The organism is Escherichia sp. E2748 (assembly GCF_005781125.1).
Taxonomy (GTDB): Bacteria; Pseudomonadota; Gammaproteobacteria; order Enterobacterales; family Enterobacteriaceae; genus Escherichia.
This window is the reverse complement of record NZ_VATP01000012.1, coordinates 57,672-112,695: the sequence shown is the minus strand read 5'-3', so window position 1 is coordinate 112,695 and position 55,024 is coordinate 57,672. Positions and strand designations below refer to the sequence as shown.

Here is a 55,024-nt window from a genome sequence, read left to right as displayed (position 1 = left end):
CTGTTACGCCATCTGTTCCACAACCAGAACGAAAACATCTGTATCGCCCGGAAATTGGTAGCTATCTGGCCAATATTCAGGCGGCAAATACGCTGTTTAATACCCGGCTGCATGACCGTCTGGGGGAAACACAATACACCGACCTGCTCACTGGCGAACAGAAAGTGACCAGTTTGTGGATGCGTAATATTGGCGGGCATAATCGCTTTAAAGATCGTTCGGATGAACTGAATACCCAGAGCAACCGTTATGTTCTGCAACTGGGCGGCGATCTTGCGCAATGGAGCAGTAATGACCTTGATCGCTGGCATCTCGGCTTAATGGCTGGCTATGCCAACAGCAAGAGTCACACGCATTCCAGCCTGACCGGGTACAGCTCACGTGGGCAAATCGACGGCTACAGTGTGGGCGTGTATGGCACCTGGTACGCTAACGAAGCAGACAAAACCGGGACTTATGTTGACAGCTGGTTGCTCTATAACTGGTTTGATAACACCGTCTCCGGCGAGTATCTGCCCAGTGAAAAGTATCACTCTGACGGCATCACCGCCGCCATTGAAGCGGGTTATACCTTCCGTCTCGGTGAAAGCGCTGATGCGCGTACCAGCTACTGGTTGCAGCCCAAAATGCAACTGACGTGGATAGATGTGAAGGCAGACAACCATACGGAAGACAATGGCACGCTGGTTGAGGACAGCACCGAAGGCAACCTGCAAACGCGCCTGGGGGTGAAAGCGTATCTGCAGGGTCATCATGCTATTGATGATCATAAAGAGCGTTCTTTCCAGCCTTTCGTGGAAGCCAACTGGATTTATAACTCCCGCAATTACAGCGTGAAGATGGATCACATCGGCGATGAGATCATCGGCGCGCGTAACACTGGCGAGTTAAAAGCGGGGGTGGAAGGTCAGATTACTCCACGTCTGCAACTGTGGGGCAACGTCGCCCAGCAGTTGGGTGACAACGGTTACAGTGATACCCAGGGAATGCTGGGCGTGAAATATCTCTTTTAATGCCACTTTGCCACCTGTCACGTACAGGTGGCATGCTCCCTGCGTCAACCAGATAAGCGTAGCGCACCAGGCAAGCCGGACGGTGCTGTTGCATCTCCGGCTGCTTCTGCACTAACCAACTAAATGTGCAGTTCCTGCAACTTCTCTTTCGGCAGCGCCAGTTCTTCATTGCTGTTGATGCGCACGTCACGTTCCAGAATGCTACGCGCAATATCCTGTGCTTCCTGCAAAGAGTGCATCTGGTAAGTACCGCACTGATAGACGTTAAGTTCCGGGATCTGATTCTGATCCTGCACTTTCAACACGTCTTCCATTGCCGCTTTCCAGGCATCAGCGACACGCTGCTCATCAGGCGTACCAATCAGACTCATATAAAAACCAGTGCGGCAGCCCATTGGTGAGATATCGATAATCTCAACGCCATTACCGTTAAGATGGTTACGCATAAAACCAGCAAACAGGTGCTCCAGGGTATGGATCCCTCTTTCTGGCATCACTTCTTTGTTCGGCACGCAGAAGCGAAGATCGAACACGGTAATTGCGTCGCCATGCGGGGTGTTCATTGTTTTCGCCACCCGAACTGCAGGCGCTTCCATCCGGGTATGATCGACTGTGAAGCTATCTAACAACGGCATTTAGCCACCTCCGGTAAATTTTTTTTAAATATTCTGAACTCTTTCTTCCCAGGCGAGTCTGAGTATATGAAAGACGCGCATTTGTTATCATCATCCCTGAATTCAGAGATGAAATTTTGGCCACTCACGAGTGGCCTTTTTCTTTTCTGTCAGGCGTGTTTTTCCAGCCACACCGCAAACGGTTCGGTATCAGCGGCTTCCATTTCCTGCTGGCGACGTTCAGACGCCTCGCGCTCGGCTACAAAATCCTCTTCGCGCAGAATTTCCAGCGGCTCTTCACGCAGAAGATTACGGTAGGCTTCTGCAAACGCTTTACCTGTTCCGCCAATGCCAGTATCAATCATAGACCTTAAGATACGCGCAGAGAAAGTCAGATCAGGATTATCGAAGCAGGCGACCAGTTCATCACACACTTTCTGGTACGCTTCGCCGCCGTTAATGCTATCCAGCGTTTGCGCGACGCGTTTTAGATCGCGGAACAGATCTTTACCCACCTGCGGCAACGGGAACTGCGCAGTTTCGCAACCGATACCCAGCGTCAGGCCTGGTTTACGACCCTCGAGGATCACCCGGTTCCAGTTAACGCGTGTACAGGCAAGTTCGCTACTGCTCATTTCCGGTGCATCAGCCAGCGCACACCAGACCATAAACAGGTCGAGGAAACGCACCTGCTGTTCATCTACACCAATCGGCGAGAACGGGTTGATGTCCAGCGAACGCACTTCAATATATTCAATGCCGCCACGTAATAGCGCATCAGAAGGCGATTCTCCGCTGCGAGTAACGCGTTTTGGACGAATCGGCGCATACAGTTCGTTTTCAATCTGCAGCACGTTGCTGTTGATTTGTAGCCGCTTACCGTCTTTCTCAATACCAATCTTCGCGTACTCTTCCGACGGCGTTTTGATAGCCTGCTTGAGCCCTGCGACGTACTCGTAGAGATCATTGAAGGTAATACCGAGATTGCTTTGCGATTTATTGGTATAGCCAAGATCGCTCAAACGAAGAGAGGTCGCATACGGCAGGTAATACATACCGCACTCGGTTTTCTCAAACGGCAGCGACGTTGGTTTTCCTTGCAGGAAAGAAGAACAAATCGCCGGAGACGCACCAAACAGATAAGGAATGACCCAACCGAAGCGATAGTAGTTGCGGATAACGCGGAAATAGCCCGCAGAAATTTTCTCTTTGGCATCAGCGCCCGAGATATCACCGCACTTCGCTTGCCAGAATGCCATTGGCAAAGAGAAATTGTAGTGCACGCCGGAAATGGTTTGCATCAGCGCGCCGTAGCGATTTTTCAGCCCTTCACGGTACAGCGTTTTAAAGCGTCCGGTGTTAGAAGTGCCGTACTGTGCCAGTTCGATGTCCTGACCTTCTGCGATGTAGCATGGCATGCTTAACGGCCACATCCGCTCATCGCCCATATTGCGCGCCGTATAACGATGCAGGTCGCGCATAAAGGTCAGCATATGTTCAATATCACCATCCACTGGTGTAATAAATTCCAGCAATGCTTCCGCAAAATCGGTGGTTATCCATTTATGCGTTAGTGCGGAACCTAATGCTTCAGGATGACCTGTTGTTGCAAGTGTGCCATCAGCATTAACACGCAAAGTTTCGCGCTCCAGCCCACGCTGTATCCCCTTTAACGCCTGAGGATGTTTTTCCAGCCAGGCCAGCGCCTGTGATACGTCCGGGATCAAATTGACCTCCCGCCTGTCAAAATCGTTTTATTTAGCATAACTGTAATGGTGGCCATGTGTGCAGGCCTACAATTAGTGCCACCACATCATGCCCTGAACGGTAGCTACTGCAATCGCAACATAGCGTAACGCTTTACCAAGGCACAAAAAAAAGATTACTGGTCCCCACGAGATGCGCATCCATCCCGCTAACAGACACAGTAAATCGCCAACCACGGGCATCCAGCTTAATAATAGTGTGATTGCACCATATCGTTTCAGCCAGCCGATGGCTTTCTCTTGCCAGCGCGATGTTTTGCGCAGTGGAAAGAAACGCCCAAGGATAACGTTAGTTAGCCCTCCAAGGCTATTACCCATTGTTGCTGTTAACACTAAAACCCAGGGATGACTTACCCCGGAAAGTAACATTGCAACCAGGACGACTTCGGAATTACCGGGTAATAGTGTAGCGCTGAGGAAACTACTGGCAAACAACGAGAAAAGCGATAAAGCTTCACTCACAGCAAGCGAACATCCACAGCGTCCATGCCTGCAGCGCGAGCAGCCTGAATACCGAAATCAGCATCTTCAAAGACCACACACTGCGTTGGTTGCACGCCCATACGCTGTGCGCACAACAAAAATGTGTCTGGCGCAGGTTTATGGTGTTTGACGTGATCGGCGGCAACGACCGCATCAAAATAACGGCGTAATCCCAGGTGCGCCAGCAATGCCTCAGCGATGGCGCTTTCACTCCCCGTTCCAACAGCCATTGGTCGACGTCCGTGCCAGCTTTTCACCACTTCAACAAGAGGAAGCGGCTCGACGCTATCCAGCAGCATACTTCTTACTGCTTCTGTTTTTTCACGCGCTAACGCATGCGGGTCGAGATCGGCCTGATTCAGCTCAATAATCGCCTGAGCAATACGCCACGTGGGCGAGCCATTAAGCGCAATCATCGCCTGAACATCGTACTGAAGACCGTAATGCCCTAATACTTCGCGCCACGCTTTACGGTGCGTAGGCTCCGTATCCAGGATTGTGCCATCCATATCAAAAATTAAACCTGCATAACGCTCGTACATGGTCTTCTCGCAAGTCGAAAAATATGACGCTACTTTAGCGTAATTGCTTGATTTTGTCGCTGATGGCGAAGGAGAAGAAAATTCAGGAAATGGATAAAGTAGTTATTTAGAAATGAGATATTTTTGAAGGAAATTTTTTGGAGAAGATGGTGCATCCGGGAGGATGACTCACTGGCGTTCGCCCTTCGGGCCGTTGCTGGCGCAACGTTATCCTCCCTGGTGCATACATCAATATTGCAGACCGTGAAGATTATCAATCGTGAGTAATACGGAGAAGATGGTGCATCCGGGAGGATTCGAACCTCCGACCGCTCGGTTCGTAGCCGAGTACTCTATCCAGCTGAGCTACGGATGCATCGGGAAACTTATTTTGCTGCTGAAATTGATACCGCTACGAAAGCTATATCAAGTAAGAGATGGTGCATCCGGGAGGATTCGAACCTCCGACCGCTCGGTTCGTAGCCGAGTACTCTATCCAGCTGAGCTACGGATGCATCGGGAAATTTATTTTACTGCTGATATTGATATCGCTACGAAAGCTATATCAAGTAAGAGATGGTGCATCCGGGAGGATTCGAACCTCCGACCGCTCGGTTCGTAGCCGAGTACTCTATCCAGCTGAGCTACGGATGCATCGGGAAACTTACTTTACTGCAGATTTTTTGATACCGCTACTAAAGCCGTATCAAGTAAGAGATGGTGCATCCGGGAGGATTCGAACCTCCGACCGCTCGGTTCGTAGCCGAGTACTCTATCCAGCTGAGCTACGGATGCAAATGGCGGTGAGGCGGGGATTCGAACCCCGGATGCAGCTTTTGACCGCATACTCCCTTAGCAGGGGAGCGCCTTCAGCCTCTCGGCCACCTCACCACACGCCTCTTACGAGTGCTTCGAAGAACTTGTTTATCGCTCATCGTCGCTGCGTGGCGCACATATTACTTTCTGAGACTTATAAGTCAAACAATTTTTCCCACACTTTTATTGTTTGCACACTTCGCGCTCAATTAGTCTGTAAAAACGTCAAAAAGAGTGTTTTATCAACAGAAAAACAGGCCTCTGACAGGTAGCAGTGATAGAGAAAAATGAAGGCAAAAGTTAAATGAACGGGAGTAACGCGAAAAAAAATGAAGTGAAAGAGAAATTTTGAGGGTGCGTCTCACCGTTAAAGATGAGACGCGGAAAGATTAGTAACTGGACTGCTGGGATTTTTCAGCCTGGATACGCTGGTAGATCTCTTCACGGTGAACAGAAACTTCCTTCGGGGCGTTTACGCCAATACGTACCTGGTTGCCCTTTACCCCTAAAACTGTCACGGTGACCTCATCCCCAATCATGAGGGTCTCACCAACTCGACGAGTCAGAATCAGCATTCTTTGCTCCTTGAAAGATTAAAAGAGTCGGGTCTCTCTGTATCCCGGCATTATCCATCATATAACGCCAAAAAGTAAGCAATGACAAACACATTACATCTAAGCAGTCATGGCATTACATTCTGTTAAACCTAAGTTTAGCCGATATACACAACTTCAACCTGACTTTATCATTGTCGATAGCGTCGATGCGAATGCCGTGAAGCAAGTCCACGGCATTGCCTGACACTTATATTATTGCAATTTCGCGCTGACCCAGCCTTTCACACTGGCTAACGCTGCAGGTAAGGCCGCAGCATCCGTACCACCGGCTTGCGCCATGTCAGGACGTCCACCACCCTTGCCGCCCACCTGCTGAGCGACCATACCAATCAGTTCCCCTGCCTTCACGCGATCTGTGACGTCCTTAGATACGCCTGCAATCAGAGAAACCTTACCTTCGGCTACCGTTGCCAGCACGATAATTGTCGACCCCAGCTGATTTTTTAAATCGTCAACCATGGTGCGCAACATTTTCGGCTCAACACCGCTAAGCTCACTAACCAACAGCTTAACACCATTAACATCAATTGCCTTACTGGAAAGATTTGCGCTCTCCTGTGCGGCAGCCTGTTCTTTAAGCTGTTGTAACTCTTTTTCCAGCTGACGCGTACGTTCCAGTACTGAGCGCACTTTATCAGCCAGATTATTGCTATCGCCTTTCAGCAGATGCGCGACTTCGCTTAAGCGATCGCTGTCTGCATGAACGGTGGCGATAGCACCTTCTCCGGTTACCGCTTCGATACGACGAACGCCTGCAGCAGTACCCGATTCAGAAATGATACGGAACAGACCAATATCACCGGTGCGGCTGGCGTGAGTACCACCACACAGCTCGGTGGAGAAATCGCCCATGCTCAGCACACGTACACGTTCATCATACTTCTCGCCGAACAGCGCCATCGCACCTTTCGCTTTCGCCGCTTCGAGATCCATGATGTTGGTTTCGATAGGCAAGTTACGACGAATCTGCGCGTTCACCAGATCTTCGACAGCACGAATCTCTTCTGGTTTCATCGCTTCGTTATGCGAGAAGTCAAAACGCAGCACCTTGTCATTAACCAGCGAACCTTTCTGGGAGACATGAGTACCCAGAACCTGACGCAGCGCAGCGTGCATCAGGTGCGTTGCGGAGTGATTCAGACGAATACGAGCGCGACGAGCTTCATCTACATCTGCCTGTACCGCGTCGCCCACTTTCAGAGAACCCGCAGCAAGTTTACCGATGTGACCAATCGCCTGGCCATATTTCTGCGTATCTTCCACCGCAAAGGAGAAGTTAGCGCCTTTCAGTTCGCCTTTATCGCCAACCTGACCGCCGGATTCTGCATAGAATGGCGTTTGATCCAGCACGACCACAGCTTCCTGGCCTGCATTGATGGCATCAACCGCTTTACCATCAACAAACAGCGCGGTCACTTTACCGTTCAGTTCCAGATGGTCATAGCCTTTAAATTCAGATGCACTATCAACACGGATCATTGCGTTGTAATCGGCACCAAAGCCGCTGGCTTCGCGCGCACGACGACGCTGCTCTTCCATTGCTGCTTCAAAACCAGCTTCGTCAACTTTGATGTTGCGCTCACGGCAAACGTCAGCCGTCAGGTCAACCGGGAAGCCGTAGGTGTCGTACAGGCGGAAAGCTGTTTCACCATCCAGCGTATCACCAGAAAGTTTTGCCAGCTCTTCATCCAGCAGTGCCAGACCGCGCTCCAGAGTACGGGCAAACTGCTCTTCTTCAGTCTTCAGCACCTGCTCAACCTGCGCCTGCTGGCGTTTCAGGTCTTCACCCGCAGAGCCCATAACGTCGATCAGCGGACCAACCAGTTTGTAGAAGAAGGTTTCTTTCGCGCCCAGCATATTGCCGTGACGCACTGCGCGACGAATGATACGACGCAGCACATAACCACGGTTTTCGTTGGACGGCATTACGCCATCCGCGATCAGGAACGCACAAGAACGAATGTGGTCAGCGATAACGCGCAGCGATTTATTGCTCAGATCGGTCGCGCCAGTCACCTTAGCCACCGCCTGAATCAGCGTACGGAACAGGTCGATATCATAGTTGGAGTTTACGTGTTGCAGCACGGCGGCAATACGCTCCAGACCCATACCGGTATCTACAGACGGCTTCGGCAGCGGTTCCATCGTGCCATCTGCCTGGCGGTTGAACTGCATGAAGACGATGTTCCAGATCTCAATGTAGCGGTCACCGTCTTCTTCCGGGCTTCCCGGAGGGCCACCCCAAATGTGGTCGCCGTGATCGTAGAAGATTTCGGTGCACGGGCCGCACGGACCAGTGTCACCCATCTGCCAGAAGTTGTCAGATGCGTATGGCGCACCTTTGTTATCGCCGATGCGAATAATACGTTCGCGCGGGATCCCTACTTCTTTTTCCCAGATTTCGTAGGCTTCGTCGTCGCTTTCATAGACGGTAACCCACAGACGCTCTTTCGGCAGGGCAAACCATTTTTCGCTGGTCAGCAGTTCCCATGCAAACTGAATGGCATCGTGTTTGAAATAGTCGCCGAAGCTGAAGTTGCCCAGCATTTCGAAGAAGGTATGGTGACGCGCGGTGTAACCGACGTTTTCCAGGTCGTTGTGTTTACCACCCGCACGCACGCAGCGTTGGGAAGTGGTAGCGCGGGAATAATTACGCTTGTCGAGCCCAAGGAAGACATCCTTGAACTGGTTCATCCCGGCGTTGGTAAACAACAAAGTTGGGTCGTTATGGGGTACCAGGGAGCTGCTGGCAACTACCTGATGTCCCTTACTATGGAAAAAGTCGAGAAACGCCTGACGGATCTCAGCGGTGCTCTTGCTCATAATTATCCTGAAATCAAGCTAACGAAATATCGCCACCAGCTACAGCGTGTCTTAACCGCCGGGCTGGTAACTGAAAAGTGGGAATAAGATAAGTTTTCTTGACTGGGAAGTAAAATACCGTATGCGTTCAGTCGGCAAAATTTCGCCAAATCTCCTGGATATCTTCCATCAGATAGCCACGATAGAGCAGAAAACGCTGGATCTTAACTTTTTCTGAAAAGACAGTTGGCAAAGGTTCGCCATATTTTCGCGTCGCCTGATCGCGTGCCAGTGCGCACCAGTCAATGTCACATTCACGCATCGCTTTTTCTGTCGCTTCGCGGGAAATACCTTTCTGATTCAGTTCCTGACGAATACGCGCAGGTCCATAACCTTTGCAGCTACGGCTGGCAATAAAGCGCGCAACAAATCGGCTGTCATCGAGATAGCCATGTTCATGGCACCAGGCAATAACGCGCTCGTAATCTTCTGCCGTGGCATCAATCTCTTCCGGGCCACTTTTACCCATAATCGGTGCCGCGAGTTTACGTCGCAGTTCTTGCTCACTGTGATCGCGCACCGCCAGAATGCGTACCGCTCGATCCAACAGACGAGCATATGCCGGGCGACGGGATGTTGAGTCTGTCATGGCATATCCTTAAAACTTAAAAAGCAAAAGGGCCGCAGATGCGACCCAGGTTTTGCTGACAAAGTGGCGTTGTTCATGCCGGATGCGGCGTGAGCGCCTTATCCGTCCTACAAACCGTGCAACTTCAATACATTGCAGAGAACATGTAGGCCTGATAAGCGTAGCGCATCAGGCAATTTTGCGTTTGTCATCCGCCTCAGAGTCGCAGATGCGCCCCTTGAGTATCAAACAAGACGATTAAAAATCTTCGTTAGTTTCTGCTACGCCTTCGCTGTCATCTACAGAGAAATCCGGCGTTGAGTTCGGGTTGCTCAGCAGCAGCTCACGTACTTTCTTCTCGATCTCTTTCGCGGTTTCCGGGTTATCTTTCAGCCAGGCAGTCGCATTCGCTTTACCTTGGCCGATCTTCTCACCTTTGTAGCTGTACCACGCGCCAGCTTTCTCGATCAGCTTCTCTTTCACGCCCAAGTCAACCAACTCGCCGTAGAAGTTGATGCCTTCACCGTAGAGGATCTGGAATTCAGCCTGTTTAAACGGCGCTGCAATTTTGTTCTTAACCACTTTCACGCGGGTTTCGCTACCCACTACGTTTTCGCCCTCTTTCACCGCGCCGATACGACGGATGTCGAGACGAACAGAGGCGTAGAATTTCAGCGCGTTACCACCGGTAGTGGTTTCCGGGTTACCGAACATCACACCAATTTTCATACGGATCTGGTTGATGAAGATCAGCAGCGTGTTGGACTGCTTCAGGTTACCCGCCAGCTTACGCATCGCCTGGCTCATCATACGTGCTGCAAGGCCCATGTGAGAGTCGCCGATTTCGCCTTCGATTTCCGCTTTCGGCGTCAGTGCCGCCACGGAGTCAACGACGATAACGTCTACTGCGCCAGAACGCGCCAGAGCGTCACAGATTTCCAGTGCCTGCTCGCCGGTGTCCGGCTGGGAGCACAGCAGGTTGTCGATATCGACACCCAATTTACGTGCATAGACTGGGTCCAGCGCGTGTTCAGCATCGATAAACGCACAGGTTTTACCTTCGCGCTGGGCAGCGGCAATCACCTGCAGCGTCAGCGTGGTTTTACCGGAAGATTCCGGTCCGTAGATTTCGACGATACGGCCCATCGGCAGACCACCTGCTCCGAGCGCGATATCCAGTGAAAGCGAACCAGTAGAGATGGTTTCCACATCCATGGAACGGTCTTCACCCAGGCGCATGATGGAGCCTTTACCAAATTGTTTCTCAATCTGGCCCAGTGCTGCCGCCAACGCTTTCTGTTTGTTTTCGTCGATAGCCATTTTTACTCCTGTCATGCCGGGTAATACCGGATAGTCAATATGTTCTGTTGAAGCAATTATACTGTATAGTCATACAGTATCAAGTGTTTTGTAGAAATTGTTGCCGCAGCGTATTTAAGGCATAAGCCGTCGCCTTACGACGCACGGCATCGCGGTCGCCGCTAAAGCATTCCCGGCGGGTAATGCCTTCGCCGCGGGCTGTGGCAAAAGCAAACCAGACGGTGCCGACAGGCTTCTCTTCGCTGCCGCCATCCGGTCCGGCGATGCCACTGATAGCAACCGCATAATCAGCACGAGCCGCTTTCAGTGCGCCTATCGCCATTTCCACCACGACAGGTTCACTCACCGCGCCATGCTGCGCCAGCGTCTCTTCGTGTACGCCGATCATCTGCGCTTTGGCTTCGTTACTGTAGGTGACAAATCCGCGTTCAAACCAGGCGGAACTGCCGGCAATATCGGTAATCACTTTCGCTACCCAACCGCCAGTACAGGATTCAGCGGTTGTTACGGTTGCGCCACGGGATTTCAGCGCCAGCCCTACCTGCTCGCTTAACTGCATCAGTTCACTGTCAGTCATCACAACCTCTGTCAGTCAAAAATTTATGCCGGACAAGATAGCACTTTCCCGCAGAAGATGGGGACCAGCGATTCATTTTACGAGTCGCATTCCGAAATAAGACTGTTGCGGCCAACCGGTAAAGAAAAACGCTACCATGCAGCGTTCATATTGCCAGGTATTCACAAGGAGAGAAAAATAATGACAACAAAGAAAACGGATAACCCCCCCAAAACGTGCTTAAACAGACCACGCAAATGCGTATGTGGGTCATCATTGGTGGCATCAGCGCACTGGTTTCAGTGATATGTAAGATTTTATCTTCTGGCTATCTTGAACCTTTCGACTTCGGTCAGGCTGCGTTAGGCGTTGTCTGTCTGGGATATGCGATATCGCTGTCAAAAAAAATCAGGCAATTACGTCATTCGAATAAACAGTAAGAAAGCAGAGGGAAGTTTAACCTCCCTCTTGCAGATAGTTACTGTACGCGCGCCAACGCCACGGCTTGTCCTAACTGCCAGACCGCCATTGCGTAATGTGTGCTGTGGTTATAACGGGTAATGGTGTAGAAGTTCGGCAGACCGTACCAGTACTGATAACCTGTTCCAACATCCAAACGCAGCAGGCTGGCCTGTTGATGGTTGCCCAGCGACTGCTGTGGCGTTAAACCTGCCGCGGCAAGCTGCGAAATGCTGTACTTGGTTTTGAAGCCATTTGGCAAGCCTGGAGCCTGACCGTTTGCCATTACCGCGACCTGATCGCCTTTTACCCAGCCGTGCGCTTTGAAATAGTTCGCCACGCTACCGATCGCATCAACCGGATCCCACAGGTTGATATGCCCGTCGCCGCTGAAATCTACCGCATATTGTTTGTAAGACGACGGCATAAACTGTCCGTAGCCCATCGCCCCAGCAAAGGAACCTTTCAGATTGAGCGGATCGTCCTGCTCATCGCGCGCCATCAGCAGGAAGGTTTCCAGCTCGCCAGAGAAATACTCCGCGCGGCGTGGGTAGTTAAATGACAGCGTTGCCAGCGCATCGAGGATGCGGGTTTTCCCCATCACGCGCCCCCAGCGGGTTTCGACGCCGATAATCCCGACGATAATTTCCGGCGGTACGCCATACACCTGCCACGCGCGATTCAGCGCATCTTCATACTGATTCCAGAAAACCACGCCGTTCTGCACGTTATCCGGCGTAATAAATTTTTTGCGATAACGCAGCCATGCGCCGTTCGGACCAGATGGCGGTTTCACCGATGTGGTTGGTGCCTGGTTATCCATCAGCCGCAGTACCGAATCCAGACGTTTCGCCTGAGAGAGAATTTCCTGCAATTGCTGACGATCGAAACCATGTTTGTTCACCATTTTTTCGATGAACTGCTGCGCATTGGGGTTATTGGCGAAATCTCCGCCCATCTGCATCACATTGTGCTGCGGCTCAAGCAGGAAGCCGCCGGACGGCGTTCCGGTGGTTGTTTCAGTCTCAGTCTGTTTTGGCTTGCTGCTACAGGCGGCAAGTAACACAAAAAGGGGAAGCAATGTTACATAACGATGCTTGAACATGAGGGGTCCATTTAACAAATTCAACCAAGGGCAAGTATGGTAAAGCATCCCGCCCAGCACAAGGAAGCGGTAGTCTGTTTTCGGCACTCCATTTCTCTTTAGTCTCTTCTTTCAGTTCATATTTTTTCTTAAAGTATGTTGTAACTAAATTCACATATGTTGTTTCCCTTCCCATAGCGCTGGATAATGAGCGCTCATTCCGGCCATCAATCCCTGGCTGGAATAAATAAATGGACCTTAACCGGAGAGAGCAATGAGTGAAGCACTACTGAACGCGGGACGTCAGACGTTAATGCTGGAGTTGCAGGAAGCAAGCCGTTTACCGGAACGTCTGGGCGATGATTTTGTTCGCGCCGCCAATATCATCCTGCACTGCGAAGGCAAAGTGGTAGTTTCGGGAATTGGCAAATCGGGCCACATTGGTAAGAAAATCGCCGCAACACTTGCCAGCACCGGCACACCGGCTTTTTTTGTCCATCCGGCAGAAGCACTGCACGGCGATCTGGGGATGATTGAAAGCCGCGATGTGATGTTGTTTATCTCTTACTCCGGTGGCGCGAAGGAACTGGATCTGATTATTCCGCGTCTGGAAGACAAATCTATCGCGCTGCTGGCGATGACGGGCAAACCGACGTCACCGCTGGGACTCGCGGCGAAAGCGGTGCTGGATATCTCCGTAGAACGCGAAGCCTGCCCGATGCACCTTGCGCCGACTTCCAGCACTGTAAATACCCTGATGATGGGCGACGCGTTGGCGATGGCAGTCATGCAGGCGCGCGGATTTAATGAAGAAGATTTTGCCCGCTCCCACCCAGCCGGGGCACTGGGCGCTCGCTTGCTGAACAAAGTGCATCATCTTATGCGTCGTGACGATGCCATCCCGCAGGTGGCGTTAACCGCCAGCGTGATGGACGCGATGCTGGAACTTAGCCGCACCGGTTTAGGTCTGGTGGCAGTGTGCGATGATCAACGACTGGTGAGAGGCGTCTTTACCGACGGTGATTTACGTCGCTGGCTGGTTGGCGGCGGCGCACTCACCACGCCAGTCAATGAAGCGATGACGGTCGGCGGCACCACGTTGCAATCGCAAAGCCGTGCCATCGACGCCAAAGAAATCCTGATGAAACGCAAAATCACCGCCGCACCGGTAGTGGATGAAAACGGCAAACTCACCGGCGCAATTAACCTGCAGGATTTCTATCAGGCCGGGATTATTTAATCCTTCAATCCCAGACGTTTCGCCAGCCGATGCAGGTTGGCGACGTCGGTTTCCAGCATCCGCGAGCAGGCAGCCCAGTTGTGATGATTTTGTGCCAGTGCCTGGCGAATGGTTTCACGCTGGAACGCTTCTGTCGCTTCACGCAGATTTTGCTTAACAACGGGCATTGTCATCGCTTCTGGCGGCGGCAACGCCTCCTCAGGAAAAGCAAAATGTTGCGCCTCAAGAATCACTTCATCGCCGCTGCGAGTGGCTCTCGCCAGCACTACCGCCCGATGAATAGCATGTTCCAGTTCGCGCACATTTCCCGGAAAATTATAGTGTTGCAGTAATTTTCGCGCTCCGGCACTTAATACCACGCGGGAAAGCCCCAGCCGCAAACGACACTGCTCACAGAAATACCCTGCCAGCAGAATGACGTCATCGCCCCGCTCACGCAGCGGCGGCACCGAAAGTGGAAACACGCTCAGGCGATGAAACAAGTCGGCGCGAAATCGCCCTGCCAGCACCTCTTCGCGTAAGTCGCGGTTAGTCGCAGCCAGCACGCGCACATCGACCCGCAAACTGCGGTCATCGCCAACGCGCTGAATATCGCCATACTGCAACACCCTCAGCAGCTTGGCCTGCAATGCCAACGACAACTCGCCGATCTCATCCAGAAACAGTGTGCCGTTATCCGCCATTTCAAACTTCCCGCTGCGGTTACTGATAGCGCCAGTAAACGCTCCTTTCACATGCCCGAACAACTCACTTTCCGCCACACTTTCCGGCAGTGCGGCACAGTTGAGATAGACCAGCGGATTCACCGCCCTTGGCGAGGCTTCATGAATCGCTTTCGCCACCAGCTCCTTACCGGTTCCCGTCTCACCGCTGATCAGGACGTTGAGATCGGACGCCGCCACAATCTCAATCTCTTTTTTCAATTGCGTCATACCTGGCGACAGACCGATCATCTGCGTCTGTTTCACCGCTTCAAACGGCGCGGCATCACCTGGCAGCATATTCTGGCTTTCCAGTTGTTCAATCAGCAACGCATTGCTTAACGCTCCCGCCGCCAGTGCAGCAATCAGCCGTAACTCTTCGTCGCTGAAAACATCGAACTGATCGGGCTGCATCCCGTCGAGCGTCAGTGCGCCGATCAAGTTTTGCCCGGCAAACAACGGCAAACCAACGCAGGCGTGAACCTTCAGACTCTCCTGCCCGGGAATCAAACCGTCATAAGGATCGGGCAATTCGCTGTCTGCGGGAAAGCGCACCACATCACCCGCGCGGGCAATCGCTTCCAGCCGTGGATGACCTTCCAGCGCAAAGCGTCTACCGAGTACATCCTTCGCCAGCCCGTCGATGGCAAGCGGAATAAACTGCCGCGAGTCGTAACGTAGCAACGCAGACGCATCGCACTCCAGCACCTGACGCAGCGTGGTGATCAGGCGCTGAAAACGATCCTGATGACCAATCCCACGCTGCAATTCGATGGCGATATTCGCCAGCACATCAACGGAAAAACTCATCTTTGCCTCACTGTCAATTTGACTATTGATATTGTCATATTGACCATTTTATTGATAGTCATTTTGACTACTCACTAATGAGCATAAATTAATTTATACATTAAAAACAATCAGATAAGAAACTGGCACGCAATCTGCAATTAACATGACATCTTTTTAGAACACGCTGAATAAATTGAGGTTGCTATGTCTATTGTGGTGAAAAATAACATTCATTGGGTGGGTCAACGTGACTGGGAAGTACGTGATTTTCACGGCACGGAATATAAAACGCTGCGCGGCAGCAGCTACAACAGCTACCTCATCCGCGAAGAAAAAAACGTGCTGATCGACACCGTCGACCATAAATTCAGCCGCGAATTTGTGCAGAACCTGCGTAATGAAATCGATCTGGCGGATATCGACTACATCGTTATTAACCATGCAGAAGAGGACCACGCCGGGGCGCTGACCGAACTGATGGCGCAAATTCCCGATACGCCGATTTACTGTACTGCCAACGCTATCGACTCGATAAATGGTCATCACCATCATCCGGAGTGGAATTTTAATGTGGTGAAAACTGGCGACACGCTGGATATCGGCAACGGCAAACAACTCATTTTTGTCGAAACGCCAATGCTGCACTGGCCGGACAGCATGATGACTTACCTGACAGGCGACGCGGTGCTGTTCAGTAACGATGCTTTCGGTCAGCACTACTGCGACGAACATCTGTTCAACGATGAAGTGGATCAGACGGAGCTTTTCGAGCAGTGCCAGCGTTACTACGCCAATATCCTGACGCCGTTCAGCCGCCTGGTAACGCCGAAAATTACCGAGATCCTGGGCTTTAACTTGCCAGTCGATATGATAGCGACCTCTCACGGCGTGGTATGGCGCGATAACCCGACGCAAATTGTCGAGCTGTACCTGAAATGGGCGGCGGATTATCAGGAAGACAGAATCACCATTTTCTACGACACCATGTCGAATAATACCCGCATGATGGCTGACGCTATCGCCCAGGGGATCGCGGAAACCGACCCGCGCGTAGTGGTGAAAATTTTCAACGTCGCCCGAAGCGATAAAAACGAAATCCTGACCAATGTCTTCCGCTCAAAAGGCGTACTGGTCGGCACTTCGACGATGAATAACGTGATGATGCCGAAAATCGCCGGGCTGGTGGAGGAGATGACCGGATTACGCTTCCGTAACAAACGCGCCAGTGCTTTCGGCTCTCACGGCTGGAGCGGCGGTGCGGTGGATCGTCTTTCCACGCGCTTGCAGGATGCAGGTTTCGAAATGTCACTTAGCCTGAAAGCCAAATGGCGACCAGACCAGGACGCTCTGGAGTTATGCCGTGAACACGGTCGCGAAATCGCCCGTCAGTGGGCGCTCGCGCCGCTGCCGCAGAGCACGGTGAATACGGTGGTTGAAGAAGAAACCTCTGCCACCACGACGGCTGACCTCGGCCCACGGATGCAGTGCAGCGTCTGTCAGTGGATTTACGATCCGGCAAAAGGCGAGCCAATGCAGGACGTCGCGCCGGGAACGCCGTGGAGTGAAGTTCCGGATAACTTCCTCTGCCCGGAATGCTCTCTCGGCAAAGACGTCTTTGACGAACTGGCATCGGAGGCAAAATGAGCAACGGCATTGTGATCATTGGTTCGGGCTTCGCCGCCCGCCAACTGGTGAAAAATATTCGCAAACAGGACGCCAGTATTCCATTAACCCTGATTGCCGCCGACAGCATGGATGAGTACAACAAACCTGACCTCAGCCATGTTATCAGTCAGGGGCAACGTGCCGACGACCTTACCCGCCAGACGGCAGGTGAATTTGCCGAGCAGTTTAATCTGCGCCTGTTTCCGCACACCTGGGTAACGGATATCGATGCCGAAGCCCATGTGGTGAAAAGTCAGAATAATCAGTGGCAATACGACAAGTTAGTGCTGGCAACCGGTGCCAGCGCCTTTGTCCCGCCAGTGCCTGGGCGTGAGTTAATGCTGACGTTAAATAGTCAGCAAGAGTATCGCGCCTGTGAAACACAACTGCAGGATGCCCGACGCGTGTTGATTGTCGGCGGTGGTTTGATTGGTAGCGAACTGGCGATGGATTTTTGTCGGGCAAGCAAAGCGGTCACGCTGATTGATAACGCCGCCAGCATTCTGGCGTCGTTAATGCCGCCGGAAGTAAGCAGCCGCTTGCAGCATCGGTTGACGGAGATGGGCGTTCATCTGCTGTTAAAATCTCAGTTGCAGGGGCTGGAAAAAACGGATTCTGGCATTCTGGCAACGCTGGACCGCCAGCGTAGCATCGAAGTGGATGCGGTAATTGCCGCCACCGGACTGCGCCCGGAAACCGCCCTGGCACGACGCGCCGGGCTGACGATTAATCGCGGCGTTTGCGTCGACAGTTATCTGCAAACCAGTAATGCCGATATTTATGCGCTGGGCGATTGCGCGGAAATTAACGGTCAGGTATTGCCGTTCCTCCAGCCGATTCAACTTAGCGCGATGGTGCTGGCAAAAAATCTTCTCGGCAATAACACGCCGCTGAAACTACCGGCGATGCTGGTGAAAATCAAAACGCCGGAATTACCGCTGCATCTGGCAGGCGAAACCCAGCGTCAGGATTTACGCTGGCAGATTAATACCGAACGCCAGGGAATGGTGGCGCGCGGCGTTGACGATGCAGACCAGCTTCGCGCCTTTGTGGTCAGTGAGGATCGGATGAAAGAGGCATTTGGATTGTTGAAAACGTTGCCGATGTAGGCGGGCTACTATGCCTAAAATGCCGGATGCGACCTACGGGGAGCGCATGTGTTGGTCACATAATGCGTTCATGTCGCATCCAGCTACTGTATCCAAAATGTCGGATGCGACGCTCGCGCGTCTTATCCGACCTACGGGGAGCGCATCCGGCAATGGTGTCCAAATGCAACACGCTTTATCCGTTCTGGACTTCACCCGCTAACCAACGCGCCGCAGCAATAACCCCCTGCCCCAGAGACAAGCCGCCATCACCCGCCGGTAAACTCTGTGGAAAGAGCAATGTGAAATCAGCGAGATAATGCGCCAGACGTGCTCGCAGCAAACGGTTATGAATAACCCCGCCGCTAAATACCAGCGTAGTGATACCACGCATCGTGGCTTGCTCACGCATCAACGCGGCAAAACCCTGCGCCAGCGCATCATGAAACGCCCACGCGCGTTGATTAACCGGTGCCTGCCAGTTCAGCCACTGCTGCCAGAAAGTAGCGAGATCCTGTTGATTGTCCACCAGCGGCATCGTCACCGGATGCGTCACTCCGTGGCACGAAGCTGCGAGTGCCTCCAGGGCACAAGCCGCTTCACCTTCATAACTTAACGTGGCTGGCGCACAGCCCAGTCCCGCCGCTACGGCATCGAACAAACGCCCACACGATGACGCCAGCGGCGCGTTAATTCCACGCTCAATGGCCCGCGCCAGCACGCTCCAGTTTTGCTGTTGCACACTTGCTGTTTCAGGATAATTCTGCCACTCCGGCACAAAGCGCAGGCACTGCGCCAACAGGTTTCGCCACGGCTGCTTCGCCGCCAAATCGCCACCCGGAAGCGCCACCGCAGGCAAGCCGCCCAGGTGCTGGCATTCGCGATAGTTCACCCGCAGACACTCGCCGCCCCACAAAGCGCCGTTCTCCCCCATACCGATACCGTCGAGCGTCAACGCAATGACATCACCGCCATCCAGTGGCCAGTGATGTTCTGCCAGACACGCCGCCGCGTGAGCATGATGATGCAGCACCGTTTGCGTCGGCAGATTCATTTCGCTCGCCCACTGGCTGGAGACATAGCCCGGATGCACGTCATGCACAACGTATTGCGGGGTGAAATCGTAGATGTTTTGCATCAGGCGTAACGCTTCGCGCCACTGCATCTGGATGCCATCGTCACTTAAATCGCCCAGATGCTGACTCAACACCGCTTGTTCACCGCGCACCAAGCAGAAGGTATTTTTCAGATCCGCGCCGAGACACAGCACAGGCGGAACATTTTTAAAGCCCGGAGGCAAAGCCAGCGCGTCCGGTACATACCCCCGCGAACGGCGCAGCATTTCGCCGCTTTCGCGCACCACTGAATCATCCATCCGCTGCACGATGTCGCGGTTATGTATCAAGAATCCGTCGGCAATGCCCTGCAAATCCGCCTGCGCCTGTTCGTTGCTGATAGCCGGTGGTTTACCGCTCAGGTTGCCGGAGGTCATCACCAGCGGGCATTGCAATTCCTGTAACAGCAAATGCTGGAGCGGATTCGCAGGCAACATCACCCCGACTTCGTTAAGGCCAGGGGCGATATCATCACAAAGCTCAGGAACGTATTTTTTATCCACCAGCACAATCGGCGCGGCGGGCGTGGTGAGCAACTGGCGGGCAGCGTCTGGTAAACCGTCTGCCGCTGGCAACATAACCGCCAGCGGTTTCGCTGGGCGATGTTTGCGCGCCCGAAGTGTCGCCACCGCATTACTGTTCCGCGCATCGCAGGCGAGATGAAATCCGCCAATCCCTTTGATGGCGACAATGTTGCCCATTTTTAACTGTGCGATAGCTGCCTGTAATGCCGCCTCTTGTTCCTCATGTTCACCATGACTTACCCATTCAAGATGCGGGCCACACTCCGGGCAGGCCACCGGCTGGGCGTGGAAGCGACGATCGAGCGGGTCACGGTACTCTTTGTCACAGGCCGGACACAGCGGAAACGCCGCCATCACAGTAAACGGGCGGTCGTAAGGCATGGCGCGAATAATGGTGAAACGCGGGCCGCAGTGGGTACAGTTGATAAACGGATAACGATAACGCCGTTCGCCTGGGGTATTCATTTCGGCAAGACAGGCAGGGCAAGTAGCGGCATCGGGAACAATTTGCGTATTCATGACGCCGCCCGCGCTCTGGCGGATGGTGAACTCAGTGGGCAGTTGTGACCAGATAAACGGCTCACGCTCGACGCTATCAATACGCGCCAGCGGCGGACAGTGCTGATGTAATTGAACAAGAAACGTTTCCGGGTCTTCCAGCAGCCGGACTTCTACGCCATCGCCGTCATTACAGACATCGCCGTGAAGATTTAATTGCTGTGCCAGCTGCCAGACAAACGGACGAAAACCGACGCCCTGCACTTTGCCACGAATACGCAGTTGGACACCGCAAGATGTGTTTTTTGCCATTGAGTTATTCCCGCCATCATGAATTGCGTAACCCGCCCAGCCGGACACGACAGCGTCGCATCCGGCAGCCACAGGTCGGCGATACCGCCCGCACCGTATTCTACGAATATTTCCGGGAATTCCTTTGATGCCAGAACAGTTCTGTAAGATTTTTAGAACATCAGCGCCGTGCGGCGGCGTTTTTCTGCGCTCAGTTGTTCAAGTTTATTACGATCGACACAAATCAGCGCATGGGTCGGGCAAGCCGCCATACACGCCGGGCCGTCTTCACGATGGTTACAGAGGTCGCATTTATTGGCTTCAGCTTTGTCAGCCCGTACATTCAGCCCCGCGCCGCTGTTGCGAATCACCGGACGTACCACCACTTCCATCGCGCCATACGGGCAAGCCACAACGCAGGTTTTGCAACCAATGCAACGTTCCTGCATCACATGAACAAACCCTTTATCACGGCTGATAGCACCATTCGGGCAGACGTTAGCGCACGGTGCATCTTCACACTGACGGCAGACTGTTGCCGTGGAAATGTTCACACCTTTAATGACATGGATTCGCGGTAAAAAAGTTTCCGGGGTCAGCGATGCACAGTCCTGATTCTCTTGATGAGAAACCACGCACGCCACTTCACAGGTACGGCAACCAATACATTTACTCGCGTCAGCAATGATGAAACGGTTCATCAAATTCTCCAGCAATGACAGTTAATGCGCCGATACATTCACAAATCATGCCAGTTTTTAATTTACTGTTATTTAAGGAAATTAATTTCTGCAATGCAGGAAAAACGATGTCATCGACACTAGTGACGATGACATGTGATGACAGTGTTTATTGCGAAAGAGTAATGAGTGAGTCGCGGCGGATCAGTTTTCCGCTGAAGGTTTTCGGCGGTGAGAAATCCCCACCATCGAGCATAAAAATCAGCCGTCCAATAATTTCCTGAATCATCTCAGTCACCGGAATTTTTACGCTGGAGAGCGCCGGAACGGTGTAGGGGGCAATTGCGATATCATCGAATCCGATAACTGACACCTGCTCTGGCACCGCTACGCCGCGCTCGTGTAACGCTTTCATCGCACCAATCGCCATATCGTCGTTACTGGCAACTAACGCGCTAAATTTAGCCCCACGTTCGAGTAACGTTTCTACCCCTTCGGCCCCGCTGGCGGGCGTCCATTTACCGTTAACGATAAGTTTTTCATCGAGCGCAATACCATACTGCGCCAGCGCGTCTTTATATCCGGCAAGACGTTCAATGCTGGTGGGGGAATCCATCGACCCGGTAAGGAAAGCAATCTCCTGATGTCCGGCGTTTATCAACTCTGCCACGGCGTTAAAGCTGGTCTGTTTATGATCGCACCAGACGCTATGGCTGCTGTTTTTGCGCAGGCGGCGATTAAGCACCATTATCGGCTGACTGTGCGCGTCAATGATGTCATCGATCTCATCCACGCTTAAAAAACGCGGGTAAATCATGATGGCGTCGCAGCGCAAATCCAGCAGATACTGAATCGCCTGGCGCTCTTCTTCGGCGCTATGTTTGCCATCTGCCAATAGCAACTGTCGCCCTTTCTCTTCCGCCATTCGCGCGGCATGAAACAGTAATTCACTAAAATAAATGCCGTGGTAAAGCGTGTTGGTCACTACCAGCCCCAGCGTCTGAGTACTCTTCGCCGACAGATTACGCGCCAGCAAGTTTGGGCGGTAACCGCTCTCTTCTACCGCCTGAAACACGCGATCTTTAGTCTCCTGGCTGACGTAGCCATTACCTGAAAGCACGCGGGAAACGGTCGCTTTTGAAACCCCGGCGCGCTTCGCCACTTCCAGCATCGTCGTCATCATTTTCATCCCTTTACACGCAATCAACGGAGTGTACTGCACCGTTTGCCGATTGTCCTTGCGCAATCGGCGGGAAAAATATTCAGGTGACCGGTTTCACAAATATAAAAAATGAACAATTAACTCTCTTGCTTATTTTTTGACAACTATTCATGATTTTATGAAACCGGTTTCTTAATTCCGTTTCAGCATCGGCATTTTTCCGTCCCGTCGACTGATAACAACTACATCTACCCTACTGATAACAGGATAAAATCCGATGGCCAAAAATTATGCGGCGCTGGCACGCTCGGTGATAGCAGCACTGGGCAGCGTTGATAACATCTCGGCAGTCACGCACTGTATGACGCGTTTGCGCTTTGTTATCAAAGATGACCAGCTTATCGACAGCCCGACGTTAAAAACCATCCCCGGCGTGCTCGGCGTGGTACGTAGTGACAACCAGTGTCAGGTAATTATCGGCAATACCGTTTCGCAAGCCTTTCAGGAAGTCGTCAGTCTGCTGCCGGGAGATATGCAGCCCGCACAGCCCGTGGGTAAACCCAAACTCACGCTACGTCGCATTGGTGCGGGGATCCTTGATGCGCTGATCGGCACCATGTCACCGCTGATCCCGGCGATTATCGGCGGATCGATGGTCAAACTGCTGGCGATGATCCTCGAGATGAGCGGCGTGCTGACAAAAGGATCGCCGACCTTAACCATTCTGAATGTGATTGGTGACGGTGCTTTCTTCTTCCTGCCGCTGATGGTCGCGGCTTCGGCCGCCATCAAATTTAAAACCAATATGTCGCTGGCGATTGCCATCGCGGGTGTGCTGGTACATCCGAGTTTTATTGAACTGATGGCGAAAGCGGCCCAGGGTGAACATGTCGAATTTGCCCTGATTCCGGTCACCGCGGTGAAATATACCTACACGGTGATCCCGGCGCTGGTGATGACCTGGTGCCTGTCATATATCGAACGCTGGGTGGACAGCATTACACCGGCGGTGACCAAAAACTTCCTCAAGCCGATGCTGATTGTGTTGATTGCCGCACCGCTGGCAATCCTGCTAATTGGCCCGATTGGTATCTGGATCGGTAGCGCCATTTCGGCGCTGGTTTACACCATCCATGGTTATCTGGGCTGGCTTTCAGTCGCCATTATGGGCGCGCTGTGGCCTCTGCTGGTAATGACCGGGATGCACCGCGTCTTTACGCCAACCATCATTCAGACCATTGCCGAAACCGGCAAAGAAGGGATGGTCATGCCGTCCGAGATCGGCGCTAACCTGTCGCTGGGCGGTTCATCGCTGGCGGTGGCGTGGAAAACGAAAAACCCGGAACTGCGCCAGACGGCGCTGGCTGCAGCGGCATCAGCCATTATGGCGGGGATTTCCGAACCGGCGTTATACGGCGTGGCGATCCGCCTGAAACGTCCGCTTATCGCCAGTCTTATCAGCGGTTTTCTTTGCGGGGCGGTTGCCGGTATGGCGGGGCTTGCCAGCCACTCAATGGCAGCGCCGGGGTTATTTACCAGCGTGCAGTTCTTCGACCCGGCGAATCCAATGAGCATCGTCTGGGTGTTCGCCGTCATGGCGCTGGCGGTTGTGCTGTCGTTTATCCTCACACTGTTGCTCGGCTTTGAGGATATTCCTGTTGAGGAAGCGGCTGCCGAGGCGCGAAAACATCAGGGCGCACAACCGACCGTCGCCAAAGAAGTAAGTCTTAATTGAGGATGAAAATGTCAGTATTTCCGCAAGGTTTTTTATGGGGCGGCGCGCTTGCCGCCAACCAGTCCGAAGGTGCGTACCGTGAAGGTGGCAAAGGGCTGACCACGGTCGATATGATCCCGCACGGCGAGCATCGAATGGCGGTGAAACTGGGGCTGGAAAAACGTTTTCAGTTGCGCGATGACGAGTTTTATCCCAGCCATGAGGCGACGGATTTTTATCATCGTTATAAAGAAGATATCGCTCTGATGGCAGAGATGGGATTCAAGGTTTTCCGTACTTCGATTGCCTGGAGCCGCCTCTTTCCGCAGGGCGATGAACTGACGCCCAACCAGCAGGGCATTGCTTTTTATCGTTCGGTCTTTGAAGAGTGTAAAAAGTACGGCATCGAACCGCTGGTCACGTTGTGCCACTTCGATGTGCCGATGCATCTGGTCACCGAATATGGCTCCTGGCGTAACCGCAAGCTGGTGGAGTTTTTCAGCCGCTACGCCAGAACCTGCTTTGAAGCCTTTGATGGCCTGGTGAAATACTGGCTCACCTTCAATGAAATCAACATTATGTTGCATAGCCCGTTTTCCGGCGCGGGTCTGGTGTTTGAAGAAGGTGAAAATCAGGATCAGGTGAAATATCAGGCCGCGCACCACCAGCTGGTTGCCAGTGCGTTAGCCACCAAAATCGCCCATGAGGTTAACCCGCAAAATCAGGTGGGCTGTATGCTGGCGGGCGGCAACTTTTACCCTTACAGCTGCAAGCCGGAAGATGTCTGGGCGGCGCTGGAGAAAGACAGGGAAAACCTGTTTTTTATCGATGTGCAGGCGCGGGGCGCGTATCCGGCTTACTCTGCCCGCGTATTCCGCGAAAAAGGGGTAACCATCGACAAAGCACCGGGCGATGATGAGATCCTGAAAAACACCGTCGATTTTGTCTCCTTCAGCTATTACGCCTCGCGCTGCGCCTCGGCGGAGATGAACGCCAACAATAGCAGTGCGGCGAATGTGGTGAAATCGCTGCGTAACCCGTATCTACAGGTAAGCGACTGGGGCTGGGGTATTGATCCACTCGGTCTGCGTATCACCATGAATATGATGTACGACCGTTATCAGAAGCCGCTGTTTCTGGTGGAAAACGGCCTGGGCGCAAAAGATGAATTTGCTGCTAATGGTGAGATTAACGATGACTATCGCATCAGCTATTTACGCGAACATATCCGCGCAATGGGCGAAGCGATTGCAGACGGCATTCCGCTGATGGGCTATACCACCTGGGGCTGTATTGATTTGGTTTCCGCCTCTACGGGTGAAATGAGCAAGCGCTACGGTTTTGTCTACGTAGACCGTGACGACGCAGGCAACGGTACGCTGACGCGCACGCGTAAGAAATCGTTCTGGTGGTATAAAAAAGTGATTGCCAGTAACGGTGAAGATTTAGAGTAAGTAACAGTGCCGGATGCGGCGTGAACGCCTTATCCGGCCTACATGTCGCACGAACCAGGTAGGCCCGATAAGCGCAGCGCATCAGGCAATCTGGCGTTTGCTATCAGTTCTGATTCCCTCATCAAGAACATCCCTGTCCTGATTCCTTACTGAAAAACTACTCTTCTTCCACCGCTAACTGCGTAAATCCGCCGTTCCCTTCCCAGCCTTCCAGTCGTTGATAAACGGTTTCAACCGCATCTTTAATCGGTTGGGTCATCGGGTAGTAAAAGCCGACGATATCCGGCTGGATGCCGAGGAAAATCACTTCGCCAATGTCTTCTTTCAACTGGTCGATAAGATAGTTCAGCGGCATATTATGGGTAGTCATCATAAACATCTCGGCGATGTCATCTGGGTCGATGATGCGGATCTCGCCGGGGTTTAGCCCCATATCAGTGGCGTCGACAATCAGCAGTCGTGTCGGGCGCAGTTCGCGGATGGCGACAATGTCGTTTTCCGGTGCGCTACCGCCATCAATCACCACCCAGTTACCTTTCGGCGCGGCGGCGCACTTTTCCGCCAGCAGCGGACCTGCGCCATCATCGCCCATCATGCTATTGCCAACACAGAGTAAAACGTCAGTCACGCAATCTCCTCACCATCAAATAGATGGCGTTTTCCTGATGAATATCGTGCAGCATACTTAACAGCATTGTACTCCATTCCTTCTGCTGCGAAGTTTGCGCTGCCCGGGCTTTATCGAATGCGTTGGCCAGCATCGGCACATGGTTAATGTCGATGACGATCTCACCATATTTCGGCACGCCTTCCATTTTGCGGCGGGCTTCGCTGCCCGCCTCCAGAGTGGCAATCCATGCCAGATATTCATCCCACGGGCAGGTGAGCGCCGCTTCCAGGCAATCGATAACCCCAAGGTGGTGACCAATCGCCAGGCTGTAATAGACCACCTGCTGCGCCTCTGCGGGCGTGGCATCGTTCTCATCAATAAATTTACGGCTCAGTTGACTGAACACCACCTTTTCACTCATCGGATACGCGCCTCTTCAACAACATGATTCAGATGGCTGACAATCTCGTTCAGACGCGGATCGTTTTCCGCTTCCAGCCAGCGTGCAACCTGTTCTTCGCCCTGCCCTAACTGTGTCAGGAAGTCATCGGCAATCTGGCGACCGTAACGGTAACCTGCCAGGCGGCGTGCTTCGCGGTCCACTTTCACGCGCAGCGGCTGCACCATATCGCCATGCAGGATCTCAGCCGGTTGTTCATCCTGCTCACCCGGGCCACGGGCGTGAATTTTCTGCTCCAGCAGGCCGAGTGCCATTGCAAAGCCGTACAGCGTGGCGGCTGGTGTTGGCGGGCAGCCAGGGATATAAACATCCACCGGGACGATTTTATCCGTACCGCCCCACACGCAGTAAAGATCGTGGAAAATGCCGCCGCTGTTGCCGCAGGCACCGTAGGAGATACAGATTTTCGGGTCCGGCGCGGACTGCCACGCACGTAGCGCAGGGGATCGCATTGCACGGGTGACCGCGCCGGTAAACAGTAAAATATCCGCATGACGCGGTGACGGAACGACTTTAATGCCGAAGCGTTCTGCATCGAAAAGTGGCGAAAGCGTGGCGAAAATTTCGATTTCGCAGCCGTTGCAGCCGCCGCAGTCCACGCGGTAAACGTAGGCAGAACGTTTGATTTTTTTCAGCAACGACGCCTTCATGCTGGCGATGGACTCATCCACCGTCATCGGGACCGGAATGCCGTTGGCGTCACGGGGGCCTAATAAATTGCTCATCAGATGGCCTCTTTCATATGGCGAGTCAGTTCAATACGGTCGGACGGCACCAGGCATTTCTGGCGCTTACATTCCGGGCAAGTCTCAAAGCTTTCGCGGTGGTTTTCCGCGCGGCTGTCGCCGTTGTGCTTAAGCAGCGCAATGGCGTAGTCGATCTCTTTCTGGACGGCGAAAGGACGATTGCAGACGCGGCAGTTGCACAGCGCGAAGCGGGACTGTTGCAGGAAATCTTCTTTCTTCCACACCGCCAGTTCGTACTCTTGCGACAGTTTGATCGCCGCCGTCGGGCAGACTTCTTCGCAGCGTCCACAGAAGATGCAGCGGCCAAGATTGAACTCCCAGGCCAGCTCACCGGTGGCGAGGTCAGTTTCAACCGTTAAGGCGTTTGACGGGCAGGCATTGACGCAGGCCGCGCAGCCGATGCACTGCTGCGGGTTCTGCTCTGGCTTACCACGGAAGTTTTTATCAACCGCAATCGGCTCCAGCGGATAAGACGAGGTCGCCGTGCCGGTTTTGATGACTTTTTTGATAAAGGTAAACATGGCGATTCCTTATTTCAGCGGCGAGTTTTTACGCTCAATGCTGTAGCGCTCAAGTTCTTTGTACGGCACCACTTTGCTCTTCTTCTTACGTACATCGACCACGGTCATGCGGTCGGTACAGGAGTAGCAAGGGTCGAGGCTACCGATAATCAGCGGCGCATCGGAAACAGTGTTGCCACGCAGCATGTAGCGCAGGGTCGGCCAGTTCGCGTAGGTCGCGGCACGGCAGCGCCAGCGGTACAGCTTCTGGTTGTCACCGGTCATGCTCCAGTGGATATCATCGCCGCGCGGCGCTTCGGCAAAGCCCAGCGCAAAGCGGTGCGGAATGTAGGTAAAGCCTTCCACCATCAGTGGGCCACCCGGCAGGTTATCCAGACCGTAGTCGATCATGTTCAGCGCGGTATAGACTTCGTTGATACGCACTTTCAGACGGGAAATAACGTCGCAGCCCTGCTCGCTGTGGACTTCCATTGGCAGCAGGCCATAGCCGACAAATGGGTGATCGGCGCGGGTATCGCGGGCGTGACCGCTGGCGCGAACCATCGGGCCAACGTTACTGAAATCGCGGGCGATTTCCGGGTCCAGACGACCAATGCCAACGGTGCGCTGTTCCATGTTCGGAGTGCTCAGCAGCACATCCACCAGCTCCTGCACTTCACGACGCATCTGCTGTGCCAGTTGACGGGTCTGGATCATGTCATCTTTCAGCAGATCGCGACGAATCCCGCCGATCAGGTTCAGGCCGTAAGTTTTACGCGCACCGGTAAGGATCTCCGCCATTTTCATTGAGGTTTCACGCACGCGGAAGAACTGCATAAAACCGGAGTCAAAGCCAGTGAAGTGGCAGGCCAGGCCGAGGTTCAGCAGGTGCGAGTGCAGGCGTTCCACCTCCAGCAGAATGGCGCGGATCATCTGCGCGCGTTCTGGCACCTGAATACCCATCGCGTTTTCCACTGACGTGGTGTAGGCGGTGCTGTGGGCGAAGCCGCAGATCCCGCACACACGGTCAGAGAGGAAGGTCACTTCGTTGTAACCCATGCGGGTTTCCGCCAGTTTTTCCATGCCGCGATGGACATAGAACAGGCGGTAGTCGGCGTCGATAATGTTTTCGCCATCGACGAACAGACGGAAGTGACCCGGTTCGTCAGAAGTGACGTGCAGCGGACCAATCGGCACGACATTGTTTTTCTTGTCGCCCAGTTCGTTGATGAACTCGTAGGTTTCAGCATCGGTGGTCGGTGCCGGACGTTGACGATAATCCATGCTGTCTTTACGCAGCGGATAAAGTTCATCCGGCCAGTCATCCGGCAGCACCAGACGACGTTCATCCGGCAAACCAACCGGAATCAAACCGTACATATCGCGCACTTCGCGCTCGCCCCACACCGCCGCCGGAACGCGTGGCGTCACGGACGGATACTCCGGTTTGTTGGCGTCAACTTCGACACGCACGGTTACCCAGCACTTGGTGCCTTTCTCCATCGACAGCACGTAGTAAACGGCGTAATGACCATTCAGTTTGCGTTCGTCGTTACCAAACAGCACCGACAGCCAGCCGCCCTGTTTGTAGTAGAGGAACTCTACCACTTCCGGCAGATAGTTCACCTTCACGGTGACAGTCAGCTGATCTTTGGTCTGCCAGGCGTGGTCCAGCACGACGCCAGGAAATGCCTCATTCAGCGCGGCGAGATAATGTTGACCTAATTTTTCTTCAGACATGCTCAAACTCTCTTTAATCACGCCGCCAGCAAGGAGACGAACGCTAAAAATGCAAAACCAAAACCAGCCCAGGTAATGCGCGGAGTAATATCAAGACGCAGACGGGCCATGCTGTTTTCGAATAGCGCGATAACCAGTACGCCGACTACCAGTTTGACGATGGCAATCACCAGCGCCAGCAGCAGTCCACCAGCGGTGAAGATTTCCATTTGTCCCCACGGAATAAACACCCCGACGAACATCTGCAACACCACCAGCTGTTTCAGGCTGATACCCCATTTCATTACGCCAAAACCGCTACCGCTGTATTCAGAGAGCGGGCCTTCCTGCAATTCCTGCTCGGCTTCCGCCAGGTCGAACGGCAGTTTGCCCATTTCGATAAAAGTGGCGAATGCACAGGCACAAAGCGCCAGCACCAGCGGGATGCTCTGGCTCAGCGGCCAGTGATAAACGGTGTCGGTGATGTTGCTGATATTGGTAGAACCAGCAACCTGCGCGGCGACCCACAGACCAAGCAGCAGCATCGGTTCGACCAGCACGCCAAGCATCGCTTCACGGCTCGCGCCGATAGCGGTAAACGGGCTACCGGTATCCAGACCGGAAATGGCAAAGAAGAAACGCGCGATGGCGAAGAGATACAGTAAGGTGATCAAATCAGCCAGTTGCGGCAGCGGAGAACCAACGGTTACTACCGGCAGCGCAGTAGCGATAGTCAGCATGACACCCACCATCACATACGGCGTCAGGCGGAACACCCAGCCGGAGGCATCCGGGCCAACGCTCTGGCGGCCCAGCAGTTTGATAATGTCGCGATACTCCTGCAACACGCCCGGCCCGCGACGGTTATGCAGACGGGCGCGCGCCACGCGGGTTATACCGGAGAGCAGCGGCGCAACGGCAAATAACACCAGCGCCTGAATTAACGGATATAAAACACTCATTCTCAGGCTCCTCGTGAAACAATAATCACCACCAGTACCGCCAGTTCAACCAGCGCCATCCGGCGGAACAGCAACGCACTACCTTCGCACTGCCAGCCCGGCACCAGCGACACCGGATTCAGCCATTTGCGCAGTTTCAGCACTGGCGCAAACGCCTGTTTAACCGGCATGGCAAAACCGTGAGCGGTAATCACCATTGATTTTTCGTGGTCGTAGCCGCACACCCAGGCCGCGCCACGGGAACGTGACGGCAGACGGTCGCCTTTGCAAATCGCCATGATGATGAATGGCAGCAGCGGGCAGGCAATCAGCAGCAGTGTGATCATCGGTTGAGAAACGGTGGTGTTGGCGGGTTCCAGCGGCAGAGGTACAGCAGCCGACAGCATCGGCAGCAGCCACGGCGCAGCAACACCGCCAATTACGCAGCAAATCGCCAGTGCCACCACGCTGACGCTCATCAGGAGCGGCGCACAAGTGGCGTTTTCGGCTTCTTTGGTACGCGGCGCACCGAGGAACGTGACGCCATAGACTTTCGCCATACACATCACCGCCAGCGCACCGGTAATTGCCAGCCCCACAGCGAGCAGCGGCCCCAGCAGACGGGCAACAAACGCGCCACTATTGCTCAGTTTGAAGAAGGATTGATAGATAACCCATTCCCCGGCAAACCCGTTCAGCGGCGGCAGCGCAGCCATTGCCATCAGCCCGACTAACATAGCGATGGAGATAACCGGCATTTTCTTGCCAATACCACCGAGTTTTTCGATATCGCGATGACCGGTACGGAACCAGACGCTTCCGGCCCCGAGGAACAGTACGCTTTTGAACAGGCTATGGTTAAGCAGATGGTACAGACCACCGACCAGACCAAGGGCAATCAGCGCCGGTTGTTCGAGCGCGATACCCGTTACGCCAGCGCCCAGCCCCAGCAGGATAATGCCGATATTTTCCAGGGTGTGGTAAGCCAGCAGACGCTGGATGTTGTGCTCCATCAACGCATACAGACCGCCGACGAACGCGGTGATCATGCCGAGCACCAGCAGCGCGATCCCCCACCACAGCGGCGCGTTACCACCCAGCAGCGACAGGGTTAAAATGCCCAGCAGGCCAATTTTCATCACCACCGTAGAAAACAGCGCGGCAGCTGGCGCAGAGGCGTTAGCATGTGCCTGCGGCACCCAGCCGTGCAGAGGAATAATCCCGGCCAACAGGCCAAAGCCAATCACACCGAGCAGCCAGATATCGGAACCGAGCGGCAGTTGCTGCACACGCATATCCAGCAGGCGCAGATCCAGCGTGCCGTAACGCTGCCAGACCAGCCAGCAGGCAATCGCCAGCAGCAAAGTACCAAGACGCCCCAGCGCAAACCACAGTTTGCCCTCTTTACTGTTGCTGGTGAGGAACACCGCGCACAGGGCCATGATTTCTGCCATCACGACTAACATGCCCAGGTTGCTGGCGATGACGGCACAGACGGCCGCAGCCATCAACATATTGATCTGCAAGCCGTTGCACTTCACCTGCGCGTGGCGATGCCAGTCAATGTTGTAGAGGTTGACAAACAGACCGCACAGGCCGAGCGTAATCAGCCAAATCGCGTTAAGCGGAGAGATTTGCACATCGTAGCTTATCAGTGACAGCGCACCGCTCACGCCAACCGCGCCAGTCAGCACGGTGAAACCTGCCGCTGCGGTGTACAGGCTACCAACCGCGCCGCCAATTCCGGCAATCCAGCCGCTTAGTGCCTTATGAAAAGAAAAGAGAAATGCCAGAACAGCGGCGGCGGCAAACCACGCCACGCCGCTATTGATCAGGGAAATTGCGCTCATTTAGCCTCTCCACTTTGAGCCTGCTGAAACAAGGTGAGATCGCCAAAGTCCGTGTTAAAGGTCAGCTCACGCTTACGTTTGCTAACGCGGGCGATATCGGTGTTATCCACCAGGTGCAGGGCTTTGGTCGGGCACATCCGCACGCAGGCCGGACCTTGTTCATCAAAGCTACAAAGGTCACATTTGACGGCGATCGCGCGAATACCTGGCACCCAGTCAAGCAGCGTGCTGACACGCGCCGGAGCAGGCGGTGCCGGTGGCGCTTTCGGGGTATTGGCATTTGCAGGAATATCCAGCGGACGGCTGCCGGAAAATTCGATTGCGCCGAACGGACAGGCAATGCCGCACAGTTTGCAGCTTACGCACAGGCTTTCATTCAGCTGCACGGCCCCATCAACACGAGTGATAGCATTAACCGGGCAGACCACCGCACAGGGCGCATCTTCACAGTGGTGACAGAGCTGCGGCGCAGATTCTTTTTCATTTAGCATCACTCTCAGGCGCGGCATAGACTGAAGGCCGTGCTGGCGATGCGTCTCTGAACAGGCGGCCTCACAGGTGTGGCAGCCGATACAGAGCGTGGAGTCAGCAATTACAAAACGATTCACCGGGCATTCCTCAGGTGATTGTCATTTTTGACGAAAACATGCCGATGAAATGTCATTTTCGACACTCATCGACACGCCCATCCCCAAACAGGCATGATGCCTGCAAACCGGACAAAGCCTCAGCTCATGCTGCTGAGCTTTGTCCCTTTACCAGTTGGCTTAAATTCACCGGCGTATTGTTCTCAATGGCGGTGTATAAGTTGTCGTAAACACCAGCGATTTTTTCGAGATAGTGTTCCAGAACCTGTTCGCGATTGCGGATGTTGACCTTGCCATCAATCATGCCGTCAATGCTTAACTGAGCCTGTGCAATCAGCTGCTTGTCGTCGCCATCTTTCGTTTCGACGTAGTACTCGATGGTGTGACTGTTAAAACCATCCGCCAGGGTGACGTAAATGCGAAAATGTTCAAAAAGTACGAAACAGAGTTCTTTATCTGGCGCGCAACTCATGGCGTGGTGCAGACGCGCTTTTGATAACGTGATCCCCTGAACCAGCGAATTGCAGTAGATATGCCACTGGTCCTGTAGGCGACGATGCCGCTGTGCGATGTAATCGGCTTTCTCGCTTATTTCCCAAATAGTCATTGTCAGGTTACCCGTTTAACAGAGATGCCAGCCTTAAGCATTTTTTGTGCCAATTTTTATCTCATTGTTATTTATATACTTTTCATAAGGCAGCCGACTTTCGACGCCATGACGACGTGTCATTTCGACATCATCGACATTGTTCACATCAGGGATAATCAACACTGGCATAATTATTGCTTATCACGGGCAACAGTTAATGGGAGGCGATATGCACGAAATAACCCTCTGCCAGCGGGCACTGGAATTGATCGAACAGCAGGCCATACAGCACGGCGCAAAACGCGTAACTGCGGTCTGGCTCAAAATTGGCGCATTTTCTTGTGTCGAAACCAGCTCTCTTGCCTTTTGTTTTGATCTGGTTTGCCGCGGCAGCGTGGCAGAAGGTTGTAAACTGCACCTCGAAGAACAAGAGGCCGAGTGCTGGTGTGAAACATGCCAGCAGTATGTAACGCTACTGACCCAGCGCGTCCGCCGCTGTCCACAGTGTCATGGCGACATGCTGCGCATTGTGGCAGACGACGGTTTACAGATTCGGCGGATAGAAATAGACCAGGAGTGAGCGATGTGTACAACATGCGGTTGCGGTGAAGGCAACCTGTATATCGAGGGTGATGAACATAACCCTCATTCCGCGTTTCGTAGCGCGCCATTTGCCCCGGCGGCACGGCCGAAGATGAAAATCACCGGCATTAAAGCGCCTGAATTTACCCCGAGCCAGACCGAAGAAGGCGACCTGCATTATGGTCACGGCGAAGCTGGCACTCATGCACCGGGTATGAGCCAGCGTCGGATGCTGGAAGTCGAAATTGACGTGCTGGACAAAAACAACCGTCTGGCTGAACGCAACCGCGCGCGCTTTGCTGCCCGCAATCAGTTGGTACTCAACCTGGTTTCCAGCCCTGGTTCCGGTAAAACCACCCTGCTGACGGAAACTTTAATACGCCTGAAAGATAGCGTTCCGTGTGCGGTGATTGAAGGCGACCAGCAAACCGTGAACGATGCAGCCCGCATTCGCGCTACCGGCACACCAGCTATTCAGGTGAATACCGGTAAAGGCTGCCATCTCGATGCACAGATGATCGCTGATGCCGCACCGCGCCTGCCACTGGACGATAACGGTATTCTGTTTATCGAAAACGTTGGCAACCTGGTATGCCCGGCCAGCTTCGATCTCGGTGAAAAACACAAAGTGGCGGTGCTTTCCGTTACCGAAGGTGAAGACAAACCGCTGAAATATCCACATATGTTTGCCGCCGCCTCACTGATGCTGCTCAACAAAGTTGACTTGCTGCCGTATCTCAACTTTGACGTTGAGAAGTGCATCGCCTGCGCCCGCGAAGTCAATCCAGAAATTGAAATCATCCTTATTTCCGCCACCAGCGGCGAAGGGATGGACCAGTGGCTGAACTGGCTGGAGGCACAGCGATGTGCATAGGCGTTCCTGGCCAGATTCGCACCATTGACGGAAACCTGGCGAAAGTCGACGTCTGCGGCATTCAGCGCGATGTCGATTTAACGCTAGTCGGCAGCTGCGATGAAAACGGTCAGCCACGCGTGGGCCAGTGGGTACTGGTTCACGTTGGCTTTGCCATGAGCGTAATTAATGAAGCCGAAGCGCGTGACACTCTCGACGCCTTACAAAATATGTTTGATGTTGAGCCGGATGTCGGTGCGCTGTTGTATGGCGAGGAAAAATAATGCGTTTTGTTGATGAATATCGCGCGCCGGAACAGGTGATGCAGTTAATTGAGCATCTGCGCGAACGTGCTTCACATCTTTCATACACCGCCGAACGCCCTCTGCGGATTATGGAAGTGTGCGGCGGTCATACCCACGCCATCTTTAAATTCGGCCTCGACCAGTTACTGCCGGAAAACGTTGAGTTTATCCACGGACCTGGTTGTCCGGTGTGCGTTCTGCCGATGGGCAGAATCGACACCTGCGTGGAGATTGCCAGCCATCCGGAAGTCATCTTCTGTACTTTTGGCGACGCCATGCGCGTACCGGGGAAACAGGGGTCGTTGTTGCAGGCAAAAGCACGCGGTGCTGATGTGCGCATCGTCTACTCGCCAATGGATGCGTTGAAACTGGCGCAGGAGAACCCAACTCGTAAAGTGGTGTTCTTCGGCTTAGGGTTTGAAACCACCATGCCGACCACTGCCATCACTCTGCAACAGGCAAAAGCCCGCGATGTGCAGAATTTTTACTTCTTCTGCCAGCACATTACGCTGATCCCCACGCTGCGCAGTTTGCTGGAACAGCCGGACAATGGCATCGACGCGTTCCTCGCGCCGGGCCACGTCAGTATGGTAATTGGCACCGACGCCTATAATTTTATCGCCAGCGATTTTCATCGTCCTCTGGTGGTCGCTGGTTTCGAACCTCTTGATCTACTGCAAGGCGTGGTGATGCTGGTAGAGCAGAAAATAGCGGCCCACAGCAAGGTAGAGAATCAGTACCGGCGAGTGGTGCCAGATGCGGGTAATTTGCTGGCACAACAGGCGATTGCTGACGTCTTCTGCGTCAATGGCGACAGCGAATGGCGCGGCTTAGGCGTGATTGAATCTTCTGGTGTGCACCTGACGCCGGATTATCAACGATTCGATGCCGAAGCACATTTCCGCCCAGCACCGCAGCAGGTTTGCGATGACCCGCGCGCACGTTGTGGTGAAGTATTGACCGGCAAATGTAAGCCGCATCAATGCCCGCTGTTTGGTAACACCTGTAATCCTCAAACCGCGTTCGGCGCACTTATGGTTTCCTCCGAAGGAGCATGTGCCGCATGGTATCAGTATCGTCAGCAGGAGAGTGAAGTGTGAACAATATCCAACTCGCCCACGGCAGCGGCGGCCAGGCGATGCAGCAATTAATCAACAGCCTGTTTATGGAAGCCTTTGCCAATCCGTGGCTGGCAGAACAGGAAGATCAGGCACGTCTTGACCTGGCGCAATTAATGGCAGAAGGCGATCGTCTGGCCTTCTCCACTGACAGCTACGTCATCGACCCGCTGTTCTTCCCTGGCGGTAATATCGGCAAGCTGGCGATTTGCGGCACGGCCAATGACGTTGCGGTCAGCGGCGCTATTCCGCGCTATCTCTCCTGTGGATTTATCCTCGAAGAAGGATTGCCGATGGAGACGCTGAAAGCCGTGGTTACCAGCATGGCAGAAACCGCCCGCGCGGCAGGCATTGCCATCGTTACTGGCGACACCAAAGTGGTACAACGCGGCGCGGCAGATAAACTGTTTATCAACACCGCAGGCATGGGCGCAATTCCGGCGAATATTCACTGGGGAGCACAGACGCTAACCGCAGGCGATGTGTTGCTGGTTAGCGGTACGCTCGGCGACCACGGGGCGACTATCCTTAACCTGCGCGAGCAGCTGGGGCTGGATGGCGAACTGGTCAGCGATTGCGCGGTACTGACGCCACTGATTCAGACGCTGCGCGACATTCCCGGCGTGAAAGCGCTGCGCGATGCTACCCGTGGTGGAGTGAACGCGGTAGTTCATGAGTTCGCGGCAGCCTGCGGTTGCGGTATTGAACTTTCAGAAGCAGCGCTGCCGGTTAAACCTGCCGTGCGTGGCGTTTGCGAGCTGCTGGGTCTTGATGCCCTTAACTTTGCCAACGAAGGTAAGCTGGTGATTGCTGTAGAGCGTAACGCGGCAGAGCAAGTGCTGGCGGCGCTGCGTTCCCACCCACTGGGACAAGATGCAGCATTAATTGGCGAAGTGGTTGAGCGTAAAGGTGTTCGTCTCGCTGGACTTTATGGCGTGAAACGAACTCTCGACCTACCACACGCCGAACCGCTACCTCGTATATGCTAATAAAAATCTAGCCCCTGGAATTTGTCATTTACCTTTTGCACCGCTTAGCGGTGCTTTCCTGGAAGAACAACATGTCGTATACACCGATGAGTGATCTCGGGCAACAAGGGTTGTTCGACATCACTCGGACACTATTGCAGCAGCCCGATCTGGCCTCGCTGTGTGAGGCTCTTTCGCAACTGGTAAAGCGTTCTGCGCTCGCCGACAACGCAGCTATTGTGTTGTGGCAAGCGCAGACTCAACGTGCGACTTATTACGCGTCGCGTGACAAAGACAATCCCATTAAATACGAAGACGAAACCATTCTGGCACATGGTCCGGTGCGCAGCATTTTATCGCGCCCTGACACACTGCACTGCAGCTACGAAGAATTTTGTGACACCTGGCCGCAACTGGCTACGAGTGGGCTATACCCCAAATTTGGTCACTATTGCCTGATGCCGCAGGCCGCGGAAGGACATATTTTTGGCGGTTGTGAATTTATTCGTTATGACGATCGCCCGTGGAGCGAAAAAGAGTTCAATCGACTGCAAACATTTACGCAGATTGTTTCTGTTGTCAGCGAGCAAATTCAGAGCCGCGTCATCAACAATGTCGACTACGAACTGCTATGCCGGGAACGGGATAACTTCCGCATCCTGGTTGCCATCACCAACGCGGTACTTTCTCGCCTGGACATGGACGAGCTGGTCAGCGAAGTGGCTAAAGAAATCCACTACTACTTCGATATCGACGATATCAGCATCGTCTTACGTAGCCACCGCAAAAACAAACTCAACGTTTACTCTACTCACTATCTCGATAAACAGCATCCCACTCACGAACAGAGTGAAGTTGATGAGGCCGGAACCCTCACCGAGCGCGTATTTAAAAGCAAAGAGATGCTGCTGCTTAATCTCCACGAGCGAGACAATTTAGCCCCCTACGAACGCATGTTGTTCGACACCTGGGGCAACCAGATCCAGACGCTGTGCCTGCTACCGTTGATGTCTGGCAACACCATGCTGGGCGTGCTGAAACTGGCGCAGTGCGAAGAGAAAACCTTTACCACCACTAACCTGAGTTTGCTGCGCCAGATTGCGGAACGTGTGGCGATTGCCGTAGATAACGCCCTCGCCTATCAGGAAATCCACCGTCTGAAAGAGCGCCTGGTTGACGAAAACCTTGCTCTGACCGAACAGCTCAATAATGTGGATAGCGAATTTGGCGAGATTATTGGTCGCAGCGAAGCCATGTATAGCGTGCTCAAGCAGGTTGAGATGGTAGCGCAAAGCGACAGTACCGTACTCATTCTCGGTGAAACGGGGACGGGTAAGGAACTGATTGCCCGCGCGATCCACAATCTCAGCAACCGCAATGGTCGGCGAATGGTGAAGATGAACTGCGCCGCCATGCCTGCGGGATTACTGGAAAGTGACCTGTTTGGTCATGAGCGTGGTGCCTTTACTGGTGCCAGCGCTCAGCGCATTGGTCGTTTTGAACTGGCGGATAAAAGCTCGCTGTTCCTCGATGAAGTGGGCGATATGCCACTGGAGTTACAGCCGAAGTTGCTGCGCGTATTGCAGGAACAGGAGTTTGAACGCCTCGGGAGCAATAAAATCATTCAGACGGACGTGCGTTTAATCGCCGCGACTAACCGCGATCTGAAAAAAATGGTCGCCGACCGCGAGTTCCGTAGCGATCTCTACTACCGCCTGAACGTCTTCCCGATTCATCTGCCGCCGCTGCGCGAGCGCCCGGAAGATATTCCGCTGCTGGCTAAAGCCTTTACATTTAAAATTGCCCGCCGCCTGGGTCGTAATATTGACAGCATTCCTGCCGAGACTCTGCGCGCATTGAGCAATATGGAATGGCCAGGTAACGTGCGCGAACTGGAAAACGTCATTGAGCGCGCGGTGTTGCTGACTCGCGGTAACGTTCTACAACTCTCTTTACCCGATATCCCTCTGTCAGAACCTGAAACACCACCGGCCGCGACGGTCGTCGCCCAGGAAGGCGAGGATGAATATCAACTGATTGTCCGCGTATTAAAAGAGACGAACGGCGTGGTTGCCGGGCCAAAAGGCGCTGCACAACGTCTGGGATTAAAACGCACCACTCTGCTGTCACGGATGAAGCGGCTGGGGATAGATAAAGCGGCATTGGTTTAACAGATGTGGTTATACTCGATCAACATTCAATGAAAGGAGGCAGTATGGCAGTTTCAGCAAGAAATCAATTAACCGGAACAGTTAGCGCAGTCGCAATGGGCGCGGTGAATGATGAAGTAGAACTGACGCTGGCAGGTGGCGCAAAGCTGGTAGCGGTTGTTACCCACAGTAGCCAGCAAGCCCTGGGGCTGGCAAAAGGGAAAGAAGCGATTGCCCTGATTAAAGCCCCGTGGGTAACACTGGCAACGGAAGACTGTGGACTGAAATTCTCTGCTCGCAACCAGTTTGCTGGCAGCGTGTCGAAAATCACCGAAGGCGCAGTGAATGCCACTGTCCATATCAAAACAGATGCGGGTTTTGAAGTTGTGGCAGTGGTAACCAATGAAAGCCAGGATGAAATGAAACTCACCACAGGATCGCGCGTTATTGCATTGATCAAGGCATCAGCAATCCTGATTGCGACCAAAGCGTAAGCGCCGTATTTGCCGGAGAGAATAAATTCCTCCGGCAAATTTATTTCTTCCGGCGATATTTTTCCGGCAGTTCTGGCACTGGACGTTTATCATCAATCAGATGACGCACGGTTAAGATCGGATGACGCCACAGCATTCTCGGCCCCGCCCACCGCATAATCTGCTTCATCTCTTCACGCTTCGCAGGCTGGTAACAGTGCACCGGACACTGTTTACAGGCAGGTTTCTCTTCGCCAAACACACATTTATCCAGCCGTTTTTGCGCGTAAGCAAACAACGCCTCGTAATGCTCCGGCTCCGCTGACGCCTGCGGGCATTTCGCTTGATAAAGATCGATCATTTTTTTAATCGTCAGTTTTTCACGAGAGATACGCTTGCCGGACATGCTGCCTCCATACTCTTAAGGTGCATTTATATTACAACTTAATTCTAAAGGGGACTATGGCTCTGAAGGAGGAGGTTTCTTCAACCGATGTAATTTTGCGATCTTGTTTCATAGTCATCACGCAAAAGCTGCAAAGCAGCATTTTTCGCGGAACCGGCATCAAGAACTGACCTTTCGCGTCTTCCCCTGAAATGATTAACTCCGGTATCATGTGCGCCTTATGTGATTACAACGAAAATAAAAACCATCACACTACATTTAACATCAGGGAACCGGATCTAATTCCATGAGTGTAATAGAAAATTTCGACGCCCATACGCCTATGATGCAGCAGTATCTCAAGCTGAAAGCCCAGCATCCTGAGATCCTGCTGTTCTACCGGATGGGTGACTTTTACGAGCTATTTTATGACGACGCAAAACGGGCGTCGCAGCTGCTGGATATTTCGCTGACCAAACGCGGCGCGTCTGCGGGCGAGCCGATCCCGATGGCGGGTATCCCCTACCATGCAGTGGAAAACTATCTCGCCAAACTGGTGAATCAGGGCGAGTCCGTCGCTATATGCGAACAGATTGGCGATCCTGCAACCAGCAAAGGGCCGGTTGAGCGCAAGGTTGTCCGTATCGTCACGCCGGGGACTATCAGTGATGAAGCCCTGTTGCAAGAGCGCCAGGATAACCTGCTGGCGGCTATCTGGCAGGACAGCAAAGGTTTTGGCTATGCGACGCTGGATATCAGCTCCGGGCGTTTTCGTCTGAGCGAACCGGCTGACCGCGAAACGATGGCGGCAGAGCTGCAACGCACCAATCCGGCAGAGCTGCTGTATGCAGAAGATTTCGCCGAGATGTCGCTGATTGAAGGTCGTCGCGGCCTGCGTCGTCGCCCGCTGTGGGAGTTTGAAATCGACACCGCGCGCCAGCAGTTGAACCTGCAATTTGGCACTCGTGATCTGATTGGTTTCGGTGTAGAGAATGCACCACGCGGGCTTTGTGCTGCCGGTTGCCTGTTGCAGTATGCGAAAGATACCCAACGTACGACTCTGCCGCATATTCGTTCTATCACCATGGAACGTGAGCAGGACAGCATCATTATGGATGCCGCGACACGCCGTAATCTGGAAATCACCCAGAATCTGGCGGGCGGTGCGGAAAATACTCTGGCTTCTGTGCTTGATTGCACCGTCACGCCGATGGGTAGCCGTATGCTGAAACGCTGGCTGCATATGCCAGTGCGCGATACCCGCGTGTTACTAGAGCGCCAGCAAACTATTGGCGCATTGCAGGATTTTACCGCTGAGTTACAGCCTGTGCTGCGTCAGGTGGGCGACCTGGAGCGTATTCTGGCACGTCTGGCGTTGCGTACCGCTCGCCCGCGCGATCTGGCCCGTATGCGTCACGCTTTCCAACAGCTGCCAGAACTGCGCGCGCAGTTAGAAACTGTCAATAGTGCACCGGTGCAGGCGCTACGTGAGAAGATGGGCGAGTTTGCCGAGCTGCGCGATCTGCTGGAGCGCGCAATCATCGACACGCCGCCGGTCTTGGTACGCGACGGTGGTGTTATCGCACCAGGCTATAACGAAGAACTGGATGAGTGGCGGGCGCTGGCTGACGGCGCGACCGATTATCTGGAGCGTCTGGAAATCCGCGAGCGTGAACGTACCGGCCTGGACACGCTGAAAGTCGGCTTTAACGCGGTTCATGGTTATTACATTCAGATCAGCCGTGGGCAAAGCCATCTGGCGCCAATCAACTATATGCGCCGCCAGACGCTGAAAAACGCTGAACGTTACATTATTCCAGAGCTGAAAGAGTACGAAGACAAAGTCCTCACTTCAAAAGGCAAAGCACTAGCACTGGAAAAACAGCTTTATGAAGAGTTGTTCGACCTGCTGTTGCCGCATCTGGAAGCGCTGCAACAGAGCGCGAGCGCGCTGGCAGAACTCGACGTGCTGGTGAACCTGGCAGAACGGGCCTATACCCTGAACTACACCTGCCCGACCTTTATTGATAAACCTGGCATTCGCATTACCGAAGGCCGCCATCCGGTGGTTGAACAGGTACTGAATGAGCCGTTTATCGCTAACCCGCTGAATCTGTCGCCACAGCGTCGGATGTTGATTATTACCGGTCCGAACATGGGCGGTAAAAGTACCTATATGCGCCAGACCGCACTGATTGCGCTGATGGCCTATATCGGCAGCTATGTACCGGCACAAAAAGTCGAGATTGGCCCGATTGACCGTATCTTTACCCGTGTGGGCGCGGCGGACGATCTGGCATCCGGGCGTTCAACCTTTATGGTGGAGATGACCGAAACCGCTAATATTCTGCATAACGCCACCGAGTACAGTCTGGTGTTGATGGATGAGATTGGACGCGGGACGTCCACTTACGATGGTCTGTCACTGGCATGGGCGTGCGCGGAAAATCTGGCGAATAAGATTAAGGCATTGACGCTGTTTGCCACCCACTACTTCGAGCTGACTCAACTACCGGAGAAAATGGAAGGCGTCGCTAACGTGCACCTCGATGCGCTGGAGCACGGCGACACCATCGCCTTTATGCACAGCGTGCAGGACGGCGCGGCGAGCAAAAGCTACGGCCTGGCGGTTGCTGCGCTAGCAGGCGTGCCGAAAGAGGTGATCAAACGCGCGCGGCAAAAACTGCGCGAGCTGGAAAGCATTTCGCCGAATGTAGCCGCTACGCAGGTGGATGGTACACAAATGTCTTTGCTATCAGTACCAGAAGAAACTTCGCCTGCGGTCGAAGCTCTGGAAAATCTTGATCCAGATTCACTCACCCCGCGTCAGGCGTTAGAGTGGATTTATCGGTTGAAAAGTTTGGTGTAAAAATAATTCCCGATAGTCTTTTGCTATCGGGAATATTAACGACAACTGACAAATCAAATAAAAATACCCTGTATAATAGTAGATATTATTTTACAGGGTAAAACTATGCCATCTACACGCTATCAAAAAATCAATGCCCATCACTATCGCCATGTATGGGCCGTTGGTGATATTCATGGGGATTATCAATTATTACAATCCCGTTTACATCAATTATCATTTTGCACTGAAACAGACTTACTTATTTCCGTCGGCGATAACATTGATCGTGGGCCGGAGAGTCTTAATGTGCTGCGCCTGTTAAACCAGCCCTGGTTTACCACCGTAAAAGGCAACCACGAAGCGATGGCGCTTGATGCGTTCGCTACTGGTGATGGTAATAAGTGGTTAGCCAGCGGCGGTGACTGGTTTTTCGATTTAAATGATACGGAACAACAAGAGGCAATAGACCTGTTACTGAAATTCCATCACCTTCCGCATATTATTGAAATTACCAACGACATAATAAAATATGTCATCGCACATGCAGATTATCCGGGGAATGAATATCTCTTTGACAAAGAAATAGCGGAAAGCGAATTACTCTGGCCTGTTGATCGTGTGCAGAAATCGCTTAATGGCGAGTTACAAAAAATAAACGGCGCTAACTATTTTATATTTGGACATATGATGTTTGATAACATTCAGACGTTCGCTAACCAGATTTATATTGATACCGGATCGCCGAAAAGCGGACGCCTGTCGTTTTATAAAATTAAATAACGTAGCCGGGTAAAGTAAAGCCTCTACCCGGCATTTTTTATTAACGCTTATCTGTCGCCAGCAGCGGCGGAATGCTCGGCACCATCGGCGCGTCATCAATATCTTTTTGCGTCATACGAAACGCCTCCGGATAATGTTCGCGGCTGGTGCGACGTAGCGGTTCGGTATCGCGCCAGGTATAAAGGCAATGCTGGCACTGGTAGACCGTCCAGACATCTTTCACCGGCGATTTCGCCATCACTTCAATCTGTTCATCGGCACAACGTGGACAAATCATCTTGTTCTCCTTATTTACGTGCGGCCAGCATAGCGGTCAGTTTTTCAGCCCAGGCTTTAGTTTCCGGTAAATCGACCACCGGCTGGCTGTAGTGACCACGGTTGTCCGGGGCGACAGGCGTGGTGGCGTCGATAATCAGCTTGTCGGTGATCCCCGCCGGACTTGAGCCTGGGTCGAGTTCCAGCACTGACATATTTGGCAACTGCACCAGGTCGCCCGCCGGGTTCACTTTCGACGAGAGCGCCCACATCACCTGCGGCAGGTTGAACGGATCAACGTCTTCATCGACCATAATCACCATCTTCACATAGCCCAGACCGTGCGGCGTGGTCATCGCACGCAGGCCCACCGCGCGGGCAAAGCCGCCGTAGCGTTTTTTGGTGGAGATTATCGCCAGCAGGCCGTGGGTGTACATGGCGTTCACCGCCTGCACTTCCGGGAACTCGGCTTTCAGTTGCTGATACAGCGGCACACAGGTGGCTGGCCCCATCAGGTAGTCGATTTCAGTCCACGGCATACCGAGATAGAGCGATTCGAAAATCGGTTTCGTGCGGTAAGAGACTTTATCGATGCGCACCACGGTCATGTTGCGCCCGCCGGAGTAGTGGCCGGTAAACTCACCGAACGGCCCTTCAATCTCGCGTTTGCGGCTTTCGATAACCCCTTCGAGGATTACTTCCGAGCCCCACGGCACATCAAAACCGGTCAGCGGGGCGGTAGCGATCGGGTATGGGCTTTCGCGCAGTGCGCCCGCCATTTCGTACTCAGACTGATCGTATTTCAGCGGTGTAGCGCCCATCAGCGTGATGATCGGATCGTTACCAAGGGTGATGGCTATCGGCAAATCTTCTCCACGCTCTTCCGCTTTATGCAGATGCAGGGCGATATCGTGCATTGGCACCGGTTGCAGGCCGAGCTTACGCTTGCCCTTCACTTCCATACGGTAGATGCCGACATTCTGCTTGCCGAAGTTATCCGGGTCGAGCGGATCGCGGGAAACCACGCAGGCTTTATCGAGATAGAAACCGCCATCGCCATCGTTCAGGCGAAACAGCGGCAGAATATCGAACAGGTTAATCTCTTCGCCATCGACAGTGTTCTGCGCCCAGGCTGGATTGGCGCGGCGCTCCGGGGCAATCGGGAAGTTATCCCAGCGGCGGATAAACTCATCAATCTGTTTTTTAACCGGCGTGTTCGGCGGCAGGCCGAGGGAAATCGCGTGGTTCTGCCAGGACCCAATGGTGTTCATCGCCACGCGGGCATCGGTAAAGCCGCGAATATTATCAAACCACAGCGCGGGTGCGCCGTCGCCGATACGCCCGGTGGCGTTGGCAGCAGCGGCCAGATCTGGCTCGGCGTTAACCTCTTCACTGATTTTCAGCAATTGCCCCTGGTCGTCAAGTACCTGTAAAAAGCTGCGTAAATCATCAAAAGCCATTATTCATTCTCCAGAGAAAAACTCCCGGACTGCGGCAATCCTTGCCAGCGCCTGGCTTGAGGATGTTCGAGGCCAAACTGATCCATCACGCGGGCAACCACGTGGTGGACAATGTCATCGACCGTTTCGGGATGGTTATAGAAGGCAGGCATGGGCGGTATCATCGCCACGCCCATACGGGAAAGCGCGAGCATATTTTCAAGGTGGATAGTACTGAGCGGCATTTCACGCGGCACCAGCACCAGCTTGCGCCCTTCTTTGAGAACAACATCAGCTGCGCGCCCCACCAGCCCATCGGCATAGCCAGCACGAATACCAGCCAGCGTCTTCATGCTGCACGGAATAACGATCATGCCATCGGTACGAAAGGAACCTGAGGAGATAGTCGCCGCCTGATCCGCCGGGTTATGGCAATAGTCTCCCAGGGCCGCGACATCGTGGACGCTGTAGGGCGTTTCCAGTTCAATGGTGGTTTTCGCCCACTTCGACATCACAAGATGTGTTTCAACACCGGGCATCTTCTTTAGTGCTTGCAGTAATGCCACACCAAGAGGCGCACCTGTAGCCCCAGTCATCCCGACGATCAGTCTCATTTTTTATTCCCTTAATTGTTCGTACACGAACGTTATTATTAACATACCCTTCTATTCACGTAGCGGCAAGTGCAGAAAAGTAACAACATCTTCTTCGTCACTAAAAAACCGCTATGATAACGGCAGAGAATTAGCCCGGAGTTTACATGGCGTTACGAAATAAAGCGTTCCATCAGTTACGACAGCTTTTTCAGCAGCACACGTCTCGCTGGCAGCATGAGTTACCTGATCTGACCAAACCGCAGTATGCGGTGATGCGCGCTATTGCTGAACACCCCGGTATAGAGCAGGTTGCGCTGATAGAAGCAGCTGTCAGCACGAAGGCAACGCTGGCGGAAATGTTGGCAAGAATGGAAAATCGTGGCCTGGTCAGACGAGAGCATGACACCATCGATAAGCGGCGTCGCTTTGTCTGGCTGACTGCCGAAGGAGAAAAGGTACTTGCGGCAGCTATCCCCATTGGTGACGGCGTGGATGAAGAATTTTTGGGGCGTTTGAGTAGAGATGAGCAAGAGCTGTTTATGCAGCTGGTGCGAAAAATGATGAACACATAACGCTGTCGCATCTTATCCAGGCGACAAAACACACCAACTCCCTATACAAAAGAAAAAGGCCAGCCTCATATGAGACTGGCCTTTCTGACAGATGCTTGCTTATTCGCGGAACAGCGCTTCGATATTCAGCCCCTGAGTCTGCAAAATCTCACGCAGACGACGCAGGCCTTCAACCTGAATCTGGCGAACACGTTCACGGGTGAGGCCAATTTCACGACCTACATCTTCCAGTGTTGCCGCTTCGTACCCCAGCAAACCGAATCGACGTGCCAGCACTTCACGCTGCTTGGCGTTCAGTTCGAACAGCCATTTGACGATGCTTTGTTTCATATCGTCATCTTGCGTGGTGTCTTCCGGACCGTTCTCTTTTTCATCGGCCAGGATATCCAGCAACGCTTTTTCGGAATCACCACCCAATGGGGTGTCTACCGAGGTAATGCGCTCGTTAAGACGAAGCATACGGCTGACGTCATCAACTGGCTTATCCAGTTGCTCTGCGATCTCTTCCGCACTCGGTTCGTGGTCCAGCTTATGGGACAACTCACGTGCGGTTCGCAGGTAAACGTTCAGCTCCTTTACGATGTGAATCGGCAAACGAATAGTACGGGTTTGGTTCATGATGGCCCGTTCGATCGTCTGGCGAATCCACCAGGTTGCGTATGTTGAGAAGCGGAAACCACGTTCCGGGTCAAACTTCTCTACCGCGCGGATCAGCCCCAGGTTGCCCTCTTCGATAAGGTCCAGCAGCGCCAGACCACGATTGCCATAACGGCGGGCAATTTTTACCACCAGACGCAAGTTACTCTCGATCATCCGGCGGCGAGAGGCGACATCACCACGCAGTGCGCGACGCGCAAAATAAACTTCTTCTTCGGCCGTTAACAGTGGCGAATAACCAATCTCACCAAGATAAAGCTGAGTCGCGTCCAGCACACGCTGTGTTGCGCCCTGCGATAACAGCTCCTCTTCGGCCAAATCGTTATCACTGGGTTCCTCTTCAACTAAGGCCTTTTCGTCAAAAACCTCAACTCCATTCTCATCAAATTCCGCGTCTTCATTTAAATCATGAACTTTCAGCGTATTCTGACTCATAAGGTGGCTCCTACCCGTGATCCCTTGACGGAACATTCAAGCAAAAGCCTGGTTCCGCCGATTTATCGCTGCGGCAAATAACGCAGCGGGTTTACGGATTTCCCCTTGTAACGAATTTCAAAATGCAAGCGTGTTGAACTGGTTCCGGTGCTACCCATGGTCGCTATTTTTTGCCCCGCCTTAACTTCTTGTTGTTCCCGGACCAGCATTGTGTCGTTATGGGCGTAGGCACTCAGGTAATCATCATTATGTTTGATGATAATCAGATTACCGTAGCCGCGCAGCGCATTACCGGCATAAACAACGCGGCCATCTGCGGTCGCGATAATTGCCTGTCCTTTGCTACCTGCGATATCAATCCCCTTGTTGCCTCCCTCAGAAGCGCCAAAGGTTTCAATCACTTTGCCCTCAGTCGGCCAGCGCCAGGTGGAGATCGGCGTACTGGTTGTTGTACTGCTGACAGTTGGCTCGGTTGTGCTTGCTGTTGGTACCGTTACAGGCGCTGTGACCGTGGTCGCAGTTGGCTTGTTGTTCGGCAACATTTTGTTAGCACTCTGTTCACCCGAAGATTCAGAATACGTAATTGTCGGTTGCGACGCAACAGCAACGGTGGAATTTTGTGCAGGCTTGATCACAACTCCTTGCTCTGCTGCGTCGGCCTGGGTAATGGCATTTCCGCCAGTGATTGGCGTACCGGAAGCATTCCCCACCTGTAAGGTCTGACCTACGTTCAGAGCGTAAGGCGCCTGAATATTGTTGCGTTGGGCAAGGTCACGGAAGTCGTTACCGGTAATCCAGGCGATATAGAAAAGCGTGTCGCCTTTTTTCACGGTGTAAGTACTGCCGCTATAACTGCCTTTCGGAATATTTCCGTACTGACGGTTATAGACGATGCGTCCGTTTTCCATTTGCACCGGTTGCTGGGCAACAGGCTGTACCGGTTGGATTTGCGGCTGTTGAGCCGATTGAATTTGTGGCTGTTGTACCGGCTGAATTTGCGTTTGCTGCGTTGTAGACGTCGTCCCCATTTTCGGTGGCGGCGTAATCAACATACCAGAATTGGTATTTGCAGGTGCATTGCCATTGACGGAGCTGACAGGTGCCGGTGGATTTGAAGTGTCAGAACAGCCAGCCAACCATAGCGAAACCAGTGACAAAGCCGCAATACGGCGAACGGTGAATTTTGGGCTTCCCGCGCTCATTTATCCCCCAGGAAAAAAATTGGTTAATAACCAGTGACATAATTACCGTGCAAGGCACTCTACTGAACACTGGAAAAGATGTTCACGATACGCTGACCTGCTGCAAAATAACCAGGAAAATTCCAGGTATTTTCCTCACGAGCTAAGCCAGCTCCCCCTTTACTAAGGGAACAAAGCGCACAGCCTCCACGGTGTCGATAATAAATTCGCCTCCCCGACGACGCACCCGCTTTAAATACTGGTGCTCTTCCCCTACGGGTAAGACGAGAATGCCGCCTTCGTCCAGTTGCGTCATTAACGCTGTCGGAATTTCGGGCGGTGCAGCCGTTACAATGATAGCGTCAAACGGCGCACGTGCTTGCCAACCTTGCCATCCATCGCCGTGACGGGTTGAAACATTGTGTAAATCAAGATTTTTCAGACGCCTGCGCGCCTGCCACTGCAACCCTTTAATCCGCTCGACCGAGCATACATGCTGGACAAGATGTGCCAGAATTGCTGTTTGATATCCTGAACCAGTGCCGATCTCCAGCACTCGCGACTGCGGCGTCAGTTCAAGTAATTCAGTCATTCGCGCCACCATATACGGCTGCGAAATTGTCTGCCCCTGACCTATCGGCAATGCGATATTGTCCCAGGCTTTTTGTTCAAACGCTTCATCGATGAATTTTTCACGCGGCACGGCAGCAAGTGCATTAAGCACCTGCTCATCCTGAATACCTTGCGCACGTAATTGATCCAGAAGTGCTTGTACGCGTCTGCTTACCATTGCGTGCCAACTCCCACGCTGTTTAACCAGTCTGAAACCACATCTTGCGCGTTGTGCGCGGTTAAATCCACATGCAGCGGCGTGATGGAGACGTAGCCTTCATCTACCGCAGCAAAATCGGTCCCCGGACCGGCATCACACTTACCGCCCGGCGGGCCAATCCAGTACAGCGTATTACCGCGCGGATCCTGCTGCGGAATCACTTGATCTGCCGGATGTCGTGTACCGCAGCGAGTCACGCGGATACCTTTAATCTGATCCAGCGGTAAATCAGGTACGTTGATATTGAGAATACGTCCGGTACGCAGCGGCTCTTTACACAGTGCACGCAAAATGGAACAGGTGACCGCTGCAGCAGTGTCGTAATGTTTATGCCCGTCAAGTGAAACGGCCAGTGCCGGAAAGCCTAAATGACGGCCTTCCATCGCGGCGGCTACCGTGCCGGAATAAATAACATCATCACCCAGATTCGGCCCGGCGTTAATACCCGAAACCACAATATCCGGGCGCGGACGCATCAGAGCATTCACGCCAAGATAGACACAATCGGTCGGGGTTCCCATTTGCACGGCGATATCACCATTTTCAAAGGTAAACGTGCGCAGGGAGGATTCCAGCGTTAGAGAATTTGAAGCGCCGCTGCGATTACGATCGGGGGCGACCACCTGAACGTCAGCAAACTCACGCAGAGCTTTCGCCAGCGTTTGTATACCGGGTGCATGTACCCCGTCATCATTACTCAGCAATATGCGCATAATCACCTGTTGTGTTGATAAGTTCCCTGACAACGCTGGTTGCAAAGCTTCCTGCCGGAAGCCAGAAACGGATTTCGACGGTGACGTCATCCCACCAGTTCCAGCTTAATTGTTGCGGATATAACAGCATCGCTCTGCGCGCCGCCTCAACTTTTTCGCGCAGCAGTAAGGCTTGTAATTCCGTTTCTTCGGCGACAGCTGCTTGTTCGAATGCCAGCGCCTCACGCTGGGTTCCCCATTCGCCGCTACCCGGCATTGCAGCGGTAATTAACAGCTCTTTATCGTTCACGCGACGCTGTAATTCCGCCAGTTCTTCATTCGTGGCAACAAACCAGCTGCCGCGCCCGGCTAATTGTAGCGCATCACCGTCAACAACCTGATTAACTTCTGCTTTTTTGAGACGCTCAGCAACAATCTGATTAAACAACGCACTACGAGCTGCCGACAACCAAAAACTACGCTTATTGCGATCGCGCACCGGAGTATTGGTTTGCGCCCAGCGCAACGCACCCTGCAAGTTACTACCGCCAATACCAAAACGTTGCGCGCCAAAGTAATTCGGTACACCTTTCACGCAAATATCGATCAGTCGCTGTTCAACGTCATCACGATTGCTCACTTCTCGCAGCACCAGGGTAAAAGCGTTGCCTTTCAGCGCCCCTAAACGCAGTTTGCGCTTGTGGCGTGCATACTCCAGCACCTGGCAGCCTTCCAGTTGAAACGCACTTAGATCAGGCATCTCTTTGCCCGGTACCCGAGCGCATAACCACTGTTCCGTAACGGCGTGTTTGTCTTTCTGCCCGGCGAAACTGACTTCGCGAGCATGAATTTTCAGGAATTTCGCCAGTGCGTCGGCCACAAAACGGGTATTGCAGCCGTTTTTGAGGATCCGCACCAGGATATGCTCACCTTCACCATCAGGCTCAAAGCCTAAATCTTCCACCACCACAAAATCTTCCGGGTTAGCTTTCAGCAGCCCGGTTCCTTGCGGTTTGCCGTGGAGGTAAGTGAGATTATCAAATTCAATCATTTTGTTGCCTTAATGAGTAGCGCCACCGCTTCACAGGCAATCCCTTCCCCACGTCCGGTAAATCCGAGTTTTTCCGTAGTAGTGGCTTTCACGTTAACATCATCCATATGGCAGCCGAGATCTTCGGCAATAAACACGCGCATTTGTGGAATGTGCGGCAGCATCTTCGGTGCCTGAGCGATGATAGTGACATCGACGTTGCCGAGGGTATAGCCCTTCGCCTGAATGCGTCGCCAGGCTTCGCGTAGCAGCTCGCGGCTGTCAGCGCCTTTAAATGCCGGATCGGTATCCGGGAATAGCTTGCCGATATCCCCCAGCGCCGCTGCACCAAGTAATGCATCGGTCAGCGCGTGCAGCGCCACGTCGCCATCAGAATGTGCCAGCAGCCCTTTTTCATAAGGGATGCGCACGCCACCAATGATAATTGGGCCTTCGCCGCCAAAGGCGTGAACATCAAAACCGTGTCCAATTCGCATTATGTATTCTCCTGATGGATGGTTCGGGTGAGGTAAAACTCGGCAAGCGCCAAATCTTCCGGGCGCGTGACTTTAATGTTATCCGCTCGACCTTCGACAAGCTGTGGATGAAAACCGCAGTATTCCAGCGCTGAGGCTTCGTCAGTAATGGTAGCGCCTTCATTTAAAGCGCGTGTCAGGCAGTCATGTAACAGCTCACGAGGGAAAAATTGCGGCGTAAGCGCGTGCCATAAGCCGTTGCGATCAACGGTGTGAGCAATGGCGTTTTTGCCAGGCTCGGCGCGTTTCATCGTGTCGCGCACCGGTGCGGCGAGGATCCCTCCCGTGCGGCTGGTTTCGCTCAACGCCAACAGGCGCGCGAGGTCATCCTGATGCAGACAAGGGCGAGCGGCGTCATGCACTAACACCCACTGCGCATCGCCAGCGGCATTCAGACCAGCCAGCACGGAATTAGCACGCTCTTCACCACCAGCAACAACGGTGATTTGCGGATGATTCGCCAGAGGAAGTTGAGCAAAGCGGTTATCGCCAGGGCTTATTGCAATGACGACACGCGTCACCCGGGGATGCGCCAGCAACGCATGCACCGAGTGTTCAAGAATGGTTTGATTACCGATTGAGAGATATTGCTTAGGACATTCCGTTTGCATTCGGCGGCCAAATCCGGCCGCCGGAACCACGGCGCAAACATCCAAATGAGTGGTTGCCATGTTAATTCCTGGGCTGATTTATCGATTGTTTTGCCCCGCAGACTGCGCGCGCTTCGACGCGTCAGGCACCAGACGATAAAAAGTTTCGCCCGGCCTGGTCATGCTGAGTTCATTACGCGCACGCTCTTCGAGCGCCTCCTGGCCGCCATTGAGATCGTCAATTTCGGCAAAAAGCTGATCGTTTCGCGCTTTAAGTTTCGCGTTTGTAGCTTGCTGTGCCGCCACATCATCATTGACGCGGGTATAGTCATGTATACCGTTCTTACCGAACCACAGCGAATACTGTAGCCAGACCAGAATAGCCAGCAACAGCAGCGTTAGTTTACCCATCCTGCCCCCTGAAAAACGGCATCCTCATCCCATGCATCCGAAGACGACTCTACATCCTCTGTTGGGGATACCGCGACAACGCGGGCAAATGTACCACATTTGTCCACTGTTACGTATACCCAGGGCGCGCAGAACATAATCTCATTATTGGTTACGGTTTGAATTATGGACAGAATGAACAGGAAAGAACAGATTAGCCCAACAACCACATAAACAGTGCACCAAACATAATGCCAACGGTGATAAAAGTGAAAACAATACTGTAGCGTAATTTCCCGTCCATCAAGGAATGCAGCGCAATACCTACCACCACCGCAACAGGCATCAGCGCCAGAAAGAAAGGCCAAGTGTAGATAAAGAAAAACAGCGTGTTAGAGCCATAAATCAACATCGGAATCGCCAGTGCACACAGCCAGGACACAAAACCGACCACGGCCCCTGGTAGCGACCATGTGGTTTCTTCATCCTCGGTAAGGCTATCACTATTTGTTAGTGTAATGTTATGGCTATTACGCATATCAGATCCTGTTACTTTGACGAACCGGGCATGAAAACCCGGTGGTGTCTCAGGATCTGATAATATCGTTCTGTCTCAGTAGATCTAATAATTGCTGAACCAAATTTGTTACTAATTGTTCACCATTGAGATGAATTTCTGCCGATTCAGGCGCTTCGTAAACGGAATCTATTCCGGTAAAGTTACGCAGTTCACCAGCGCGTGCTTTTTTATATAAGCCTTTTGGATCGCGAGACTCACAAATCGCCAGCGGCGTATCGACAAACACTTCGATAAACCGCCCTTCTCCTACACGTTCGCGAACCATCTGCCGTTCGCCACGGTGTGGTGAGATAAACGCCGTCAGCACCACCAGTCCGGCTTCGACCATTAAATTCGCCACCTCACCGACCCGACGGATATTTTCTTTGCGATCGGCATCGCTAAAACCGAGATCGCTGCATAAACCGTGGCGGACATTGTCGCCATCCAGTAAATATGTACTGACGCCAAGTTTATGTAACGCCTCCTCCAGCGCCCCCGCGACCGTTGATTTACCGGAACCAGAGAGGCCGGTAAACCACAGCACAACACCTCGATGACCGTGGTGGTGCTCGCGTTGTTGTGCAGTAACCGGATGGCTATGCCAGACGACGTTTTCGTCATGCAGCGCCATCATTTACCTCCCAGTAAATCGCGCGCTCCCCAGTGCGGGAAGTGGCGGCGTACTAACGCATTCAGCTCCAGCTCGAATGCGCTAAATTCCGACGGCGCAACGGCGGCCTCGTTTTTCGGCTCATGCACCATACCGGCACCAACAGTCACGTTGCTCAGGCGATCGATAAAAATCAGCCCACCCGTCACCGGATTTTGTTGATAACGATCTAACACCAACGGCTCGTCAAAGGTGAGATCCACGAGGCCGATCCCATTCAGTGGCAGGTTTTCAACTTCACGCTGGGTAAGGTTATTAATATCAACCTGATAGTGAATACCATCAACGCGGGCGCGCGTCTTCTTACCGGCGATTTTGATGTCGTAACTCTGCCCAGGGGAAAGCGGTTGCTCCGCCATCCATACCACATCAACTGACGCGCTCTGCACTGCCGGTAACGCTTCATCTGCTGTCAGCAGCAGATCGCCACGGCTGATATCGATCTCGTCCGTCAGCACCAGGGTGAGCGCTTCTCCAGCAAAAGCTTCTCCGCGATCGCCATCAAAAGTGGCGATCC

At 53.2% G+C, this 55,024-nt stretch carries 54 protein-coding genes, 5 tRNA genes and 1 pseudogene (1 of these 60 running past the window's edge); 17 read left to right on the top strand and 43 right to left on the bottom strand.

Annotated features, from left to right (window positions below):
• Window positions 1-1,013: autotransporter outer membrane beta-barrel domain-containing protein (locus FEK42_RS12285; protein ID WP_138211839.1), on the top strand; the 1,013-nt coding region annotated here is incomplete at its 5' end.
• Between the two features lie 119 nt (window positions 1,014-1,132).
• On the opposite strand, the gene luxS is transcribed toward FEK42_RS12285, so the two are convergent.
• The 14 genes from luxS to pncC form a co-directional block, all read right to left on the bottom strand.
• Window positions 1,133-1,648: an S-ribosylhomocysteine lyase gene (gene luxS, locus FEK42_RS12280; protein WP_001130211.1), complete on the bottom strand. Its 516-nt coding sequence runs from the start codon at window positions 1,646-1,648 to the stop codon at window positions 1,133-1,135.
• A gap of 149 nt (window positions 1,649-1,797) precedes the next feature.
• Entirely contained in the window at window positions 1,798-3,354 is a 1,557-nt protein-coding gene (gshA, locus tag FEK42_RS12275) for a glutamate--cysteine ligase (RefSeq protein WP_000611804.1), read from the bottom strand.
• A 72-nt stretch (window positions 3,355-3,426) separates the two neighbouring features.
• Window positions 3,427-3,855 carry a YqaA family protein gene (locus tag FEK42_RS12270; RefSeq protein ID WP_064529936.1) on the bottom strand — a complete coding sequence of 143 codons (429 nt, stop codon included), beginning with the start codon at window positions 3,853-3,855 and terminating at the stop codon, window positions 3,427-3,429.
• Window positions 3,852-4,418, bottom strand: coding sequence for a fructose-1-phosphate/6-phosphogluconate phosphatase (yqaB, locus tag FEK42_RS12265; RefSeq protein ID WP_000273309.1), 567 nt, complete (start codon window positions 4,416-4,418; stop codon window positions 3,852-3,854). Before yqaB ends, FEK42_RS12270 begins: the two co-directional genes overlap by 4 nt.
• A gap of 278 nt (window positions 4,419-4,696) precedes the next feature.
• Window positions 4,697-4,773: transfer RNA gene (locus FEK42_RS12260), tRNA-Arg, on the bottom strand.
• A 62-nt stretch (window positions 4,774-4,835) separates the two neighbouring features.
• Window positions 4,836-4,912 (bottom strand) — tRNA-Arg (locus tag FEK42_RS12255).
• 62 nt (window positions 4,913-4,974) lie between these two features.
• Window positions 4,975-5,051, bottom strand: a tRNA-Arg gene (locus FEK42_RS12250).
• Between the two features lie 64 nt (window positions 5,052-5,115).
• Window positions 5,116-5,192: transfer RNA gene (locus FEK42_RS12245), tRNA-Arg, on the bottom strand.
• Between the two features lie 3 nt (window positions 5,193-5,195).
• Window positions 5,196-5,288, bottom strand: a tRNA-Ser gene (locus FEK42_RS12240).
• A 314-nt stretch (window positions 5,289-5,602) separates the two neighbouring features.
• Window positions 5,603-5,788 carry a carbon storage regulator CsrA gene (csrA, locus tag FEK42_RS12235; protein WP_000906486.1) on the bottom strand — a complete coding sequence of 62 codons (186 nt, stop codon included), beginning with the start codon at window positions 5,786-5,788 and terminating at the stop codon, window positions 5,603-5,605.
• A 234-nt stretch (window positions 5,789-6,022) separates the two neighbouring features.
• Complete coding sequence (gene alaS / locus FEK42_RS12230; RefSeq protein WP_000047170.1) at window positions 6,023-8,653, bottom strand: alanine--tRNA ligase; 2,631 nt, start codon at window positions 8,651-8,653, stop codon at window positions 6,023-6,025.
• A 127-nt stretch (window positions 8,654-8,780) separates the two neighbouring features.
• Window positions 8,781-9,281: a recombination regulator RecX gene (recX, locus tag FEK42_RS12225; RefSeq protein WP_135492920.1), complete on the bottom strand. Its 501-nt coding sequence runs from the start codon at window positions 9,279-9,281 to the stop codon at window positions 8,781-8,783.
• A gap of 237 nt (window positions 9,282-9,518) precedes the next feature.
• A complete protein-coding gene (gene recA, locus FEK42_RS12220) occupies window positions 9,519-10,580 on the bottom strand; it encodes a recombinase RecA (protein WP_000963153.1) in 1,062 nt (353 codons plus the stop codon).
• 79 nt (window positions 10,581-10,659) lie between these two features.
• Complete coding sequence (gene pncC, locus FEK42_RS12215; RefSeq protein ID WP_135492921.1) at window positions 10,660-11,157, bottom strand: nicotinamide-nucleotide amidase; 498 nt, start codon at window positions 11,155-11,157, stop codon at window positions 10,660-10,662.
• Window positions 11,158-11,337: 180 nt separating this feature from the next.
• On the opposite strand from pncC, the pseudogene FEK42_RS23030 reads away from it, so the two are divergent.
• Window positions 11,338-11,576, top strand: a pseudogene (locus tag FEK42_RS23030) (hypothetical protein).
• A 38-nt stretch (window positions 11,577-11,614) separates the two neighbouring features.
• On the opposite strand, the gene mltB reads toward FEK42_RS23030, so the two are convergent.
• Window positions 11,615-12,700 carry a lytic murein transglycosylase B gene (gene mltB / locus FEK42_RS12205; RefSeq protein ID WP_130259314.1) on the bottom strand — a complete coding sequence of 362 codons (1,086 nt, stop codon included), beginning with the start codon at window positions 12,698-12,700 and terminating at the stop codon, window positions 11,615-11,617.
• A 253-nt stretch (window positions 12,701-12,953) separates the two neighbouring features.
• Between mltB and gutQ the strand changes: the two genes are divergently transcribed.
• Window positions 12,954-13,919: an arabinose-5-phosphate isomerase GutQ gene (gene gutQ / locus FEK42_RS12200; RefSeq protein ID WP_001683217.1), complete on the top strand. Its 966-nt coding sequence runs from the start codon at window positions 12,954-12,956 to the stop codon at window positions 13,917-13,919.
• On the opposite strand, the gene norR is transcribed toward gutQ, so the two are convergent.
• Complete coding sequence (norR, locus tag FEK42_RS12195) at window positions 13,916-15,430, bottom strand: nitric oxide reductase transcriptional regulator NorR (RefSeq protein WP_135492922.1); 1,515 nt, start codon at window positions 15,428-15,430, stop codon at window positions 13,916-13,918. The two genes, gutQ and norR, sit on opposite strands and share 4 nt — an antisense overlap.
• A 186-nt stretch (window positions 15,431-15,616) precedes the next feature.
• Between norR and norV the strand changes: the two genes are divergently transcribed.
• Window positions 15,617-17,056: an anaerobic nitric oxide reductase flavorubredoxin gene (gene norV, locus FEK42_RS12190; RefSeq protein ID WP_138183925.1), complete on the top strand. Its 1,440-nt coding sequence runs from the start codon at window positions 15,617-15,619 to the stop codon at window positions 17,054-17,056.
• Entirely contained in the window at window positions 17,053-18,186 is a 1,134-nt protein-coding gene (gene norW, locus FEK42_RS12185) for an NADH:flavorubredoxin reductase NorW (RefSeq protein WP_135492923.1), read from the top strand. Before norV ends, norW begins: the two co-directional genes overlap by 4 nt.
• A gap of 175 nt (window positions 18,187-18,361) precedes the next feature.
• Here norW and hypF read toward each other — a convergent pair whose 3' ends face one another.
• From hypF to ascG, 3 genes are all read right to left on the bottom strand, one after another.
• Window positions 18,362-20,614, bottom strand: coding sequence for a carbamoyltransferase HypF (gene hypF / locus FEK42_RS12180; protein ID WP_135492924.1), 2,253 nt, complete (start codon window positions 20,612-20,614; stop codon window positions 18,362-18,364).
• A 152-nt stretch (window positions 20,615-20,766) separates the two neighbouring features.
• Entirely contained in the window at window positions 20,767-21,294 is a 528-nt protein-coding gene (hydN, locus tag FEK42_RS12175; RefSeq protein ID WP_001078777.1) for an electron transport protein HydN, read from the bottom strand.
• Window positions 21,295-21,442: 148 nt separating this feature from the next.
• Entirely contained in the window at window positions 21,443-22,453 is a 1,011-nt protein-coding gene (gene ascG, locus FEK42_RS12170; RefSeq protein WP_167852530.1) for a DNA-binding transcriptional regulator AscG, read from the bottom strand.
• A gap of 259 nt (window positions 22,454-22,712) precedes the next feature.
• On the opposite strand from ascG, the gene ascF reads away from it, so the two are divergent.
• Both ascF and ascB read left to right on the top strand, forming a co-directional pair.
• Window positions 22,713-24,170, top strand: coding sequence for a PTS cellobiose/arbutin/salicin transporter subunit IIBC (ascF, locus tag FEK42_RS12165; protein ID WP_135492926.1), 1,458 nt, complete (start codon window positions 22,713-22,715; stop codon window positions 24,168-24,170).
• Between the two features lie 8 nt (window positions 24,171-24,178).
• Window positions 24,179-25,603, top strand: a complete 1,425-nt coding sequence (ascB, locus tag FEK42_RS12160) for a 6-phospho-beta-glucosidase AscB (protein WP_138211838.1) — start codon at window positions 24,179-24,181, stop codon at window positions 25,601-25,603.
• Between the two features lie 157 nt (window positions 25,604-25,760).
• Here the strand turns inward: ascB and hycI are convergent, their stop codons facing one another.
• The 9 genes from hycI to hycA all read right to left on the bottom strand — a co-directional run bounded on the left by hycI (window position 25,761) and on the right by hycA (window position 33,623).
• Window positions 25,761-26,231 carry a hydrogenase maturation peptidase HycI gene (hycI, locus tag FEK42_RS12155; protein ID WP_130207626.1) on the bottom strand — a complete coding sequence of 157 codons (471 nt, stop codon included), beginning with the start codon at window positions 26,229-26,231 and terminating at the stop codon, window positions 25,761-25,763.
• Window positions 26,224-26,634, bottom strand: a complete 411-nt coding sequence (gene hycH / locus FEK42_RS12150; protein ID WP_001291918.1) for a formate hydrogenlyase assembly protein HycH — start codon at window positions 26,632-26,634, stop codon at window positions 26,224-26,226. The genes hycI and hycH overlap by 8 nt, the downstream gene beginning before the upstream one ends.
• Window positions 26,631-27,398 carry a formate hydrogenlyase subunit HycG gene (gene hycG, locus FEK42_RS12145; RefSeq protein WP_000067399.1) on the bottom strand — a complete coding sequence of 256 codons (768 nt, stop codon included), beginning with the start codon at window positions 27,396-27,398 and terminating at the stop codon, window positions 26,631-26,633. The genes hycH and hycG overlap by 4 nt, the downstream gene beginning before the upstream one ends.
• Window positions 27,398-27,940 (bottom strand): formate hydrogenlyase subunit HycF, encoded by a 543-nt coding sequence (gene hycF, locus FEK42_RS12140; protein ID WP_000493785.1) that lies wholly within the window; start codon window positions 27,938-27,940, stop codon window positions 27,398-27,400. The genes hycG and hycF overlap by 1 nt, the downstream gene beginning before the upstream one ends.
• Before the next feature lie 9 nt (window positions 27,941-27,949).
• A complete protein-coding gene (gene hycE / locus FEK42_RS12135; protein ID WP_001288134.1) occupies window positions 27,950-29,659 on the bottom strand; it encodes a formate hydrogenlyase subunit HycE in 1,710 nt (569 codons plus the stop codon).
• Window positions 29,660-29,676: 17 nt separating this feature from the next.
• A complete protein-coding gene (hycD, locus tag FEK42_RS12130) occupies window positions 29,677-30,600 on the bottom strand; it encodes a formate hydrogenlyase subunit HycD (RefSeq protein WP_135492927.1) in 924 nt (307 codons plus the stop codon).
• A gap of 2 nt (window positions 30,601-30,602) precedes the next feature.
• Entirely contained in the window at window positions 30,603-32,429 is a 1,827-nt protein-coding gene (gene hycC, locus FEK42_RS12125; protein WP_135407645.1) for a formate hydrogenlyase subunit 3, read from the bottom strand.
• Window positions 32,426-33,037: a formate hydrogenlyase subunit HycB gene (gene hycB, locus FEK42_RS12120; RefSeq protein ID WP_001079186.1), complete on the bottom strand. Its 612-nt coding sequence runs from the start codon at window positions 33,035-33,037 to the stop codon at window positions 32,426-32,428. Before hycB ends, hycC begins: the two co-directional genes overlap by 4 nt.
• Before the next feature lie 124 nt (window positions 33,038-33,161).
• Complete coding sequence (gene hycA / locus FEK42_RS12115) at window positions 33,162-33,623, bottom strand: formate hydrogenlyase regulator HycA (RefSeq protein ID WP_131162377.1); 462 nt, start codon at window positions 33,621-33,623, stop codon at window positions 33,162-33,164.
• Window positions 33,624-33,834: 211 nt separating this feature from the next.
• Here hycA and hypA point away from each other — a divergent pair, with 211 nt between their 5' ends.
• The 7 genes from hypA to FEK42_RS12080 all read left to right on the top strand — a co-directional run bounded on the left by hypA (window position 33,835) and on the right by FEK42_RS12080 (window position 40,075).
• The gene (gene hypA / locus FEK42_RS12110) at window positions 33,835-34,185 is read left to right on the top strand and encodes a hydrogenase maturation nickel metallochaperone HypA (RefSeq protein WP_130207634.1); all 351 of its coding nucleotides are present in this window, start codon (window positions 33,835-33,837) and stop codon (window positions 34,183-34,185) included.
• A gap of 3 nt (window positions 34,186-34,188) precedes the next feature.
• Window positions 34,189-35,061, top strand: coding sequence for a hydrogenase nickel incorporation protein HypB (gene hypB / locus FEK42_RS12105; RefSeq protein WP_135407647.1), 873 nt, complete (start codon window positions 34,189-34,191; stop codon window positions 35,059-35,061).
• A complete protein-coding gene (hypC, locus tag FEK42_RS12100; RefSeq protein ID WP_000334874.1) occupies window positions 35,052-35,324 on the top strand; it encodes a hydrogenase 3 maturation protein HypC in 273 nt (90 codons plus the stop codon). The genes hypB and hypC overlap by 10 nt, the downstream gene beginning before the upstream one ends.
• Window positions 35,324-36,445, top strand: coding sequence for a hydrogenase formation protein HypD (gene hypD, locus FEK42_RS12095; RefSeq protein ID WP_130207636.1), 1,122 nt, complete (start codon window positions 35,324-35,326; stop codon window positions 36,443-36,445). Before hypC ends, hypD begins: the two co-directional genes overlap by 1 nt.
• Window positions 36,442-37,452, top strand: coding sequence for a hydrogenase maturation carbamoyl dehydratase HypE (gene hypE / locus FEK42_RS12090; RefSeq protein WP_130207638.1), 1,011 nt, complete (start codon window positions 36,442-36,444; stop codon window positions 37,450-37,452). The genes hypD and hypE overlap by 4 nt, the downstream gene beginning before the upstream one ends.
• Window positions 37,453-37,523: 71 nt before the next feature.
• Complete coding sequence (gene flhA / locus FEK42_RS12085) at window positions 37,524-39,602, top strand: formate hydrogenlyase transcriptional activator FlhA (protein ID WP_130207640.1); 2,079 nt, start codon at window positions 37,524-37,526, stop codon at window positions 39,600-39,602.
• 44 nt (window positions 39,603-39,646) lie between these two features.
• Window positions 39,647-40,075 carry a TOBE domain-containing protein gene (locus tag FEK42_RS12080; RefSeq protein ID WP_131162378.1) on the top strand — a complete coding sequence of 143 codons (429 nt, stop codon included), beginning with the start codon at window positions 39,647-39,649 and terminating at the stop codon, window positions 40,073-40,075.
• A 40-nt stretch (window positions 40,076-40,115) separates the two neighbouring features.
• Here FEK42_RS12080 and FEK42_RS12075 read toward each other — a convergent pair whose 3' ends face one another.
• Entirely contained in the window at window positions 40,116-40,460 is a 345-nt protein-coding gene (locus FEK42_RS12075; RefSeq protein WP_021560470.1) for a nitrous oxide-stimulated promoter family protein, read from the bottom strand.
• Window positions 40,461-40,746: 286 nt separating this feature from the next.
• Here FEK42_RS12075 and mutS point away from each other — a divergent pair, with 286 nt between their 5' ends.
• Entirely contained in the window at window positions 40,747-43,308 is a 2,562-nt protein-coding gene (mutS, locus tag FEK42_RS12065) for a DNA mismatch repair protein MutS (RefSeq protein ID WP_135492928.1), read from the top strand.
• Between the two features lie 105 nt (window positions 43,309-43,413).
• Entirely contained in the window at window positions 43,414-44,070 is a 657-nt protein-coding gene (gene pphB / locus FEK42_RS12060; RefSeq protein ID WP_135492929.1) for a protein-serine/threonine phosphatase, read from the top strand.
• Window positions 44,071-44,110: 40 nt separating this feature from the next.
• Here pphB and FEK42_RS12055 read toward each other — a convergent pair whose 3' ends face one another.
• From FEK42_RS12055 to FEK42_RS12045, 3 genes are read right to left on the bottom strand one after another with little or no spacing between them, the layout of a single operon-like run.
• A complete protein-coding gene (locus FEK42_RS12055; protein WP_130207652.1) occupies window positions 44,111-44,347 on the bottom strand; it encodes a non-oxidative hydroxyarylic acid decarboxylases subunit D in 237 nt (78 codons plus the stop codon).
• A 10-nt stretch (window positions 44,348-44,357) separates the two neighbouring features.
• Window positions 44,358-45,785: a non-oxidative hydroxyarylic acid decarboxylases subunit C gene (locus FEK42_RS12050; RefSeq protein WP_135409698.1), complete on the bottom strand. Its 1,428-nt coding sequence runs from the start codon at window positions 45,783-45,785 to the stop codon at window positions 44,358-44,360.
• Complete coding sequence (locus tag FEK42_RS12045; protein WP_135492930.1) at window positions 45,785-46,378, bottom strand: non-oxidative hydroxyarylic acid decarboxylases subunit B; 594 nt, start codon at window positions 46,376-46,378, stop codon at window positions 45,785-45,787. Before FEK42_RS12045 ends, FEK42_RS12050 begins: the two co-directional genes overlap by 1 nt.
• A 146-nt stretch (window positions 46,379-46,524) precedes the next feature.
• Here FEK42_RS12045 and FEK42_RS12040 point away from each other — a divergent pair, with 146 nt between their 5' ends.
• Window positions 46,525-46,932 (top strand): MarR family transcriptional regulator, encoded by a 408-nt coding sequence (locus tag FEK42_RS12040; protein ID WP_130207658.1) that lies wholly within the window; start codon window positions 46,525-46,527, stop codon window positions 46,930-46,932.
• 99 nt (window positions 46,933-47,031) lie between these two features.
• Here the strand turns inward: FEK42_RS12040 and rpoS are convergent, their stop codons facing one another.
• The 11 genes from rpoS to cysN all read right to left on the bottom strand — a co-directional run.
• Entirely contained in the window at window positions 47,032-48,024 is a 993-nt protein-coding gene (rpoS, locus tag FEK42_RS12035) for an RNA polymerase sigma factor RpoS (protein ID WP_000081550.1), read from the bottom strand.
• A 62-nt stretch (window positions 48,025-48,086) separates the two neighbouring features.
• On the bottom strand, window positions 48,087-49,175 hold the full coding sequence (gene nlpD, locus FEK42_RS12030; RefSeq protein ID WP_240783138.1) for a murein hydrolase activator NlpD: 1,089 nt from the start codon (window positions 49,173-49,175) through the stop codon (window positions 48,087-48,089).
• 193 nt (window positions 49,176-49,368) lie between these two features.
• Window positions 49,369-49,995 (bottom strand): protein-L-isoaspartate O-methyltransferase, encoded by a 627-nt coding sequence (pcm, locus tag FEK42_RS12025; protein WP_000254703.1) that lies wholly within the window; start codon window positions 49,993-49,995, stop codon window positions 49,369-49,371.
• Window positions 49,989-50,750 (bottom strand): 5'/3'-nucleotidase SurE, encoded by a 762-nt coding sequence (gene surE, locus FEK42_RS12020; protein ID WP_001516955.1) that lies wholly within the window; start codon window positions 50,748-50,750, stop codon window positions 49,989-49,991. Before surE ends, pcm begins: the two co-directional genes overlap by 7 nt.
• Window positions 50,731-51,780 carry a tRNA pseudouridine(13) synthase TruD gene (truD, locus tag FEK42_RS12015; RefSeq protein ID WP_130259329.1) on the bottom strand — a complete coding sequence of 350 codons (1,050 nt, stop codon included), beginning with the start codon at window positions 51,778-51,780 and terminating at the stop codon, window positions 50,731-50,733. Before truD ends, surE begins: the two co-directional genes overlap by 20 nt.
• Window positions 51,777-52,256: a 2-C-methyl-D-erythritol 2,4-cyclodiphosphate synthase gene (ispF, locus tag FEK42_RS12010; protein ID WP_001219242.1), complete on the bottom strand. Its 480-nt coding sequence runs from the start codon at window positions 52,254-52,256 to the stop codon at window positions 51,777-51,779. Before ispF ends, truD begins: the two co-directional genes overlap by 4 nt.
• A complete protein-coding gene (gene ispD / locus FEK42_RS12005) occupies window positions 52,256-52,966 on the bottom strand; it encodes a 2-C-methyl-D-erythritol 4-phosphate cytidylyltransferase (protein WP_135490256.1) in 711 nt (236 codons plus the stop codon). Before ispD ends, ispF begins: the two co-directional genes overlap by 1 nt.
• A gap of 18 nt (window positions 52,967-52,984) precedes the next feature.
• On the bottom strand, window positions 52,985-53,296 hold the full coding sequence (gene ftsB / locus FEK42_RS12000; RefSeq protein ID WP_000517476.1) for a cell division protein FtsB: 312 nt from the start codon (window positions 53,294-53,296) through the stop codon (window positions 52,985-52,987).
• A 193-nt stretch (window positions 53,297-53,489) separates the two neighbouring features.
• On the bottom strand, window positions 53,490-53,813 hold the full coding sequence (locus tag FEK42_RS11995; RefSeq protein WP_064528120.1) for a DUF3561 family protein: 324 nt from the start codon (window positions 53,811-53,813) through the stop codon (window positions 53,490-53,492).
• 49 nt (window positions 53,814-53,862) lie between these two features.
• On the bottom strand, window positions 53,863-54,468 hold the full coding sequence (cysC, locus tag FEK42_RS11990; protein WP_130259454.1) for an adenylyl-sulfate kinase: 606 nt from the start codon (window positions 54,466-54,468) through the stop codon (window positions 53,863-53,865).
• Window positions 54,468-55,024, bottom strand: partial view of a sulfate adenylyltransferase subunit CysN gene (cysN, locus tag FEK42_RS11985; protein ID WP_135492932.1) — the final stretch only. Its footprint extends 871 nt past the window's final position; 557 of the gene's 1,428 nt are visible here — the last part of the coding sequence; its start codon lies off the right edge, out of view; it ends in the stop codon at window positions 54,468-54,470. Before cysN ends, cysC begins: the two co-directional genes overlap by 1 nt.

Coding starts and splice junctions, on each gene's coding strand:
- luxS (WP_001130211.1), bottom strand. CDS start 1,648: ATGCCGTTGTTAGATAGCTTCACAGTCGATCATACCCGGATGGAAGCG.
- yqaB (WP_000273309.1), bottom strand. CDS start 4,418: ATGTACGAGCGTTATGCAGGTTTAATTTTTGATATGGATGGCACAATC.
- csrA (WP_000906486.1), bottom strand. CDS start 5,788: ATGCTGATTCTGACTCGTCGAGTTGGTGAGACCCTCATGATTGGGGAT.
- alaS (WP_000047170.1), bottom strand. CDS start 8,653: ATGAGCAAGAGCACCGCTGAGATCCGTCAGGCGTTTCTCGACTTTTTC.
- recX (WP_135492920.1), bottom strand. CDS start 9,281: ATGACAGACTCAACATCCCGTCGCCCGGCATATGCTCGTCTGTTGGAT.
- recA (WP_000963153.1), bottom strand. CDS start 10,580: ATGGCTATCGACGAAAACAAACAGAAAGCGTTGGCGGCAGCACTGGGC.
- pncC (WP_135492921.1), bottom strand. CDS start 11,157: ATGACTGACAGTGAACTGATGCAGTTAAGCGAGCAGGTAGGGCTGGCG.
- mltB (WP_130259314.1), bottom strand. CDS start 12,700: ATGTTCAAGCATCGTTATGTAACATTGCTTCCCCTTTTTGTGTTACTT.
- gutQ (WP_001683217.1), top strand. CDS start 12,954: ATGAGTGAAGCACTACTGAACGCGGGACGTCAGACGTTAATGCTGGAG.
- norR (WP_135492922.1), bottom strand. CDS start 15,430: ATGAGTTTTTCCGTTGATGTGCTGGCGAATATCGCCATCGAATTGCAG.
- norV (WP_138183925.1), top strand. CDS start 15,617: ATGTCTATTGTGGTGAAAAATAACATTCATTGGGTGGGTCAACGTGAC.
- norW (WP_135492923.1), top strand. CDS start 17,053: ATGAGCAACGGCATTGTGATCATTGGTTCGGGCTTCGCCGCCCGCCAA.
- hypF (WP_135492924.1), bottom strand. CDS start 20,614: ATGGCAAAAAACACATCTTGCGGTGTCCAACTGCGTATTCGTGGCAAA.
- hydN (WP_001078777.1), bottom strand. CDS start 21,294: ATGAACCGTTTCATCATTGCTGACGCGAGTAAATGTATTGGTTGCCGT.
- ascG (WP_167852530.1), bottom strand. CDS start 22,453: ATGACGACGATGCTGGAAGTGGCGAAGCGCGCCGGGGTTTCAAAAGCG.
- ascF (WP_135492926.1), top strand. CDS start 22,713: ATGGCCAAAAATTATGCGGCGCTGGCACGCTCGGTGATAGCAGCACTG.
- ascB (WP_138211838.1), top strand. CDS start 24,179: ATGTCAGTATTTCCGCAAGGTTTTTTATGGGGCGGCGCGCTTGCCGCC.
- hycH (WP_001291918.1), bottom strand. CDS start 26,634: ATGAGTGAAAAGGTGGTGTTCAGTCAACTGAGCCGTAAATTTATTGAT.
- hycG (WP_000067399.1), bottom strand. CDS start 27,398: ATGAGCAATTTATTAGGCCCCCGTGACGCCAACGGCATTCCGGTCCCG.
- hycF (WP_000493785.1), bottom strand. CDS start 27,940: ATGTTTACCTTTATCAAAAAAGTCATCAAAACCGGCACGGCGACCTCG.
- hycE (WP_001288134.1), bottom strand. CDS start 29,659: ATGTCTGAAGAAAAATTAGGTCAACATTATCTCGCCGCGCTGAATGAG.
- hycD (WP_135492927.1), bottom strand. CDS start 30,600: ATGAGTGTTTTATATCCGTTAATTCAGGCGCTGGTGTTATTTGCCGTT.
- hycC (WP_135407645.1), bottom strand. CDS start 32,429: ATGAGCGCAATTTCCCTGATCAATAGCGGCGTGGCGTGGTTTGCCGCC.
- hycA (WP_131162377.1), bottom strand. CDS start 33,623: ATGACTATTTGGGAAATAAGCGAGAAAGCCGATTACATCGCACAGCGG.
- hypA (WP_130207634.1), top strand. CDS start 33,835: ATGCACGAAATAACCCTCTGCCAGCGGGCACTGGAATTGATCGAACAG.
- hypB (WP_135407647.1), top strand. CDS start 34,189: ATGTGTACAACATGCGGTTGCGGTGAAGGCAACCTGTATATCGAGGGT.
- hypC (WP_000334874.1), top strand. CDS start 35,052: ATGTGCATAGGCGTTCCTGGCCAGATTCGCACCATTGACGGAAACCTG.
- hypD (WP_130207636.1), top strand. CDS start 35,324: ATGCGTTTTGTTGATGAATATCGCGCGCCGGAACAGGTGATGCAGTTA.
- flhA (WP_130207640.1), top strand. CDS start 37,524: ATGTCGTATACACCGATGAGTGATCTCGGGCAACAAGGGTTGTTCGAC.
- FEK42_RS12080 (WP_131162378.1), top strand. CDS start 39,647: ATGGCAGTTTCAGCAAGAAATCAATTAACCGGAACAGTTAGCGCAGTC.
- FEK42_RS12075 (WP_021560470.1), bottom strand. CDS start 40,460: ATGTCCGGCAAGCGTATCTCTCGTGAAAAACTGACGATTAAAAAAATG.
- mutS (WP_135492928.1), top strand. CDS start 40,747: ATGAGTGTAATAGAAAATTTCGACGCCCATACGCCTATGATGCAGCAG.
- pphB (WP_135492929.1), top strand. CDS start 43,414: ATGCCATCTACACGCTATCAAAAAATCAATGCCCATCACTATCGCCAT.
- FEK42_RS12055 (WP_130207652.1), bottom strand. CDS start 44,347: ATGATTTGTCCACGTTGTGCCGATGAACAGATTGAAGTGATGGCGAAA.
- FEK42_RS12050 (WP_135409698.1), bottom strand. CDS start 45,785: ATGGCTTTTGATGATTTACGCAGCTTTTTACAGGTACTTGACGACCAG.
- FEK42_RS12045 (WP_135492930.1), bottom strand. CDS start 46,378: ATGAGACTGATCGTCGGGATGACTGGGGCTACAGGTGCGCCTCTTGGT.
- FEK42_RS12040 (WP_130207658.1), top strand. CDS start 46,525: ATGGCGTTACGAAATAAAGCGTTCCATCAGTTACGACAGCTTTTTCAG.
- rpoS (WP_000081550.1), bottom strand. CDS start 48,024: ATGAGTCAGAATACGCTGAAAGTTCATGATTTAAATGAAGACGCGGAA.
- pcm (WP_000254703.1), bottom strand. CDS start 49,995: ATGGTAAGCAGACGCGTACAAGCACTTCTGGATCAATTACGTGCGCAA.
- surE (WP_001516955.1), bottom strand. CDS start 50,750: ATGCGCATATTGCTGAGTAATGATGACGGGGTACATGCACCCGGTATA.
- truD (WP_130259329.1), bottom strand. CDS start 51,780: ATGATTGAATTTGATAATCTCACTTACCTCCACGGCAAACCGCAAGGA.
- ispF (WP_001219242.1), bottom strand. CDS start 52,256: ATGCGAATTGGACACGGTTTTGATGTTCACGCCTTTGGCGGCGAAGGC.
- ispD (WP_135490256.1), bottom strand. CDS start 52,966: ATGGCAACCACTCATTTGGATGTTTGCGCCGTGGTTCCGGCGGCCGGA.
- ftsB (WP_000517476.1), bottom strand. CDS start 53,296: ATGGGTAAACTAACGCTGCTGTTGCTGGCTATTCTGGTCTGGCTACAG.
- FEK42_RS11995 (WP_064528120.1), bottom strand. CDS start 53,813: ATGCGTAATAGCCATAACATTACACTAACAAATAGTGATAGCCTTACC.
- cysC (WP_130259454.1), bottom strand. CDS start 54,468: ATGGCGCTGCATGACGAAAACGTCGTCTGGCATAGCCATCCGGTTACT.